This window comes from Phenylobacterium sp. CCH9-H3, assembly GCF_001557235.1.
GTDB lineage: Bacteria > Pseudomonadota > Alphaproteobacteria > Caulobacterales > Caulobacteraceae > Phenylobacterium.
In genome coordinates this window covers 1-55739 of sequence record NZ_LSJI01000099.1, presented here as the reverse complement: position 1 = coordinate 55739, position 55739 = coordinate 1, and the positions used below count along the sequence as shown (strand labels likewise).

Below are 55739 nucleotides of genomic sequence, written 5' to 3'. Positions count from 1 at the left end.
AGGTAGGAGTAGTTGGCCAGGATCTGCAGGTTGTCGATCGGCTGCCAGATCGTCTCGACCTCGAAGCCGAGCACGCGGGCCTTGGGCAGGTTGAAGAACGAGTTGACGTTGGTGCTGGTCACCGGGTTCAGGCCCGAGATCGGCACCTGGATGTCCTGGTAGTCGTACCAGAAGGCCGAGGCGTTGGCCTGGAAGCGGCCGCCGAACGTCTTCTTGGCCCCCACCTCGTAGGCGTCGATGGTCTCCTTGTCGGTGCTGACGTTGGACTGCAGCGTGGTGGTGCCGGAGTTGAAGCCGCCTGCCTTATAGCCGCGGGTGTACTTGGCGTAGACGAGGGTGTCCGCGTCGGGCTTCCAGTCGACGCCGAGGGTGCCGGAGACGGCGCTCCAGCTCTCCCGCAGGCCGCGGTGGCGCAGCCCGGTGGTGGGATCGGTGTAGGCGGGCAGGTACACGGCCGGGTCGGTGCTCGTGCCCGGCGAGGCGACGGCGGTGACGTCGACCGCGCGGCCTGTGATCCGCGAGATCGGGCAGGTGGCGGTGTAGAGGCACAGGAGCCGGGCGCTCTCGAAGGAGCGTTTCTTGTCGTAGGTGTAGCGCAGGCCGGCCGTGACCTTCAGCGTCTCCGTCGCCTGCCAGTCGACCTGGCCGAAGGTGGCGTAGGATTCGCTGACGTTCTCGGACGAGCCGTAGGCGTAGCGGCGCTCGGGGTTCGGCGCCGCAGCGATGAGCTGGGTGGCCGGGTTGGTGGAGAACAGGGTGGGGTTCTCGAAGCCCGCGTTGTCGGCGTAGCGCGCGTCGGAGAGGGTGTAGTTGGAGCCCTCGCGGAACTGGTAGAGACCGATCAGCCACTGCACCGGCCCGTCGTGGGTCGAGGTGAAGTTGAGCTCGTTCGAGAACCACCAGACCTCTTCCTGGTACTGGTTGTTGCGACGCGGGTAGTAGAGCTGGGCCGGAACGCCGGGCAGGAAGAACGGCGTCCGCCGCGACGTGCCGTCCAGGTCGGTCTGGAGCCGGTAGTCGTAGTAGGTCATGCCGCCCACGTACTTCACGTCGATCTTGTCGAGGTGCAGCACGGCCTCGAGCGTATAGGTGTTGCTCTCCAGGTTGATGTAGTTGCCGTCGTCGGTGTCGAAGCAGAACTGGCAGGTGTTGCCGGCGATGGACGGGCTAAGGCCGAAGCCGCCGGCGTTGGGCGTCAGCGCCGCCTGGAACGGCGTGGTCACATCGCGCAGGCCGTAGATCGCGGTGGTGCGGCCACCTGGGCCGCGGCCCAGGGTGTGCCACTCGGTGGTGGAGGCTTTGAACCACCATTCGAGCTTATCGTCGGCCAGACCGCCGTCCAGTTGGCCCTCCACCGTCCAGACGGCGCCGCGGTTGCCCTCGTCCTCGCCGTCGGGATTGAGGTTCTCGAACACGCCCTTGCCGATATGGCCGTAGGAGGCGGCGAGGCGGCCGCGCACGGAGCCGGCGATGGGGCCGGAGACGGCGGCCTCGGCCAGCTTGTTGTCGTAATTGCCGTAGCCGGCGCGGACCTCGCCGTAGAAGTCGTCGGTGGGCCGCTTGGAGACGATGTTCAGCGCCCCGCCGATGGCGTTGCGGCCGTAGAGCGTGCCCTGCGGCCCACGCAGCGCCTCGGTCCGCTCGATGAACAGGGACGACTGCGCGAAGGCCGTCACCGACGAGGTGTAGAAGCCGTCATTGTACATGGCCACGCCGCCCTCGGTGGAGCGGTTGTTCGTGAAGCGGCCGATGCCGCGCATGTTGATGCGGTCGTTGTTGGTGGAATAGGCGAGGCCGGGCGTGAAGTTCGTGAGATCGGCCACCGAGTTGATGCCGACCAGTTCGCGGCGCTCGTCGGTGAAGGCCGACACGGCGACCGGTACGTCCTGCAGCGATTGCTCCCGCTTTTCGGCGGTTACGACAAGTTCCTCGATTTCAGTGGTTTGCGCCGACGCCGCTGTCGCGACGACCGCGCCGGAGATTGCCGTCATCGCGTAGACGCAAGACAGCAGAATGCTCTTTCTGGATGACATCCGACGTTTCCCCCAAGCCCGTTTTGATGGCGCCTTGATGGCGCTTGGATTCGAATGTCCGGCATGGTGCACCCCGCGTCAATGCGCCCGTCGTTCTATATCGGCGGTTTTTGAACATACTGAATGTTTGAAATCGAACGCGTGATCCGAACGGCGGCTGGCCGCAAGGCGTCGAGCGGGGGCTAGGCGCCGACGCCGCGACTGGGCCAGTGTCGCGGCGCGGAGGACCGATGGCGAGCTACCGACAGCGGCTTGAACGGGACCTGGACGACTGGATCGGCCGCGGCCTGGTGCCGGCCGAGAGCCGCGCCGCGATCCTGCAGAGCATCGGCGAGGGCCGCCGCCTGGACGCCGCCACGGCGCTGGCGATCATCGGTGGGCTGCTGGCCGGGGTGGCGGTCATCGCCTTCGTCGCCGCCAACTGGTCCGAGATCCCGCGGATCGCGCGGTTCGTCCTGGTGCTCGCAGCGTTCCTGGGGGCGGCGGGCGGCGCGGCCTGGGCCAGCGCGCGGGGCCGGGCCGTGGCCAGCCAGGTGCTGCTGAGCGTGGCGGCGCTGGTGTTCGCCGCCGCCATCGGGCTGACCGGCCAGATCTTCGACATCGCCGGCGAACCGCAGGCGGCGCTGCGCGCGGCGGGCCTGGCGGCGGCGCTGCTGGCGCTGGCGGGACGCTCGCCCTGGCCGGCTGCGGTGGGCCTGGTGCTGCTGGGGTTCGGCGACGTCGCGGACGGGCCGCGCTCCGGGCCCGGCGAGCCGCAGTGGCCGGGATGGCTCGCTGTGGCGGCGCCGCTGGGCATGGGCCTGGCCCTGGCCTGGCGGTCGCAGGCGCTGGCGCATGTTGCGGGGATTGCGGCGATCCTGGCGGTGCCGACCTTCGGCGAGTTGTTCCGGGACGAGGCCGGCCAGCTGTTCCTGGGCGCGTCGGTGGCGATGGCGGCCGCCGCGGCCGGCGCGCGGTTCCTGCGCGAACGGTTCGAAGGGTCGGCCGGAGTGCTCTACGGCTGGCTCGTCTGGGGTGCGTCGATATGGTTCGGCGCGTCGGGCTTCGATGGCGACTTCAAGGGCGTGGGCCATTCGATCGCCTGGCTGGCGCTGTCGGCCGGCGCGGTGGCGCTGGGCCGCCACGACCGCCACGCGCCGGTCACCGCCGCCGGTGTCGTGGGTCTGCTCGCCGCGGGGGCCAGTCTGCTGTTCAACCTGGGCGTCGGGCTGCTGACCTCGGCGGCGGTGTTCGGCGCCGCGGCGCTGATCGCGCTGGGCGTCGCCTGGGCCATGCGTGGGAGGAGGCCGATATGAGGCTGCCAGGCGTGCCCGTGCGGATCCTGGCCGCCGCCGGCGTGCTGGCGCTCGCCCTCGTCGGCCTGGTGGCGCGCGAAGGTCTGGCGCGGGCCAGCGGACGGGAGGTGGTGCTGGCGATCACCGGCTACGACCCCCGCGAGCTCCTCACTGGACACTACGTCCAGTTTCAGTTCCGCTCGGAGTATCCGGGGGGCACGGCCTGCCCGCCTGGCCACGGCGATTCCGTCCGGCGGCCGGGCGCCTGGGTGGCGCTGTCGCGGCGCGGGGACCATCACGTGGCGACGGGAGCGGCGCTGAGCCGGGCCGGCGCCCTGAAGCTGGGCGAGGTGGCGGTGCAGGGCGACATCGACTGCCTGGCCCGTCCCCCGCCCGAGACAACTTGGGTCGTGCTGGACCTGGGCGTCGACCGGCTGCACGCCGATCAGAAACGGGCCGAAGCAATCCAGGATGTGCTGCGGGCGCCGCCAGGCCAAGAAGCGCGCGGCTATGCGATCGTCTCGGTCGGCGCCGATGGCCGGGCCCGGCTGAAGGGCCTGACCGCCGGCGGCCGACGCGTGGATCTAAGCTGGTTCTGAGCTCGGCCCGATGGCGAGGCGGGGCATGGTCAGGCCTTCCGGTCGGTAAGGGCGGCGTAGACCGCCTTGGGCGAGATCGTGCGGACGTCCGGCGTGCCGGCCCCCGGGATCGAGCCCCGCAGGTTTTGGATCATGCCGACGAAGACGATGTCGTTGGTGGGGTCGATCCAGAACCACGTGCCGAACGCGCCGCCCCACCAGAAGCTGTCCTGGCCGTGCGGCAGCCCGCTCTCGGCCGGCCGCTCGTTGACGGCGAAATCCATGCCGAAGCCCAGGCCTTTCTGCACCGGCCCGTAGAGATCGATGCCGACTCCCGGCTGGAGGACCGATTTGCGCATCAGCTTGACGGTGTCGGGCTTCAGGATGCGGGCGCCGTCCAGTTCCCCGCCCTGCAGCAGCGCCTGGCAGAAGCGGTAATAGTCGGGGGCCGTGGACCACAGGCCGCCGCCGCCGGACAGGAACCGCGGCGGGTTGGTGAGCACGCGGCTTTCCGCCGGCGCGATCTTGCCGGCGGCGTCGTAGGTGTGGATGCGAACCGCGCGGGCGGTCTTGGCCGGGTCCACCCAGAACTGGGTGTCGGGCATCTTCAAGGGCGTGAAGAGGTGATCCTGCAGGTAGCGGTCGAGCGGCTTGCCCGACAGCTTCTGGACCACGTAGCCCTGCAGGTCGACGCAGGGTCCATAGGCCCAGTCCGTGCCCGGCTGGCTTTCGAGCGGCAGGGCGGCGAGCTTGTCCACCATGCCCTGGAGGTCGGTTTCGCGCAGGTTGACCTTGGCCGCTTCGTAGACGCCGCTGGTCCCGAAGCCGGCGGTGTGGCTCATGAGCTGGGCCATGGTCATGGGCCGGGTCTGATCGACCAGGCCGGCGGCGGTCTTCACCTTCAGCCCGGCGAACTCGGGGATGTGCCGGGCCACCGGATCGTCCAGCTTCCACTTGCCCTGTTCCCACAGCTGCATCATGGCGACGCCGACGATGGGCTTGGTCATGGAGGCGATGCGGAAGATCGAGTCCACGGCCATGGGCGCGGGCGACGAAGCGTCCTGTTTGCCGTAGGCGTCGAGGTTCACGACCTTGCCCTTGCGGGCCAGCAGGGTGACGACGCCGGCCAGTTTCTGCTGGTCGACAAGGGCGTGCATCTGGGCGTTCAGCTCGGCCACGCCCGCGGGCGTGAACCCGGCGGAGGCAGGCGGCTGCACGGCGATCTTCGCGAAGGCGGGCAGGGCCGCCAGGCTCATCAGGCCCGCGCCGCCCAGCATCAGGCCGCGCCGATCCAGCGTCGTCATCCTTGTCCTCCCGGTCCCATTGGTCCGTCTGAAGCGGACTCTTCGAGGATCAGCATCCCCTGTTTTCGAAAGATCGGCCATCCGTTTTGCAGGGATGTTTCCGGCCCTGTGGGCGCGGCTCCGGCCATCCGCTAGGTTGCGGCGACGCAGGAGGGGGAGTCGCGTGGCGGGGATCAGGACGGTCGAGGCGCCGGTGAGGCGGCCGCTGTGGACGCAGCTCTACCTGCAGGTCCTCGTGGCCATCGCGTTGGGGGCGGTGATCGGCCACGTCTGGCCAGCCACCGGCGAGGCGCTCAAGCCGCTCGGGGACGCCTTCATCAAGCTGGTGAAGATGATCATCGCCCCGGTGATCTTCTTGACCGTGGTCACCGGGATCGCCGGCATGCGCGACATCGGCAAGGTCGGCGGCGTGGCCGCCAAGGCCTTCGGCTACTTCTTCGCGGTCTCGAGCTTCGCCCTGGTGGTCGGGCTGATCGTGGCGAATGTCGTGCAGCCGGGCGCGGGGATGAACATCGACCCGGCCTCGCTCGACGCCGAGGCGGTGAAGGGCTACGCGGCCAAGTCGCACGACATGACGATCATCGGCTTTTTGATGGACATCATCCCGACCACGGTGGTGACCGCCTTCACCGAGGGCAACATCCTGCAGGTGCTGTTCTTCTCGATCCCGTTCGGCCTGGCGCTGGCGATGATCGGGGATCGCGGCGAGCCGGTGCTGAACGTGCTGAACGCGACCGCCGAGGCGTTCTTCAGGCTGGTGGCGATCTTCATGCGCGCCGCGCCCATCGGGGCGTTCGGCGCCTTCGCCTTCACGGTGGGCAAGTACGGGATCGAGAGCATCGCCAGCCTGGCGGCGCTGGTGGCCACCTTCTACGGGACCTCGATCCTCTTCGTACTGGTGGTGCTGGGGGCCATCGCAGCCCTGAACGGCTTCTCGATCCTGAAGCTCATCCGCTACCTCAAGGAGGAGCTGCTGCTCGTGCTGGGGACCAGTTCCTCGGAGGCGGCGCTGCCGTCGCTGCTGGAGAAGATGGAGCGGGCGGGCGCCGCCAAGAGCATCGTGGGGCTGGTCGTGCCCACCGGCTACAGCTTCAACCTGGACGGCACCAACATCTACATGACGCTGGCGGCGCTGTTCATCGCCCAGGCGGTGGGGATCGATCTGCCCCTCGGCGAACAGCTTTTGCTGCTCGGCGTGGCCATGCTGAGCTCGAAGGGGGCGGCTGGCGTGACGGGGGCGGGCTTCATCACCCTGGCGGCGACGCTGCAGGTCGTCCCCAGCGTACCCGTGGCGGGGATGGCGCTGATCCTCGGCGTCGACCGCTTCATGAGCGAGTGCCGGGCCCTGACCAACTTCGTCGGCAATGCGGTGGCGACCCTGGTCGTCTCGCGTTGGGAAGGCCAGCTCGACCAGGAAAAGCTGGCGGCCGCGTTGAGCGGTCCGCCAGCACCCGTTGCAGCCCAGCCGGTCGAAGCCGACGCGGACTGAACCCGCGCGCTACGAAAGCAAGGTGGTGATCTTTGACCGCCCCTCCTTGATTTTGAGCGCAATCTGATCGCCGAACCGGCTCCACTTCGGCGGAATGCACTCCAAGGCGCAAAGGTCTGCGAGCCGCCCGGACTAGTGGGCGGGACCCTGCAATTCGTCCTTTACCGTCCGGGTTCCGGCTTCAGCGAGGGCAGACGCCTTCTCGCGCAGGGTGGCGCCTTCGCCCTCCGGGCCGGTCTGGCGGTGGAGCTCTTCCTTCACTTGGCCGTAGGCGCGCTGGGCCACGTCCTTGACCTCGCCCAGGGACGCCTTCGCGCGGTCGGCCACCTTGCTGCGGGCAGGGCCGAAGTAGCGCCGCTCGACCGGCGTGGAGGGCAGGGCCGCGCCGATAGCGGCGCCCACGGCCAGGCCGATGGCGCCGATCACGAGGGGCTCGGCGTCCAGCGTGTCGTCGAACCGCTGGCGGGCGGCGCGGCCGTATTCGCCGGCCTTGTCCTGCGCGAGGTGGGCGTACTCGCCGACCTTGCCGCGAACCCCTGACACGCTGTCCGCGGCGTGATGCTGGGCGTCCGCCAGCCTGGACTTGGCCCGCTCGGCGCTGTCGGCCAGCTTCGCCTTGGCGGCGTCGGCCTTGGCCTTGACCTTGGCGCGCAGGCTCTCACCCTCGTCGTAGCCTTCGTAGGTCGGATAGTAGCCCGATCCCTCGTAGCCGATGGCCGAGGGCTGGCGGCGGGTCTGGCTGATCGCCAGCCAGGCCACGCCCAAACCGATCAGGGCGATGGGGATGGGGTTTTCCCGCAGCTGGTCCACCGCCGTCGTCAGCACCTTGTTGCTTGCGCCGCCCATCATCCTCGTCGCCTCGTCGAACAGTTCCCGGGGTTGCATCTTGTCCTTGAGGGCTTCGACCGTCTGGTCGATCCGCCCGCGCGTCTCTTCGACCTCGCGCTCGAGCTCGGCTGCCGTCTTGGTCATCGGGTCGTCCCCTTCATGAGTTGCGCGTCCTTCTTGAGCTGCCGGGTCGTGCGGTCGGGCTTCAGGCTGCTGGGCGAGATGGCCTTCATGCCGGCCCGCACGAGCAGGGCGCCGACCGCGGCCACAGCCAGGCCGACGATCAGGGCCGCCCAGATCGGATCCATGAACTTGGACAGGGCCAGCACCAGGGCCTGGAGCAGGACCAGCAGGGCTGCGATCAGCAGCAGGCCGCCGGCGGCGACGTCGCCCACCGCCCGGCCGGCGCGGTTGAGTTTCTCGGCAAGCTCGGCCCGGACCAGTTCCGATTCTTTCCGTACCAGCGCCGCCAGATCGCCGCCCAGCTGGCCGATCAGATCGGTCAGGCCCCGAGCCTCCCGCGACGGAGAGGTCCCGTCCATGATCTAGCGGCCCCCGGTGTGCGGCGAGGTGATGGCGTCCGGCTCGCCGTCGAGAGTGTCGTCCGCCGCCAGGCCGATCGACGATTCCGTCGTGGGCTCGGTGGCTTCGAGGCTGCCCATGTTCTGGGCGATCGAACTGTCCACGCCGGCGTCCTGCGGCGCCGCCAGCGGTCCGGCGTAGGGATCCGTCTCGGCGAGTTCGAGGGGTTCCGTGTCGAGACCGCTGCTGTGATCGGGCTCGGCGGCGCGGGCGAACCGCCCCACAGCCAGGCCCACCAGCACCGCGCCGCCGATGAAGGCCGCCGGATTCTTGCGGCCGAAGTCGCGGACCGCATTCAGCAGGTCACCCGGTTCCTTGTCGGCGAGGCTGCGCGAGAGGTTTTCCAGTCCGTCGGCGGCCTGCTGGACCAGCCGAGAGGCCGGGCTCTGGTCGGCGCTCGCCAGTTCGTCGCCCGCCCGGCGGACGGCATTGGCGAAGTCGCCGAGTGTCCGGGCGCCGGCCTGGGCGCCCTTCTGGGCCTCGGCCCGCACCCGCTCCTGGGCGGCGCTGGCGAAGGACTGGGCTTCGGCCTTCAGCGCGTGGCCGGCCTGGCCGACGAGTTCCTTGGCCTGGTCCGTGCGGCGCGACGTTCCGGTGGCGGCGGTATCGAGGTCGGTCATCTGTTTCTCCCCATGCAGGCACGGGGCGGCCCGTCGGGACCGCCGCTTCGGGGCCTAAACGCAGGAGATGCCGTTCGGTGGCGTTGCGCCGACGCGAAACTTCAGTTTTTCAAGGGAAAGTGGGAAGGCCGGCTAGCGACGGCCCCGCCGCCACATCACCGCCACGCCAATGGCCACGCCGACCATCAGGCCCGCCGCGCCCATGGCCAGGGCCTCCCGGTCCATGGCGGCCGCCAGACGCAGGCGCGTGCGCCGCGAAAGGCTGCGCAGGCGGCCGAGGCCATCATCGTCGTAGCCTTCGTAGATGTCGTAGTGACCCGCCAGCCGTTCGGGCTTCACGACGTCCGGGGTCGGCGCGTCGCGGCCCGCCATCTTGCGCATGGAATTGTCGAACACACCCATCCGTCGCACCCTAATCTTTCGCCGCGTCTTAGAGCGCCGCGCTTTGTCCTTGTCACCCGCCTATCGTGTCAAACCGAAGGCAAGCGCCGCAATCCACTCTATAGAGGATGTATGACGCGTACCTTTACCGGCCTAGCCCTGGCCGCCTCATTCTTCGCCACGACCGCTGCGGCTCAGGAGATCTCGGCGCAGCGTCTCTCGGACATCACCCGCGAGCTGGCGTCGGAGCCCTACGCTGGCCGCGGTCCAGGCGGGCCCGGCGAGCAGAAGACCGTCGACTTCATCGTGGCTCAGTTCAAGGCGCTGGGCCTGACGCCTGCCGGCGACGATGGCGGGTGGACCCAGGCGGTCCCGCTGTGGCGCTACCAGACCCAGCCGGGCGGGACCTTCACCCTGGCGGCGGCAGGACGCTCCAAGGCGCTGCACGAGCAGACCGACCTGCGGATCGAGACCCAGAGGCCGGTGGAGCGGGTGGTGATCGAGGCCGCCCCGCTGGTGTTCGTAGGCTATGGGGTGACGGCGCCCGAGCGCGGCTGGGACGATTTCAAGGGCGTGGACCTGAAGGGCAAGATCGCCCTGGTCCTGATCAACGATCCGGACTTCGAGGCGACGCCGCAGGATGCGGTGTCCGGCAAGTTCGGCGGCAAGGCGGCGACCTTCTACGCCCGCTGGGTCTACAAGTACGAGGAGGCCGTGCGGCGCGGGGCGTTGGGCGTCCTGATCGTGCATGAGACGGCGGGCGCGGCCTATGGCTGGAACACGGTCGTGGCCTCGAACGGCGAGAGCTTCGATGTGGTCCGCCCCGATCCGGCGCGGGACAAGCTGCTGTTGCAGGGCTGGATCCAGCGCGACCTGACGGTCCAGCTGTTCAAGGACGTGGGACTGGACTTCGAGGCGGAGAAGGCGCGCGCCAAGACCGCGGCGTTCCGGCCGGTGGCGCTGAAGGGCGCAACGTTCTCGGCCGACTACCGCAACAGCTTCACGCCGCTGAAGAGCCAGAACGTCCTCGCCAAGATCCCCGGCGCCAGGCGTCCGGACGAGACGCTGCTGTACGCCGCCCACTGGGACGCCTACGGGATCGACCCCGCGGACCCCACTGGCAAGGTGATCCGTCCGGGCGCGGTGGACGACGCCGTTGGCGTCGCCGGCGTGATCGAGACGGCGCGGGCCTTCAAGGCAGGGCCGCCGCCCGAGCGGACGGTGGTCTTCGCGGCCTGGACGGCCGAGGAGCGCGGTCTTCTGGGCAGCGAATACTATGCCCAACGTCACGAGGGCGATCTGGCGCGGATGGTGGCCAACTACACCTACGATGTGCTGCAGACGGGCGGACCGGCCCGGGACGTAGTGCTTGTGGGCTCGGGACAGAACGAACTGGAGGCGCACCTGGCCAAGGTGGCGGCAAGGCATGGTCGCACGATCACGCCGGACCCGCGGCCGGAGCGAGCCTTGTTCTACCGCGCCGACCACTTCTCGGTCGCCAAGCGGGGCGTGCCGACCGTGCTGTTCATGGGCATGAGCGGCGGCGCCGACCTCGTGAACGGCGGCCGCGCGGCGGGCGACCGGTGGGTCGAAGACTACACCGCCCGCTGCTACCACCAGACCTGCGACGTCTGGGCGCCGGAACAGGACTATCGCGGCGCCGCCCAGGACGTGACGCTGGCCTTCGAGGCCGGCCGCGAACTGGCCAATTCCCGTCTCTGGCCGGATTGGAACGCCACCTCGGAGTTCAAGCCGGTCCGGGCGAAGTCCGCCGCCGCGCGGCGGTAGCTGACCGAGGCGTTCAGGCACGGTTCAGGGTGAACGCGCGTTAATGCCTTCAATTCAGGAGGCATTTCATGCGCAAGGTCCTCACCACCGCCCTGGCCGCCGTGACCGCCGCCGGCGCCGTCCTGGCGACCGCGGCGCCTGCCCAAGCGGACCGCTACCGGCATCACCGCCACAAGGACAACGACGACGCCGTGGCCGCCGCCGTGCTGGGAGGCGTTGCGGGCCTGGCCCTGGGGGCGGCCCTGTCCAGCAAGGGCGACCGGAGCCGCAGCTACTACTACAACGGCTATTCGTACGACCCGCGCTACGAGCGGTATCGCGGCGGCTACTACCGCGACAGCTACTACCGTGGCCGACCCCACGCCTACTACGACCGTCCGTACCGGACCTGCGTCACACGCGACCGCGTCTGGGACCCCTACATCGGCCGCCGGGTAACGATCGAGCGCCGCTACGCCTGCTGAGGCTAGCCGACGACCACCCGTTCCTGCCCCCACCAGAGCGGTGAGCGGGGCAGGTCGATGAACCGCTTCTCGTCCTCGAGCAGCAACGCGGCCGCCGCCTGGGCCTCCGGGCGGCGGCCGTTTTGCGCCATGGCCTCCAGGCTGTCGAACCACAGCTCGGCCACGCCGTCGAAGTCAGGCGGCGCGTCGCGGCTGGCGCGGATGCCGACGCTGACGTCCGCCGGAAGACTGTGGGTCTGGACGTAGCGTCGGATCTGGAGGGCGTCGGCGACGCTGGCCACCAGTGGGCCGTGCGTGTCGTACCAGTACTTCTGAAACTCGGCGCGGCTGAGGGACGCGAGCCGCACCAGGCAGAACGTGAGTTTGATCATGGCGATACGCCTCCCGACTCAACCATAACAGGCGAACGGCGCTCGCCAGAACCCTGGGCTCAGGCTAGGTTCGACGGTGTCGTGACATGGCTGGAGGCTAGGGGCGCGGACAATGTCCGACGAGCTCAGAAGCGAGAATGCGCGCCTGGCGGCCCGGGTGGCCGAGCTGGAGGCGCAGCTTGCCGCCAAGCCGCCGATCGATCGCGCCAGCCTCTATCGCATGACCGACAACGCACCGTGGGGCGTGCTCGCCGTTAACAGCGAAGGCCGCATCGACTACGCCAATCCCGCGTTTCAGCGCTGGATGACACGGCCCGTCCCGGCGACCGGGGAGCGCCTCGCCGACGCGATCTGCGCCCCCTTGCGGGCGCGCCTGGATGCGCCGCTGGCGGCGGCCCTCGGCGGGGAGCCGCACGAGGCCGAACTCTCGGTCCAGGATGCGTCGGGCGAACGACGCGACGCCCGGATCTTCGTCGTGCCCCGGGGCGGCGGACGCAACGCCGTCACGGGCGTGGTGGTCAGCCTCTACGATATCACCGACACCCAGGCGCTGGACCGCACGGTGCGGGAGAACGAGGCGCGGCTCAGCCATATCAACGCGGTCGCCCCGACCGCGAACTACATCTACGACTTCCAGGCGGGCGGACCGGCCTGGGCGGCAGGGCGCGCCGAGGGCGTATACGGATATTCCGCGGTGGAGCTCATGGCCGGCGGCGGCGAACTGATCCGCTCGCTGATCCATCCGGACGACTTCCCGAAGATCGCCGAACGCCTGAAGCGGCTGACGGCGGGGGCCGATGGCGACGTGCAGGAGTTCGAGCTGCGGGTCCGCCGGCGGGACGGGGGCTATCGTTGGGTGCTGGACCGGGCCGTGGCCTTCGAGCGCAACGCAGACGGCCGGGTGATCAAGACGCTGAGCGCGGCGCTCGACATCGACGAGCGCAAGCGCGCCGAGGAGCGCCGCACGCTGCTCATCAACGAGCTGAATCACCGGGTGAAGAACACCCTGGCCTCGGTGCAGTCGATCGCCCGCCAGACCCTGCGCTCGGCGCACACGCCAGAGGAGATGATGGAGATCTTCACCGGCCGCCTGATGGCGCTGGCCTCGGCCCACGACGTGCTGACACGCGAGAACTGGGAAGGCGCGGGCTTGTGGAAGATCGTGGAGGTGGCGCTCGCGCCCTTCGACGTGGCGCGCATCGCGCGCGGAGGGCCCGACGCGCGGCTGGGCGCCCGTGCGGCGCTGGCGCTGGGCATGGCCCTGCACGAACTCGCCACCAACGCCTCGAAGTACGGGGCGCTGTCGAACGAGGTCGGCCAGGTGCGGGTGTCGTGGGAGATCCGGGCGGGCGGTCCGGCTTCGGTGCTGGCGCTGGAGTGGCGCGAGGCGGGCGGGCCGTCGGTGGTTCCGCCCAAGCGTCGCGGGTTCGGCTCGCGCCTGCTCACCCAGGGCGTGCGCAGCGAACTGGGTGGGTCCGCCGACCTGGAGTTCGCGCCGGAGGGCGTCGTGTGCCGGATCACGGCGCCGCTGGAGACCACGCCCATTCTCGCCCTGGCCTGATCGGAAGCCAGGCTCCGCAATATCGCCACAGAGTCCCGCGAAACGTAGTTGACGGCGAAGAGTCCAGTAATTACTAAACATGCAGGAACTGGATTCACGAGACCTCGCCACCCGGAGGGCCCAGCGGCCGCCCCAGCCGCTTTCCGCCTCTTCCGCGACCCAAACCTCCCCCCTGAGTGCGGAGATCCGGGTGGCGAGCCCCCACTGCTTGGAGAAGCCTGATGCGCGTCCGCTATGCCATCCGCTGGTCCCGGCTCACCGAGACGCTGGCCATGGCCGCGTCGGCCGCGGGGCTGATCGCAGTCGTGGCCCGACTGGTGTAGATCGCGCCAAGAAGAGGCGCGCGGTCTCGTCAGGCCTTAACCATCGAAGTCTTGCAACCGTGGCGCGATTGCCGTGACGGAAGCTTGTGGCGCGGGCGTGTGCGACCGTCGTTGATCTCAAGGGGTGCAGAATTCGGCGCGGTTAACGCGGATTCAGTACGTCTGTCAGTCTTACCTTAAATCCCCATCGCCAGATTCGCGGCGTAGTCGGGCGCATTCCCGGCGCCGCTCCGCGGAGCTCCACCGTGCCGGACACCCCGGTCGATTTCGGCAGGCCTCTCAAGGTTCTGCATGTCGACGACGACCCGATGAACCTGCGCGTGGTCCAGGAAATCCTGAGCGCGTTCGGCCATGACGCCGTGATGGCCTGCTCGGGCCAGGAAGCTCTCGAGCGCCTGGCGGTCGAGACCTTCGACATCATGCTGCTCGACATCCACATGCCCGGAATGACGGGCGTGGACGTCATCGAGAGCCTGCGCAGCTCCAGCGGGCCGGAGCGCGACATCCCGGTCATCGCCGTGACCGCCGACGTCTATTCCCGGCGGCCGGCCGAATACGTAGCCTTGGGCTTCAACGATTTCGTGTCGAAGCCGATCCTGGTGTCGGGCCTGATGGCGACCATCAAGCGATGCGTTGCGGCGCCCCGAGCGCCGGCCTTCAGCCGCGCGAGCTAAGTCCGCGCCCCTCGCACTCGCCGTCCCCAAAAGCAAAACGCCCGCCGTGACCCGGCGGGCGTCGTGGTTTCTGGAGGAACCGGCTACTTCTTGGCCGGCGCCGCGGCAGGCTCGGCCTGCAGCGACTTCACCTTGTCCAGATGGGCCTGGATCTTGGGCACGGCCTTGGCGGCCGCGGCCTTCAGGCCCGCATCGTCGCCGTTGTCGGCGTAGCCCTGCATCAGGGTCAGGGCCTCGCTGTGGGCGGCTTCCTGCTGGGCGAGGTAGGTCTTGTCGAAGTCGGCGGCGGACGCCGCGTTCAGATTGTCGATCAGGCCCTTGCGGCGCTCGTCGAGGCCGGTGGGCGCTGTCTTGCCGGCGGCGGTGATCAGCGGCTTCATCTCGTTGGTCATCGCCGTGTGCTCGGTGACCATCATCTTGCCGAAATCCTTCACGCCCTGGGACTGGCCCTTCTTCTGGGCGATCTGGCCGGCCTGGATCTCGTACATGTCGCTGATCGCGGCGTTGGTGACGAAGGCGTCCGTGGACACCTGGCCCACGGTTGCGGCGGCGGTGGCGCCGACCGCAGCCGAGGTCGCGTCCTGGGCGGCGTTGACCGCTTCGTTCGACGTGCCGGGGTCCGTGGCGGTCGCGGTCTCGTCCTTCTGCTGGCAGGCGGCGAGCGACATCGCGGTCACGGCGGCGGCCGCAAACATCATGGCGCGTTTCATGGAGGCTCTCCCTTGAGGCGTGGTGGAGGGCCAAACGGCCGGTCAGCCAAGGGGTTCCGGCATCGGCACAATGATAAGCCCCGACCGAACCAGGAACATCCGCTGCCCGGCGAGGTCGAGGGACAACCGGAACTGTCGAAAGAGGCCCGTGCCAAGGAGGCCCGCCGGCGCCGGCGCGTTGGCTGCGGGCGTATAGACTTGGATTTCCGCGTCCCGCAGCGTCATCCCGGCCAGCCGGACCGTGCGCGCCGTGACCATGCGGTCCAGGCTCAAGCCTCCGAGACTCACCGAATGCGCCGAGGTCACGCGGCGGCCTGGGGCCAGCAGGCCGGCATCCTGCGCCGCCGGGGCGGACAGCGCCAGGACGCCGCTGGCGCCGGTGTCGACCAGAACGTCGAGCGGCGGGGCGTCCTCGATGTGGACGGCGACCATCGGGGCGCCGCCCTTGAGCCGCAACGGAACGTGGAGCGCGTCGCGGGGCGGACGATGGGCGTGCCGCGCCAGGAAGCGGGCCCGAGCGCGCGGGAAATCTGCCTCCACCACCAGGTGGCGCAGCACGTCGCGCCCGATCAGCAGCTGGAAGTCGCGCCCCGTGGCGGCCGAGATCTCCGCGAGGTTCAAGGCCGCCGCCCTGAGCCGGGGGATGTGCAGGCCGGGAAGGGCGAGGTCCAGGCGGACGGTATGGGTCAGGCTAGGCGCGCCGCTGACGCCATAGGCCAGGATCGGGGCGGCCACGGTGCGCGGCAGGTCGAGGCGCTGGGCAAGGGCGCGATCGACGGCCGAGAACTGGGCTCCGGAATCGACCACCGCCCGGATGGGCGCGCCGTTCACCGTCGCGGCGATATCGATCAGGCCGCCCCGTGCGGCGAGCGGCTGCCACGGCGTGTCGCGGCCGTTTGCGAAGCGGGGTTCCAGCGGCGGCCAGGGCAGGCGGTCGCGCACGAGGAACAGCGCCCCGCCCGCGGCGCCCAGCAGGCCGAGGCGCGAAAGGAAGCCGCGCCGGCTGATCACTGTGTCTGCAGCTCCTCGGCGCCGATGGCGAAGGCGCCGTCCAACCAGGCCAGGATCTCGCGGGCGGCCGGATGGTCGAACGCGGCGAACCGGGTCTGCAGGCGGGTCTTCTGCTCCGCGCTGATCCCGTCCAGGCCCGCGTCCTCCAGCAGAAGCAGGGTGCGTTCGACGCCGTCCGCCAGGTCCGGACCCAGGACCGCCACCGCCGCGCGGCGGAAGGCGGCCAGATACTGATAGTCCGCCCCGTCCCGGTAGCTCTCCGCCAGGGTCAGCGCCGGGATCTGCGACAGCACGGCCTGGGAGGCGGTGTTGATCCCATGGGCGGCGACGTGCGGGGCGATGGTCGAGGGGCGGCCGGTGAAGGCCCGCAGGTGCAGGTGGCGGCTCATCCGCGGGCCGTCGTTGACCGGATAGTTGTCCCAAAGGAACGGCTTGCGCCGCATCTGCTCGGTCACGCGGGCCAAGTGGCCGGGGGAGAACTCGCGCGCGCAGACTTCCTCGCCCGTCCACATGATCTGGATGGCGGGATCGAGACCGGCGCCCAGGTCTTCCAGGTAGTTCGCGGGGCGCTGGCCGAAGACCCGGTCCAGCACCGGATCGTCCGTGTAATAGCTGGGGCAGGCGATGACCCGGCCCGCCGTGGTGCGTTCGGCGATCCAGTGGACGATCTCGATCTGCCGCTCGGCGAGGTCCGGCAAGTCCCCCTTCATGTCGTCGAAGAAGACGCCGAGGTCGGCGAGCCCCAGGCCGTCGAGCTGGGCAAGCTTGGCCGCCAGCGCCGCCTTCGCGCCGGCGTCGAAGCCGAGGAAGAGCTCGTAGGGGCTGAGGCCGACGCCGAACCGGACGCCCGCCTCCCGGCAAGCCGCGGCGAAGGCGGCCAGCGCCTGCAATTCCGCATCTGGATAGGGCTCGCGCCAGCGGCGGCGCAGATGGGCGTCGGCCTTGGGCGCATAGAGGTAGAAGCCGTAGCCGGCCGGGGCGAGCGCGCGGACTAGGCCCGCCCGTTCCTCCCACGAATACGGCCGGCCGAAGAAGCCCTCGATGATGCCGAGCTCGGGTGTCATGGTCCCCTGATAACGGACCCGGTTGCGAGAACGATGTAAATTTGTAAGGTCCGCGCCAGCAAAATCGAGGAAGCGCCCATGAACCCCAACGCCGAGTTCGACATCATCGTCTATGGCGCCACCGGCTATACCGGCCGCCTGGTGGCCGAGCACCTGGCGCAGCGCTACGGCGTGGGCGGCGAGGTGAAGTGGGCCATGGCGGGCCGCTCGGCCGACAAGCTGGCGCAGGTCCGCGACGAGATCGGCGCCCCCAAGGACACCCCGCTGGTGGTCGCGGATGCAAGCGATCCGGAACAGCTCAAGGCCATGGTCGGCCGGGCCAAGGCGATCATCACCACGGTCGGCCCGTACCAGCTCTATGGCTCGGACCTGGTGGCGGCCTGCGCGGCGGCCGGGACCGACTACCTCGACCTCTGCGGCGAGCCCAACTGGATGCGCCGGATGATCGACGCGCACGACGCGGCGGCCAAGGCGTCAGGCGCGCGGATCCTGTTCTCCTGCGGCTTCGATTCCATCCCGTTCGAACTGGGCGTCTACTTCACCCAGGAAGCGGCCAGGGCGAAGCTGGGCGGCCCGGCGCCGCGGGTGAAGGGTCGGGTGCGCGGCATGCAAGGGGGCCTGTCGGGCGGCACGGCGGCCAGTGGGGCGGCCACCATGGCCTCGATCCAGAAGGACCCGTCGCAGCTGGCGGTGATGATGAGCCCCTTCGGCCTGACCCCCGGCTTCGAGGGGCCGGCCCAGCCGCCGGGCACGGCCGCCGGCGACGATCCCGACGTGGGCCCGGTGGCGCCGTTCATGATGGCGATCATCAACACCAAGAACGTCCACCGCTCGAACCTCCTGATGGGGCACGCCTACGGCAAGGACTTCGTCTACGACGAGATGGTGATGGGCGCGCCGGGTGCGGGCGGCCCCGGCTTCACCGACCTGGGCAGCCTGCCGGGCGGCGGGCCGAAGCCGGGCGAGGGGCCGACCAAGGCAGAGCGCGAGGCGGGCTTCTACGACGTGCTGTTCGTGGCCACCGGCGCCGATGGGCGGCAGGTGCGCGCTTCGGTGAAGGGCGACAAGGACCCGGGCTACGGCTCCACGTCCAAGATGCTGGCCGAGACCGCTATCGCCCTGGTGAACGCGCCCGACGTGAAAGGCGGGATCTGGACCCCCGGCGCGGCCCTGCAGGGACGGCTGGTCGACCGGCTGCAGCAGCACGCCGGGCTGACGTTTACGGTGGAGTAGGGCCCGCTATTCCGCCGTCCAGCCGCCGTCGATGGAGAGGTTGGCGCCGGTGATCTGGCTGGCGGCGTCCGAGCAGAGGTAGACGGCCAGCGACGCCACCTGGTCCACGGTGACGAATTGCTTGGTGGGCTGGGCCTCCAGAAGGACGTCGCTGATCACCTGTTCCTTGGTCAGGCCGCGGGCCGCCATGGTGTCGGGGATCTGCTTTTCCACCAGCGGCGTCCAGACATAGCCGGGGCTGATGCAGTTCACCGTGATGCCGTGGGTTGCGACCTCGAGGGCGGCGGTCTTGGTCAGGCCGGCGATGCCGTGCTTGGCGGCGACGTAGGCCGACTTGAACGGCGAGGCCACGAGGCTGTGGGCGGAGGCCGTGGAGATGATCCGGCCCCACTTGCGCGCCTTCATCCCCGGGATCGCGGCGCGCATGGCGTGGAAGGCGGACGACAGGTTGATGGCCAGGATCTGGTTCCATTTGTCGACCGGGAACTCGTCGATCGGCGAAACGTGCTGGATGCCGGCGTTGTTCACCAGAATGTCCAGGGAGCCGAAGTCCGCCTCGGCCTTGGCGATCATGGCGGCGATGGCCGCGCCGTCGGTCATGTCGGCGCCGTCATAGGCGGCGCGTACACCGAAGTCCGCCTCGATCTTGGCTCGCTCGGCCTCGATGGCGGCCGGATCGCCGAAGCCGTTGATGACCACGTTGGCGCCCTGTTCGGCGAAGGCGCGGGCGATGGCCAGGCCGATGCCGCTGGTCGAGCCGGTGACGAGGGCGGTCTTGGCTTGCAGGGACATGGCGGACTCCGTCTGGCTATTGTGCAGTGCAGCGAAGCCTCATGGCGGATTTACGTCCGGTCGTCCATCGCCCGTGAGGTCGTAGGTGGCGACGCCAGGCCGTTCGGGCAGGGCCAGCGCCTCGCAGCGGCCGAGGGTGCGGCGCACGTCAGCCAGGCCCGCGCGCCAGTGCTCCTGCATGGTGACGCGCGAGAACTCATAGTCCTTGGAGTTCCCCTCGTAGAGCTTGGCCCGATAGATCAGCTGCACGATGGCGATGCGGTTTTCCTGGGCGAAGGCGTGCAGGAGGGCGACGTCCTCCGGCCCGTCGAAGTCGTGCGGCAGGCGCGCCAGCAGGCGCTGCAGCGCCGCCTTGGCGTTCTGCAGGCGCGCCTGGACGTCGGTGTTCAGCCGGGTGCGGCTGGAGAAGCGGATGTCCTTCTCGCGCTCGGCGGCTTCCAACAGGGTCTTGGGCATGTCGCCGCGGGCGCTGAACAGGTCGACCTGGAAGATCAGCAGGTCGCGGTCGCCGGCCTCGTCCAGCACATGCTGCAGCGGCGTGTTGGAGACGATGCCGCCGTCCCAATAGTGCTCGCCGTCGATCTCCACCGGCGGGAAGCCGGGCGGCAGGGCGCCCGAGGCCATGATGTGCTCCGGCCGGATGCGGCAGTGGGTATTGTCGAAATAGGCGAAGTTGCCGGTGCGGACGTTCACGGCGCCCACGCTGAACCGCATCTCGCCGGAGTTGATGCGGTCGAAGTCGACCATCTCCTCCAGCGTCGCTCTCAGCGGGGCGGTGTCGTAGAGGCTGATCGCCTGCGGCGCGCCGGGCGGGTAGAGGATCGCCGGCGGTACGCGGGGGGTGAAGAAGCCGGGCACTCCGAACGCGGCGATCCAGGTGGCGGCCACCTCATTCCAGTAGGCGCGCAGATGCTCGTTGGACGGGGCATGCGGCGCCGGTGCGGCGGAGGAGACCAGCCGCCAGAAGGCTTCGAGCCGTTCATGCCGCTTCTCGGGCGGGTTGCCGGCGATCAGGGCCGCGTTAATGGCCCCGATCGAGATGCCGGCCACCCAGCCCGGCTGCAGGCCGGCCTCCTCCAAGCCCTGGACAACGCCGGCCTGGTACGAGCCCAGGGCGCCGCCGCCCTGCAGCACCAGCACCCGGTCGCATTCGGCGGCGGTGATCGTCATGGCGCGCTCCGCATCGGGCGCCCATCGCACCCCGCGACGCCGCTCTGCGCAAGCGGCGAGGCGGGACTGTGGCGGTCGAGGCGGGCGCCTGCGCAAAAAACCCGCCGCGCGCCGTCATCAGCTACATCAGGCCGAGGGCCTTGAAGCTGGCCACGCCGTCGCGGCCGACCACCAGATGGTCGTGGATGGCGATGCGCAGGGGGCGGACAGCCTCCACGATCTGGCGAGTCATGTCCACGTCGGCGCTGGAGGGGGTCGGATCGCCGGAGGGGTGGTTGTGCACGAGTATCAGCGCGCTGGCCGACAGCTCCAGCGCCCGGCGGGCCACTTCGCGGGGATAGACCGGCGCGTGGTCCACCGTGCCGCGGTTCATCACTTCGTCGGCGATCAGCTGGTTCTTCTTGTCGAGAAAGAGCACGCGGAACTGCTCGCGCGCTTCGTGCGCCAGGGCCGTCTTCACATAGGCCAGCAGGGCTGTCCACGACGAGATCACCGGCCTGCGGGCCACCTGCTCGCGCGCCGTGCGCAGCGAGATCTCGTGCTGCAGCTTGAGGTCCAGCGCCACCGCCTCGCCGACGCCGGCCACGGTCCGCAGCTCCTCGGCCGTGGCGCCCAGCACGCCGCCCAGCGAGCCGAAGCGGGCCAGAAGCTGCTTGGCCAGTGGCTTGACGTCGCCGCGCGGGATGGTCCGGAACAGCAGCAGCTCCAGCACCTCGTAGTCGGGCAGGGCGGCCAGACCGCCCGCCGCGGCGCGCTCGCGCAGGCGTTCGCGATGTCCGGCGTAGTGCGGCTTCGGCGCCGGCGCGGGGCGCCAGAGCTGGCTTTGGGGCGAGGCGTCCTCGACGGAGAAGGGGCGGGCCATGAGGTTGCAATGTTCCCGAATTGTTCGCAAAATGCAAGGCCAAGCTAGACGCCCCCGATCGGGGGAGGCCCCCGCGGCGCCGGCGTTGCAAGGTTCGTCCCGGGATGGAGGGGACAATGAAAATCGGGACGCTGATCGGCGTGTTGGCCGTGGCCGCGCTGGTGGTCACGCTGGTGCTGGTGGGGCCGGATCGGGCGACGGAGCTGGCCTACCTTGGCTAGTTCTCGACCCGGATGGCGTTGTCGTCCGAATTGCGGTCGATCTGCTTGTTGTAGGGGTCAACGCCGGCGAACCGGGGCGGTTTGGCCACGACGAGGGTGATCGTCTGCGGGCCGGACCTCAGGGGCGTGGTGCGGAAGGCCAGGACGTTCTTCGCGCCGAAGCCGGGCTTGCCGGGCTCGGCGTCGAACACCCCCACGTCGAACACCTCGCCGGCCGGGATCGCCACCGGCGTCTCCTGGCCCCGGCCATCGGCATAGGCCTTCTTGGCCTCGACCGTGAGGGTGACGTCGTAGCGGCCGTCGGCGCGCGTCTTCACGGCCGCGGTCTTGGTCGACAGATCGTAGACCGTGATCCTTTCGAACAGGTCGGTGATCAGCTGCTGGGCCACGGGATCGCGTCCGGCCTCGGCGCGCAGGGCGTCGACCAGATCCTGCGAGCGGGGGTAGGGGGCGCCCTTGAAGGCGTATTGCGCGAGCAGCCGGCGGAGCGCGGCGTTGACCTTGGCCTCGCCGATCCGGTCGCGCAGCAGGTACATGACCAGCGAGCCCTTGCGGTAGTGGATGTAGGGCTGGTTCTCGACCCGGATCAGGGGCAACTCCTCCACCAGCTCGCCGCCGCGGCTGCGGAGATAACGGTCCAGCTCGAACTTCAGGAACTTGCGGATGCCGGCCTGGCCGTAGGTCTTCTCCATGACCAGCAGGGCGGAATACTGCGCCAGGGTTTCGGAGAGGGCGGTCGCCCCCTGCATGTCCGCGCCGATGATCTGGTGGGCCCACCACTGGTGCGCCAGCTCATGCGCCGTGACGTAGGTCACGTAGTCGATCTTCTCCGGATCAGTGTTGTCGGTGACGAAGCCGATGCTCTCGGAGTAGGGCATGGTGTTGGCGAAGGCCTGGGCGAAGGTTTCGTACCCCGGGAACTCGACGATCCGCGCCTGGTGGAACTGGTAAGGGCTGAAATTGGCCTGGAAGTAGTCGAGGCCCGTCTCCAGCGCCTTGATCATCCGCTCGACGTTCCAGGGGTGCTGGCGGTCGTAGTAGATGGCCAGTTCGACGCCCTTGTAGACCTCGCGCCGGATGGCGTAGCGGGCGGACTGCACCGAGAAGAAGTTCAGCACGGGGGCGTCCGTGCGGAAACGGATGGTCCGCCGGCCGCCCTTGATCGTGTCCGAAATCCTGTAGCCGGGCGCCACGGGCGTCTGGTCCGCGTCGGTAGTGACGCGGATGTCGGCGTTCACCCAGTCGGCGTTGGCCAGGTAGTTGCGGGCCTGGGCGGCGCGATCTTCCAGCTTGGGCGGCCGGAGCTGCGGTGGCAGGCCGTACTTGCGGCGCTTGGCGCGGTCCTGCAGCAGCTGCGCGCGGTCCATGCCGACGACGGGGGCGAACTCGAAATTGTTCACGAAGGTCCCGTTGTCGACGATGCGGGTGGTGTTGCCCGAGTTCTTGAAGCCGCGCTGCTGCATCACCGTCTGGAACGAGAGCGCCGTGCGCTGGCCGGGCTGGAGCGGCGCATCGAAGGTGAAGATGCGATAGTTGAAGCGGTCGAAGGTGCGGACGCGCCCGGCGCCGTTCACCGACATCTGCAGGGCCTTGGTGTCGCGGGCCAGGCGCACGTGCAGCTCGCGGATCGGCGCCCCGGTGTCGTTGACCAGCTGGTAGACGCCCTCGGTGACCAGTTTCGGCAGGGTGGGGTGAAGGTCCAGGTCCAGCGCCACGTCGGTGACAGAGGGCTGGGCGACCTTCTCGTAGCGGAGGAACCCCTTCTCGAATTCGGCCAGCCACCGCTCCTCCTCGACCGAGGTCCGGTAGGTGTTGATGACGTTGGTGTTGTCGTAGATGAACGCGCCCAGGCCGATCCACGCGGCGACGGCGGCGGCCCCGATGGCCCCGGCGGGACTCAGCAGGCGGCGGGGCAGGCGTTTCAGCCGCGGCAGCATCCGGGTCTCGGTCCCGCGCCGCCACAGGCCATAGGCCAACACCAGCAGGATGAGGGCGAAGGCGCTCCAATAGGCGCGGAACCAGGCCGCAAAGCCGGCGTAGTCGCCCTGGCCGTTCATGTCCGAGAGCGGCGTCGCGACGCGGCCGCCGTAGAGGTAGAGGTTGTGCTCGAACCCCAGGGTCGGGAAGGCGAGGACGGCGATCAGATAGAGCACCATCAGGCCCCAGCCGACGAACTTGTGGGGCGAGACCGCCTGGAAGAACACGGCCAGGACCGCGATCAGCGTCCAGTCCACGGCGCTGGGCAGCACGTACCAGTAGAGGTACTTCGCCAGCTGCAGATCGTAGAAGCCCTTCGACAGCTGAACGAGCACGCCCGCCGCGGCGCTGACCAGCAGCATGGCGATCAGGACCAGGGCGATGGCCAGGGTCTTGGGGACCACGAAGGCCCAGTCGGGAACGGCGGTGGCGTCGACGATCTCGTGCGTCTTGCGTTCGCGCTCGCGCCAGACCAGCTCGCCCGCGTAGAACACCGCGACGATCACGACCAGGAAGCTGAAGCTGCCCTGCAGCGTGCCGATCACCCAGCGGGTGACGGGGTAGAGCTTCGCGCCGCTGAGCTCGTCGCCGAGGATCAGGCTGCCCAGGCTGTTGAACAGGCCGAGGAGAAGCAGCACCGCGAAGGCGGGGCTCTTGAACACCTGGCCCATCTCGAAGCGCGTGCGCTTGAGCAACTGCGCCCAGGCGACCTCGAGGCCACGCCCGGGGGCGGGCAGGCGGCGCGAGGGCGGCGCAGCCGGCGGCGCCTCGGCGGCAGCGGCCGGCTTGCGCGCCCGGCCCGCCTTGGCCTCGAAGCGGAAGGTGAACCACGCGCTGCCAAGGCAGGCGAGGGCGATCGGCAGCCAGATCAGACGGTTCCAGAGCAGCGGCCCGACCAGATCCGGCATTCGGCCGTTGGAGTCGGCGGCGGTGAAGTAACGGGTGGCCAGCTCCCAGGCGGCGAGCCCGAACGGCTCGACGAGGGCGGCGAGCTGCAGCTTCTCCGGGTCCTGCAGCGCGACGTTCATGGCCAGGTAGGCCACCATGAACCCGGCCACGCCCAGATAGGTGCCCATCATCGAGCGGGTGACCGTGGCCAGGGTGAAGAAGATGGCTGAGGTCAGGAACAGGCCGGGCAGGGCCAGCCACACATAGGCGAAGGCGTAGTCGGCCAGCCGGTTCGGACCCATGGTCTCGGGATCCACCCAGGGCATCAGCGAGCCGACCACGATCGCGGCGGGGACGAAGAGGAAGGCCAGGGCCACGGCGGCGAAGGCGCCCGCGAAGCGGCCGAACAGGTAGTCGAACTTGCCGATCCTCGTGGACCGCACGATCGGGCCGAAGCCCGTCTCCTCGTCGCGCACGATGACGTTGGCGACGAAGGCGGTCGAGACGAACATGAAGAAGACCGTCATCACCATGACGATCTGGCCGATGGCCTGGGGCGAGTTCTTGTGGACGTTGCCGCCGGCCCCGATCTGCACCCGGTCGATGCCGACCGCGCCGAACACCAGCAGGAAGAAGATCAGCCCCGCGATCCAGAAGATCGGCTGGCGGAGCTGGTAGCGCAGCTCGAAGGCCGCGATCTTGCCGAACATGCCCTTACGACCTCTCGCCTAGGCCGCGCGGCGCGAGGCGGCGAGGGTCGAGAAGTAGACGTCCTCCAGGCCGCCCGGCACGGGCTCGAACCCGGCGCCGGGGGCGCTGTCGGAGAGGACGTGGATCACGGTGCGGCCGCCCGCCAGCCGGGTGGAGATCACCTGGCTGCGCGCACGCTCCGCCTCGAGCTCGTGCCGGTCGATGACCTTGCGCCAGACGCGGCCCGAAAGACCCTGGACCAGATCGGCCGGCGCGCCCTCCTGCAGAATCCGGCCGCCGGCCAGCACGGCCATGCGGGGGCAGAGGTCGGCCACGTCGTCGACGATGTGGGTGGACAGGATCACCACCACGTTCTCGCCGATCTCGGCCAGCAGGTTGAGGAAGCGGTTGCGTTCCTCCGGGTCGAGGCCCGCGGTGGGTTCGTCCACGATGATCAAGGTGGGGCGGCCGATCAGCGCCTGGGCGATGCCGAACCGCTGGCGCATGCCGCCGGAGTAGCCGGCGACCGCCTTCTTGCGCACGTCCCAGAGGTTCACCTGCTGCAGAAGGCTCTCGACCGTCTCCTTGCGCTCGGCCTTCCCGGCGATACCCTTCAGCACGGCCATGTGGTCCAGGAGATCGAGGGCGGAGACCCGCGGATAGACGCCGAAGTCCTGGGGCAGGTAGCCCAGCGTGCGGCGCAGCGCCTCCGGCTGGGCGATCACGTCGATGTCGCCGAACCGGATCGAGCCCGAGGTCGGCGTCTGCAGCGTGGCGATGGCCCGCATCAGCGTGGACTTGCCGGCGCCGTTGGGGCCCAGCAGTCCGAACATGCCCTTGCCGATCTCCAGATCGACACCGTCCAGCGCGCGCGTCCCGTTTGGATAGACGTGCGTCAAACCCTTGATGGAAAGCATGACCCTCTGACTTCCACCCCACCCGGCCCCGAAGCTGCCCCGGGGCGCGGCCGCGGGCAAGTGAGGGATATGTAACCCCTGATGCGCCTGTAACGGCCTGCCCAGGGCGTTACGCCTTCCGGCCGCGCTCGCCTTACAGGCGAGTGCAGTTCGCCCACGTTCGTCGCGGCCGCACCGCGCATTCGTCGCGTTGCGATGGAGGCCGCAGCCGTCCGCACCGATGTCCGCCGAAGCAAGCCAAGCATCGGAGATGGGTATGAAAAGCATTTTCCTGGTCGGGGCCGCCCTTGTCCTCGGCGCGACGAGCGCGGCCCAGGCGGCGGTCATCGTGGCCCCCGTGACCGTCAGCGTCACCAGCGGGGGAACCGTGGGCTCCTTCTGGACCGTCGACAACGTGATCGATCAGTCGGGTCTCACGAGGACCTACATCCCAGGCGTCACGGACTTCGACGCCTTCGTGGCCGAGCCGAACCGGCATTCGGGCGCGCTGAACACCGAATGGTTCAGCGGTCGGGATTCCCGTTCCGCGCAGTTGACCTTCGACTTCGGACAGGAGGTCACGCTCTACAAGCTGGCGATCTGGGACGAGAACAATTCCTCGCAGCAGTCGATGTCGATCTCGACGCCTGCTCTGGGGCTTATCCGATCGTTTGCTCCCCGGGAGAATTCCGGCTCGCCCTATCCGGGCGGCGAGGTCTTCGAGTTTCGACCGATCACCACGCGCTACCTGACCCTGGATATCACCGGCTGCGGGACAAAGCCCCAGTTCAACTCGGTCGACTACTGCGGCTTGGGCGAGATCATCTTCGCGGACGGCAGCGGGGTCGGCCCCGTGCCGGAGCCCGCGACATGGGCGCTGATGATCGGCGGGTTCGGGATGGCCGGCGCCATGCTGCGCCGTCGCCAGCGGCTGGCGCTGGCCTAGGCCTTCAGAGGACCGGAGCCGTCGGCCACGCGGAAGTGGTCGACGCCCGGCGGCCGATCCAGCAGGAAGCGGTCGTCCTCGGGGTAGTAGCGGGCGCGTTCGAAGTCCTCGCCCGCGAAGGCTTTGATGACCTCCAGATCGGTCCACCAGCTCAGGGTGGTGACCTCGCTCGTCCCGTCGCCCAGATCGCGGAACAGCATCTGCCAGCCCAGATTGCCCGGGGTGGAGAGGTAGTCGTCGCCGCCGGTCGCGGCGATGTATGCGCGGTACTCAGCCTCGTCGGCGGTGCGGATCCGGCCCACCCAGCGGCGAAGAATCATCGGGCCTAGGCGCTGAGGATCGGCGGCTTGAACTGGCCAGTCGGCGAGCCGGTGAAGATCTCGACGCCGTCCTCGGTGACGCCGACCGAATGCTCGCACTGGGCCGACAGCGACTTGTCGCGGGTGACCGCCGTCCAGCCGTCGGAGAGCAGCTTCACCGGGTGCTTGCCCAGGTTCACCATCGGCTCGATCGTGAAGAACATGCCAGGCTGCAGCAGCTCGCCCGTGCCCCGCTGGCCGAAGTGTAGGATGTTGGGCGCGTCGTGGAAGACCTTGCCCAGGCCGTGGCCGCAGAAGTCGCGGACCACCGAGCAGCGCATGCTCTCGACATACTGCTGGATGGCCGCGCCGATGTCGCCGGTGCGGGCGCCGGGCTTCACCGCGGCCAGGCCGCGCTCAAGCGCCTCGTAGGTCACGTCCACCAGCCGCTTGGCGCGCGGGGCCACCGGGCCGACGCCGTACATCCGCGACGTGTCGCCGTGCCAGCCGTCGACGATGACCGTGACGTCGATATTGACGATGTCGCCTTCGCGCAGCACCCGCTCGCCCGGAATGCCGTGGCACACGATGTGGTTGGGGCTGATGCAGACGGTCTTGGTGTAGCCGCGATAACCCAGGCAGGCCGGCAGGGCGCCGTTGTCCAGCACGAACTCCCGCGCCAGGTCGTCCAGGTGGCCGGTCACGACGCCGGGGACCACGTGCGGGGCCAGCATGTCGAGGCACTCGGCGGCCAGGCGGCCGGCCTTGCGCATGCCTTCGAAGGCCGCAGCGTCATGCAGCTTGATCTGGCCGGTGCGGTATTCGCCGTCGAGGGTGTCTGTCATCGCGATGCTCCGGCGACCTATGTCGCGATCCTATCACCGAAGGTCAACCGCGGCGCGACATCCTAGTTCGGCAGGGGGAACAGCGCCTCGGGGTCGTCGACAGGCGACGGCGCGTCGATGGCGCATACGAGCCCTTCCGGTGGGAAGCTCAGCCGCACCTCACCCTTGAGCTCGGCCGAGAGGCCGCGTTCCAGAAGGCGTGAGCCGAATCCACGGACGGCCGGGGGCGTGACAGGCGGGCCGCCGCCCTCGCGCCAGGTCAGGCGCAGGCGCGGTCCCGCAAGTCCTTCCGCGAGCGTCCAGTCGATGGCGATGCGTCCTGCCGGCACGCTGAGCGCGCCGTACTTGGCCGCATTCGTGCTGAGTTCGTGGATCGCCAGGGCGAACGCCACCGCGGTCTTTGACGGCAGGGTCAGCTCGGGTCCGGCCAGGTCGAACCGGGCGGCGCCGGAACCCTGGGCGAAGGGCTGGATCGTGCGGACGACCAACTCGCGCAGCGGCACCGAGCGCCACTCGGCCTCGGTCATCAGGACGTGGGCGCCGGCCAGGGCCATCAGGCGGCTGTCGAAGTCGGCCCGCGCCGCCACCGTGGGGCGATCCGCGCGCAGCGTCTGGGCCGACAGGCTCTGGACGATGGCCATGGTGTTCTTCACGCGGTGGTTCAGCTCGTGGACCAGCAGCCGCTTGTGGTCGAGCTCGGCCTGAAGCGAACCCATCAGGTCGATGTTCTGCAGCGAGGTGGCCATGCAGCTCGCGAGCGCGGCCATGGCCGAGACCTCGTCCTCGCTAGCGTCGCGGACATCGCGCCAGTAGGCGCCCAATGCGCCGAACGGCGTAGGCTCGCCGACCGGCGTCATGATCAGGCTGTGGATGCCGGTGGGGCGGTAGGCGTCGTGGGGAATGCGGTCGTCCGAGTAGATGTCGCGGATCACCACCTGCTGGCGGTTGAGCATCGCCCAGCCCGAGATGCAGGCCGTGAGCGGGAATTTCTGGCCGGTCCAGAGCGGCGCCTCGCTGTCCTCGGCGATGTAGTGACAGCACTCGCCGTCCCGCAGCACGATCGCCACGCCCATCGATCCGGCGATGTCGCGGGCGGCTCGGCGAGTGATGTCGATGATCGCCTCGTGCGATCGGGCGGCGCTGAGGTCCTTCACCGCCCGCGAAAGGCGTGCGAACCGCGCCCGAGGCAGCCAGGCCACGGAAGCCCCATCGTCCGTCTGTCGTACGCGCGTCGGCATGAACTCTCCACGGCCCGGACACTATCCAGGGAGGTGTTGAGAGCTCATTGCAGCCAAGGTTGCGTATCTTGCCAAGGCACCTTGTGCGCGAGGGTGACCCCCTGCGGCGTGATGGCGCAGGCATGGGCCAGCACCTCGACCCCCGCCGCCGCGGCCGCGGTGAGGCCCTTCGCATAGGCCGGGTCCAGGTCGTGGCAGGCTTCAAAGGCGTCGCAGTCGGTGCGCTGGATCACGAACAGCATCACCGCCCGTTGGCCCGCCTCGACCATGGCGGTGAGTTCGCGCAGGTGCTTGAGCGACCGGGCGGCCACGCAGTCGGGAAACTCGGCCAGGGTCCCGGTCCGGCGCAGGTGGCAGTTCTTCACCTCCAGCCAGCACCGCGCCCTGTCGGGGTGTTCCAGCAGGAAGTCCACGCGGCTGTTCTCGCCGTAGCGGACCTCACGACGGTGGGTGGCGTAGCCGGTGAGCTCGGGGATGGCGTCGGCGGCCAGGGCCTCGGCGACGATGCGGTTGGGGTGCAGGGTGTTGATCCCGACCAGGCCGCCGTCGGCCTCCACCAGCTCCAGGGTGTGCGCAAGCTTGCGCTTGGGATCGTCCGACTTCGACAGCCAGGCGGACAGGCCGGGGGTGTTCAGGCCCAGCATGGCGCCGGGGTTCGGGCAGTGCGCCGTGATCTCTGTCCCGTCGTCCAGGACCACGTCGGCGAAGAAGCGCTTGTAGCGGCGGACGAGGGTTCCGCGGACGAGCGGTTGCGAGAAGTCCATGTAAGGCTTTAGTCCGGTGGGGAAGCAGGCTGATGTAGGCGAGGGGCGGGCGGATGGCGAGCGGCGAGGACGAGCGGGTCACCTGCGCGGTGCTGATCATCGGGGATGAGATCCTCTCGGGGCGAACCCAGGACACGAACCTGCGCGACATCGCCCGCTACCTGGGCGTCATCGGGGTGGACCTGGCCGAGGCGCGGACGGTGCCGGATGTGCTGGGCGAGATCGTCGACGCGTTGAACGCCCTGCGGTCCCGCTACGACTATGTGATCACCACCGGCGGCATCGGCCCGACGCACGACGACATCACCGCCGACGCTGTGGCGGCGGCGTTCGGGGTCGAGCTGGAAGAGCATCCCGAGATCATGGCCATGATGACCGCGCGCTGGGGCGACCAGTTGAACGCGGCGCGGCGGCGGATGGCGCGGGTGCCGGTGGGCGGGGCGCTGGTGAAGAACCCGGTGCAGGGGCCGCCCGGCTTCACCATCGGCAACGTCTTCACCCTGGCCGGCGTGCCGCAGATCATGCGGGGCATGCTCGAAGACGTCGGCCCCAGGATGCGCGGAGGACGGCCGACCGTGTCCCGCACCGTGCGCGTCGAGGGCTCCGGGGAGGGGCAGATCGCCGAGCCCCTGGAGGCGGTGGCCAAGGCCCATCCCGACATGTCGCTGGGCAGCTATCCGTTCTTCAGCGCCGAGGGTTACGGCTCGAACCTGGTGATCCGCAGCCGCGACCCCGAGCAGCTCTCCGCCGTGGTGGCCGAGTTGATCGAGGCCTTGCGACGAGCGGGCATCGACAACGTGAAGGAGATGGCGCTAGCGTAACAACTAGACGTCACTCGGTTTCCGCCCCCGGCAAAGGAGCGCCCTCATGATTTCCGCCCTGTTCGCCGTCGCCCTGCTGGCCGCGGCCGCCGAACCCGCCGCCCCGACCGGCGGCGCCGCGCCCGCCGCATCCACGCCGGCCAAGTCCGCGACGCCTGCGAAGGCCGAAAAGAACGAGCTGGTCTGCAAGCGGGAGGCGGTGCTGGGCAGCCGCATGAAGCAGCGCACCTGCCGAACCCAAGCCGACTGGGACCTGATGAAGCAAGAGGCGCGCGACGAGGTCGAGAAGAACCAGAGCGTCAAGCCGCTCAGCTTCTAGGGCTTCTCGCCACGCCCCAGGTCCTCCGCCGCGAATCGGCGCCGCGGCCCTAGCCGCCTTCCAAGCTTCCGCCTGTGGATAACTTGTGCATTAGATGGCGGCCGAGAAGGTCGGCGCGCCGTGCCGACCGTCGTTGGGCTCGAGGGCGCCTCGTGAAAACGCTCGCCGTGATGTCCCGCAAGGGCGGGGCCGGGAAGACGACCGTGGCGGTCAACCTGACCCTCGCGGCGCGCGCCATGGGCGTCCGGGCCGTGCTGGCCGACGCGGACCCGATGCGGAGCGCCTGCGAGGTGCTCAAGGGCCGCGACGAGGCCTCCGGCCTGCTGTTCGAGACCAGCGCGGCGAAGCTGTTCGCCCTGACCGAAGCCTGCCGCCGCTCCGGGGTGGAACTGCTGGTCATCGACACGCCCGCCGCGCCCGAGGCCGACGTGGGCGAGGCGGTGAAGGTGGCCGACCTGTGCCTGGCGGTGGCGCGGCCGACCTACCTGGATCTGGCCGCCGCGGTGCTGTCGGTGGCCGTGATCCAGCGGCTGGGCCGCGAGGGGCTGATCGTGCTGAACCAGTGCGCGCCGGCGCGCGCGGGGGTCGAGCCGCCGTCGGTGGTGAAGGCGTTCGACGCCCTGCGGTTCGCCAACCTGCCGGTCGCGCCCACCGCGGTCCGATCGCGGATGATCTACCAGACCGCCTTCGCCCAGGCGCGCTCCGTACTCGAGATCGACGACGGCGGGGCGGCGGCGCAGGAGGTGCGTGCGCTGTTCGGCCACGTCTGGCGCCGGATCCGGGGCGAGCGTCCCGCGGCCATGGCCAGCGCCAACGACGACCTGCGCCGGGGGCTGCGCCTCGGCCTAGCGCCGGGCGCCTGACGCGCAAACAAAGGTGTGGACAAGGCGCAGCAACCTCGGGTCAGGCTATACGAAGGTCTGGACAGATTGACGCAGCGTTACCAGCTAACCTTTCAAGGCCGCTGATGGGGCGGCTCGGCGCAGGCGTGTGCGCCGGGGTCTGCGACAAGGAGTTGGGCATGTCGGGAGCGGTCCGCTGGGCCGTGGGGGCCCTCGTTTTCCCCCTCCTGGTTTCCTGCGGGGCGAAGAAGGCCGATGGCCCGCCGCCGCCCGCGCCGGTGACGGTCTCGGCGCCGCTCGCGCGCCAGATCATCGACTGGGACGAGTTCGTCGGGCGGTTCGAGGCGATCCAGCAGGTCGAGGTGCGTCCGCGCGTCTCGGGCTATGTGCAGTCGATCGGCTTCCGCGACGGCGACATCGTCGGGAAGGGCCAGCTGCTCTTCGTCATCGACCCGCGCCCCTATCAGGCGGCGCTGGCCCAGGCCCGCGCCGACCAGGCCAGCGCCGAGGCCCAGGCGGCCAACGCCCGGGTGGAGCTGGAGCGGGCCAAGACGCTGCTCGACAAGGGCTTCGTCTCGAAATCGACCTACGACTCGCGCCTGGCGCAGCAGCGCTCGGCCGACGCCGCGGTGGCGGCAGCCAGGGCCCAGGTGCAGGCGCGCGAGCTGGACGTCTCGTTCACCCGTATCACCTCGCCCATCGCCGGCCGCGTCTCGGACCATCGGGTCGACGTGGGGAACCTGGTGGCCGCCAGCGGGTCCGAGGCGACCCTACTGACGACGGTGGTCTCGCTGGATCCGATCCACTTCGCCTTCACGGGCTCAGAGGCGGTCTATCTCAAGTATCAGCGGGCCAACGAGGCCGGGACGCGGACCAGTTCGCGCTATGCCTCCAACCCCGTGGACATCCAGCTGCAGGACGAGACGGCCTACAACTGGCGCGGCCGGATGGATTTCGTGGACAACGCCCTGGACATCGGCTCGGGTACGATCCGCGGCCGGGCGGTGGTGCGCAATCCGAACAACCTGCTGACGCCGGGCATGTACGGCCGCATGCGCCTGCTGGGATCGGGCGCCTACACCGCGCTGCTGGTGCCGGACTCCGCCGTCCTGGCCGACCAGTCGGACAAGGTGGTGCTGGTCGCCGCCCGCGACGACACGGTGCAGCCCCGCAAGGTGGTGCTGGGGCCCATCGTCGACGGCCTGCGCGTGGTGCGCAGCGGGCTCTCCGGCGCCGACCGGGTGATCATCGACGGCCAGGCGCGCGTGCGCCCAGGCATGAAGGTCGCGCCCAAGCCCGGGCGGATCGTCAGCGCCGCCCCCACCGCCCCGCAGCCCAGCGTGCTGCAGCAGCCGGCGGCCCAGGCGACGAGCGCCGGCGGGGCCCAGTAGGGCCATGCGGTTCTCGCGCTTCTTCATCGACCGCCCCGTCTTCGCGGCGGTCATCTCGGTGATCATCATCCTGGTGGGCGCCTTCGCCTACCCGTCGCTGCCGATCGCCCAGTATCCCGAGATCGCGCCGCCGACGATCACGGTGACCGCGAGCTATCCCGGCGCCTCGGCCGAGGTGATCGCCGACACGGTGGCCACGCCACTGGAGCAGGAGATCAACGGCGTCGAGGACATGCTCTACATGTCCTCGTCCTCCACCTCGGACGGGCTGCTGACCATCACCCTGACGTTCAAACTGGGGACGGACCTGGATAACGCGCAGGTGCTGGTGCAGAACCGAGTGGCCTCCGCCGAGCCCCGTCTGCCGGAAGACGTGCGGCGGCTGGGGGTGGTGACGCGCAAGGCCTCGCCCGACCTGCTGATGGTCATCCACCTCTACTCGCCCGACGGCACGCGCAGTCCGGACTACATCTCCAACTACGCCCTGCTGCAGGTGCGCGACCGGCTGGCGAGGCTGGACGGCGTCGGGGACGCGCGGATCTTCGGCGCTCGCGACTACGCCATGCGGGTTTGGATCGATCCGGACAAGGCGGCGGCCCACAACCTCACTGCAGGCGAGATCGTCGGCGTTCTGCGCGCGCAGAACGTCCAGGTGGCTGCCGGCGCCGTGGGCCAGGCGCCGTTCAGCGCTGCCGGCTCGGCCTTCGAGCTCAACGTCAACACCCAGGGGCGTCTGACCGACCCCGCCCAGTTCGCCAACATCATCGTCAAGAACGACGCCGGCGGCCATGTCGTGCGGATCAGCGACGTGGCGCGGGTCGAGCTGGGGGCGCAGGACTACCGCGTCAACGCCTACCTCGACCGCGGCCAGAAGGCGGTGGCCATCGGCATCAGCCAGCGGCCGGGCTCCAACGCCCTCGCCACCGCCGACACCGTGCTGAGGACCATGGAGGAACTGGGCCCGAACTTCCCGCCCGGCCTCAAGTACACGGTGATCTACAACCCCACGGAATATGTCGCCGAGTCGATCAACGAGGTCCGCAAGACTCTGTTCGAGGCGGTGATCCTGGTCGTGCTGGTGGTCATCGTCTTCCTGCAGACCTGGCGGGCGGCGATCATTCCGGTGGTGGCGATCCCGGTCTCGCTGGTGGGGGCGTTCGCGGTGATGGCCGGGTTCGGCGCCTCGCTGAACAACCTGTCGCTGTTCGGCCTCGTTTTGGCCATCGGCATCGTGGTCGACGACGCCATCGTGGTGGTCGAGAACGTGGAGCGGAACCTGGCGGCGGGCATGACCCCGCGGGAGGCCGCCTATCGCACCATGGACGAGGTGGGCGGCGCCCTGATCGCCATCGCCCTCGTGCTGGTGGCGGTTTTCGTGCCGACGGCCTTCATCACCGGCATCTCGGGCCAGTTCTACAAGCAGTTCGCGATCACCATCGCCAGCGCCACGATGATCTCGTGCCTGGTGTCGCTGACCCTCTCGCCGGCAATGGCGGCCCTCGTGCTGCGCCGCCACCCGGAGCACCCGGTTCCAGCCAAGGGGTGGCGGCGGCCGTTCCAGCTGTTCGGCTGGAAATTCAACGAGGTGTTCGCCAGACTTAGCGAGCGCTATGGCAAGCTCACGGCCCTGACCGTGCGGCGCGGCGTGATCATGCTGGCCGTCTATGCGGTGCTGCTGCTGTTCACGGTCTGGCGCTTCTCGGCCACGCCGACGGGCTTCATCCCGGCGCAGGACCAGGGCTATTTCATCGCCGTCGTCCAACTGCCGCCGGGCTCGTCGCTGGCGCGCACGGACGCGGTGGTGAAGCAGGTGGTCAACGCCGCCATGGACACCAAGGGTGTCGAGCATGCCGCGGCCTTCGTCGGCCTGGACGGCACCACCTTCACCAACGCCCCCAACGCCGGGACGATTTTCCTGCCCCTGACCCCGTTCCACGAGAGGGGCGCCGAGGGGATCAAGGCCCAGGCGGTGCTGGACGACCTGCGCCAGAAGCTGGGTCAGATCGCCGGCGCCAACGTGCTGGTGATCCAGCCGCCGCCCGTCAGCGGCATCGGCACCGGCGGCGGCTGGAAGCTGATGATCGAGGACCGGCAGGGCAAGGGTTACCGCGCCCTGGAACAGGCCACGGTCGACCTGATGATGCAGGGCAACCAGCAGGACGAACTGACCAGCGTCTTCACGCTCTTCAACACTTCCACGCCCCGGCTGTGGGCCGAGATCGACCGAGACAAGGCGCAGATGGCCGGCGTGCCGCCGGAGCAGGTGTTCGAAACGCTGTCCGTCTACCTCGGATCGGCTTTCGTGAACGACTTCAACTATCTGGGGCGGACTTATCGCGTGACGGCGCAGGCCGACGCGCCGTATCGCGACGAAGCCTCGGACATCGCGCGGCTGCAGACCCGGTCGTTGTCCGGCGCCATGGTGCCGCTGGGTTCGGTGGCGACCGTGCGCGACGACAGCGGCCCCTACCGGGTGGTGCGTTACAACCTCTATCCGGCGGCGGAACTGCAGGGCGACACCAAGCCGGCCTATTCCTCCGGCCAGGCGCTGGATCGCGTGGAGGCGCTCGCCAAGGCGCGGCTGCCGGAAGGCTTCGGCTACGAGTGGACCGAACTGGCCTATCAGCAGAAGACCGCCGGCAACACCGGGGCGATCGCCTTCGGCCTCGCGGTGGTGTTCGTCTTCCTGCTGCTGGCGGCGCAGTACGAGAGCGTGACTCTGCCGCTGGCGATCATTCTGATCGTGCCCATGTGCCTGCTGGCGGCGATCCTGGGCGTGAACCTGCGCGGGTTCGACAACAACATACTGACCCAGATCGGGCTGGTGGTGCTGATCGGCCTGGCGGCGAAGAACGCCATCCTGATCGTGGAGTTCGCCAAACAGGCCGAGGAGCGGGGGCTCAGCCGCTGGGATGCCGCGGTCGAGGCCGCGCACACCCGCCTGCGGCCGATCCTGATGACCTCCTTCGCCTTCATCCTGGGCGTGCTGCCTTTGGTGATCGCTAGCGGGCCCGGGGCGGAGATGCGCCAGGCGCTGGGGACGGCGGTGTTCTTCGGGATGATCGGGGTGACCGCCTTCGGCCTGCTCTTCACCCCGGCCTTCTACGTCATGTGCCGCTTCATCTCGGACCGGCTGTGGAAGCCGCAGGAGTGCGACGCCCTGAAGGAGCATCCGGCCGAGTAGTCTTGACCTCCCTAGGGGCGCCTTCCACAAGTCGGCGCAAACGGGAGGACTTGTGAGATGGCGTTCAGACCCTTCGACCTGACGGGCAAGGTGGGCCTGGTGACCGGCGGCAACGGCGGCATCGGCCTGGGCATGGCCGAGGGCCTCGCCGCCGCCGGGGCGAAGGTGGCGATCTGGGGCCAGAACCCCGAGAAGAACGCCAAGGCGGAAGCTGCGCTGAAGGCCCACGGCGGCGAGGTGCTGGTCCAGGCGGTCGACGTCGCCGACGAGGCTGCTGTGGTCGCTGCGGTGGCCGAGGTGGTGAAGACCTTCGGCCGGCTCGATTTCGTGGCCGCCAACGCCGGCATCGGCGGCGGCGCGCCGTTCGATCAGATGACCACCGAGAAGTGGCGGCGCGTCACCACGGTGAACCTGGACGCGGTGTTCTGGACCTTCCGCGAGGCCGCCAAGCACATGCTGGAGCGGGCGAATGCGGGCGATCCGGGCGGCTCGTTGGTGGTGACGTCCTCGACCTCGGCCATCCATGGCGCGCCGCGCAACCAGGCCTACGCCTCCACCAAGGGCGCGGTGCTGTCGATGGTGCGCGGCCTGGCCGTGGAATATGCGCGCTACGGGATCCGCGCCAACTCGATCCTGCCGGGCTGGATCGCCACCGACATGACCTCGGGCCTGCAGTCCAACGACAAGTTCAACGAGAAGGCCATCGGCCGGGTGCCCATGCGGCGCTGGGGCGAGGGCGAGGACTTCTCGGGCATCGCGGTCTACCTGGCCTCGGACGCCTCGCGGTTCCACACCGGCGACAGCTTCGTCATCGACGGCGGCTACACCATCTTCTGAGGACCTGAGCCCATGGCCGACCGCTACGCCGCCTACCAGCGCCTGAAGTTCGAGCGGCCGGCCGATGGCGTTCTCCGGATCGTGATGAGCAATCCGGGCAAGCTCAACGCCACCGACCAGCAGATGCACTGGGAGCTGGCCGAGATCTGGCGGACCATCGACGACGATCCGGACGTCCGATGCGCCATCCTGACGGGGGAGGGGAACGCCTTCTCCGCCGGGGGCGACTTCGAGATGATCCAGCAGATCGTCGACGACTTTCAGATGCGGGTGCAGATCCTCAAGGAGGCGCGCGACATCGTCTACAACGTGATCAACTGCTCAAAGCCCGTGGTCAGCGCGATGCGCGGGCCGGCGGTGGGGGCGGGGCTGGTCTGCGGCCTGCTGGCGGACGTCTCGATCGTGACCTCGGAGGCGAAGATCATCGACGGCCACACCCGCCTCGGCGTGGCGGCGGGCGACCATGCGGCCATCGTCTGGCCGCTGCTGTGCGGCATGGCCAAGGCCAAATACTACCTGCTGACCTGCGATCCGCTGAACGGAGCCGAGGCCGAACGGATCGGCCTTGTTTCGCTGTGCGTCCCGGACGAGGAGCTGGACGCCCGGGCCCTGGCCGTGGCGACCAAGCTGGCGAATGGGGCGCAGCAGGCGATCCGCTGGACCAAGCTGTCGCTGAACAACTGGCTGCGCAGCGCCGGCCCGACCTTCGACGCCTCCGCGGCGCTGGAGATGCTGGGCTTCACCGGGCCGGAGGCGGCGGAAGGCCTCGCCTCGCACCGCGAGAAGCGGAAACCGAAGTTCGTCTGAGGCCGCTCCGGCGACGGCAGCCTTAAATATTTAACATCGTCGTCAGAAACGCGTCGCGAGACTCCGCCACAGGCACCCCTCAAATCGAAGAGGGGTTGTCCATGCACATGGGTCTGAAGGCGCAGCTTTGCGTCACGGCGGCGCTTTGCCTGATGGTCGGAAGCACGGCGCGCGCCGCCGAAGCCGACACGGTCGACGAGGTCGTCGTCACCGGCACCCGCGACGCCGGCCGTACCGCCTTCACGACCCTGGTCCCGGTCGACGTGCTGACCGCGGAATCGATCCAGGCTTCGGCCACCAGCCAACTGGGCGAGAACCTGGCCCAGCAGATCCCGTCGTTCATCGTCCAGAAGCTGCCGACCTCCGATGGGCTGCAGTTCGTCCGGCCAGCCACGCTGCGTAACCTCTCACCCGACCAGACCCTGGTGCTTGTGAACGGAAAGCGCTTCCACCGTTCGGCCTTCCTGGGCTCGCGCGGGGCGCAGGGGCCGGACCTGGCCCAGATCCCGAGCTTTGCGGTGGGCCGGATGGAGGTGCTGCGCGACGGCGCCTCGGCGCAGTACGGCTCGGACGCCATCGCCGGGGTGATCAACATCCTGCTCGACGACAAGCCTGGCTTCGCGGGCTTCGGCCAGGCGGGACAGTTCTACGAGGGCGACGGCACGACGTTCCGCCTGGGCGCCAAGGCCGGCGCGGCCATCGGCGACGGCGGCCACGTCAACGCCACCTTCGAATGGGCCGACGCCGAGCTGACCTCGCGCAGCCGGCAGCGGCCCGACGCCATCGCCTTCCAGCAGGCCAATCCGGGCGTCGTCCTGGACAACCCCGTGCAGCGCTGGGGCAACCCCGATCTGGAAACCTTCCAGGGCGCCGTGAACGCCGCCCTCCCGCTCGGGACCGTGGCCGAGGCCTACGCCTTCGGGACCTATACGAAGTCGGACGGGATCAACGACATCAACTGGCGCAACCCGTCCGCCAACCCGGCGATCTTCAACGTCACCGCCGCCTTCCCAGGCTTCAACCTGCGCTCGATCTATCCGGGCGGCTTCACCCCGCGCGAAGGCATCCACGCGCGCGACGTCCAGGCGGTGGCGGGCGTGCGCCATACCGACGACGAGCGGTTCACCTGGGACCTCAGCGCCTCGTACGGCCGCAACGCCAGCCGGTTCTTCCTGAAGAACTCGATCAACGCCTCGCTGGGCCCGCAGAGCCCGTTCGACTTCGACCTGGGCCGGCTGGTGCAGACGGAAGTGAACCTCAACGCGGACGGGGTCTATCGCCTGCCGATCCAGGGCCTGGCCGAGCCGCTCAACATCGCGTTCGGCGCCGAGCACCGCACCGAAACCTATGAGATCGAAACCGGCGATCCCGCGTCCTACGCCGTCGGTCCGGGCGCCAACTTCGGCCTGGCCCCCAATTCGAACGGCTTCCCGGGCTTCAGCCCGCAGCAGGCGGGCGAGTGGGATCAGAAGAGCTATGCCGGCTACATCGACCTGGAGGCCCAGGTGACCGATCGCTGGAGCCTCGGCGGCGCCCTGCGCTACGAGGACTTCTCGGAGTTCGGCGACACGCTCAACTTCAAGGCCGCCAGCCGGTTTGAGATCACGACGGGCCTGGCCGTACGCGCCTCCTATTCCACGGGGTTCCGCGCCCCGACGCCCGGCCAGCTCAACTCCACCAGCACGTCGCAGGGCCTGGACACCGTCACCCTGCAGCTCTTCCAGTCCGGCCGCCTGTCGCCGACCAACCCGGTGGCGGTGTTCCTGGGGGCCAAACCGCTGGAGCCCGAAGAGTCCAAGACGATCACCGCGGGCCTGATCTGGCGGACGGACGTGGGCCTGGCCGGCTCGATCGACGCCTACCAGATCGATGTGGACGATCGCTTCAGCACTTCCGCCACGGTCACGGTGACGCCGGCGATCCGGGCGCAGCTGGTGGCCCTGGGCGTGCCCGGCGCCTCGGCCTTCACCTCGATCAACTGGTTCACCAACGACTTCGACACCCGCACCCGCGGGGTGGACGTGGTGGTCACCTACGCGCGCGACCTGGGCCCGGGCCGGCTGAACCTCATGGGGGCCTACAACTACAACAAGACCGAGGTGCGATCGGGCGCGCTCAGCCGCAGCGCCACCCAGCAGCTGCTGTTCGAACAGTCGCGGCCGAAGAACAACCTCACGGGCTCGGCCACTTACAAATGGGGCCCGGTCGAGCTGCTGGGGCGGGTCCGCTACTACGGCAAGTGGACGGACAGCACCGGCAACGCCACCGGCGAAATCTTCCAGGATTTCGGCGCGGTGACCTTCTTCGATGTGTCGGCGACCTATCGGGTGAACGACAACGTCTCGCTGCGGCTGGGCGCCGAGAACGTCTTCGACAAGTACCCGGACGAGGCCGTCTTCCAGGCCAGCCGCGGCCTCGTCTATTCGCGGAACGCCCCTTACGACACCAACGGGGGCCAGTACTACGCCCGGGTGGACGTGCGGTTCTGACGCGTCAGGCTCCCCGGCCCCGGGTCGGGGAGCCGTCCGTTAACGGCCCTCTAGCGTTCCTGCGCGATCCTTGCTGCGGGAGGGTCGGATCTTGGGCAGATCGTACTCGCTCCTGGCCGCCGTCCGGCGCAAGGAGCTGCCGACACGGATCGTGATGGCCGCGGTGCTGACGGGCGCCGCCTATACGCTCGCGCCGTCCGCCTGGCCGCTGGTCTGGCTTGCGGCGGTGATCGTCTCGCAGATTGTCGACTGGCGGGTCTATCGCGGTATCGCCCCGGAGCCGCGCCCTGGGCCGGTGGCGGCCTGGGCCGCGAGCACCTGCCTCACCTCCGCCGTCTATTCGGGCCTTGCTGTCTACCTGTGGGTGGCCGGCGGCGAGGCCGGCCGGCTCATGGGGTTGCTGATCGTCTCGGGCAGCCTGCTCCATGTCACCATCCATATGCACCACGTCCGGGTGCTGCTGGCCGCCGCCGCCGCCCCGCATGCGGTCGTGTTCTTCGCCCTCCCGCTGATCGCGGCCATGCAGGGCAGCCTCCATATGTGGACGATCCTGCTGGGCGCGGCGCTGTACATCGCCCATCTGGTCGTGGCCTTCCGCCAGGCGGACTCGACGACCCGGCAGATCGAGGACGAACGCAACCGCGCCGAGCGCGCCAATGCGGCCAAGTCGGACTTCCTGGCCACGATCAGCCACGAGATTCGTACGCCGATGAACGCCATCGTCTCGGCCGCGAACCTGCTCAGCGGCTCGCGGCTGAACAGGACCCAACGCGAGCAGGTGGAAATCCTGACCGACGCCAACGACGTCCTGCTCAGCCTGCTCAACGACGTCCTGGACCTGTCCAAGATCGAGGCCGGCAAGATGACCATCGAGCCCGCCGACACCGACCTGCCGCGCCTGCTCGAGGGGCTGCGGCGCCTGTGGCTGCCGAGGGCCGCGGACAAGGGCCTGGACCTGCGGCTGGACGTCGCCGCCGACGTTCCGCAGACGGTCTCGGTCGATCCCCTGCGGCTCAAACAGATCCTGTTCAACCTGATCTCGAACGCCGTGAAGTTCACGGCGGAGGGATCGGTCTCGATCCGCCTGTCCGCCGACGCCTCGCCTGGCGGCGAGGCGCTGGTGTTCGAGGTGACCGACACCGGTTCCGGCATTTCCCCCGAGATGATCCAACGGCTTTTCGGCGCCTTCGAGCAGGGTGACGCGGCGACGACCCGCAAACACGGCGGCACCGGCCTGGGCCTCGCCATCAGTCGCCGCCTGGCCGCCATGATGGACGGGTCGCTCGAGGTGCAGAGCGAGGAGGGCCACGGCTCGACGTTCCGCCTCAAGCTGCCCCTGATCCCAGGCCAGGGCCGGGATGCGGAGGCCGATGACACGCTTTCCGAGGCTGGCGGCGGGCTTTCCGGTCTGCGCGTGCTCGTGGCCGAAGACCATCCGGTGAACCAGCGGGTGCTCGAATTGTTGCTGGCGCCCACGGGTTGTCGCCTGACGTTCTGCGACGACGGCGCCCAGGCGGTGGAGCTGGCGGGCGTGCAGGACTTCGACGCCATCCTCATGGATATGCAGATGCCGGTGCTCGACGGGCTGGAGGCGACCCGGCGCATCAAGGCGGGTTCGGGGCCCAACGCCGCGACGCCGGTGATCGCCCTGACCGCCAACGCCCTGGACCACCACCGCGAGGCCTGGGCGGCTGTCGATGTCCGGGGCTTCGTAAGCAAGCCCATCGACCCCCGTGAGCTCTTCGCCGCCCTGGCTCAGGCGAGGCGCACCGCCGAGGCGAAACACGCCGCCTGAGGGGCCGCAAGCGCGGCGTTAGCGCGCAGCGACGGTCAGTGGTTTGGAATCTCAGCGTTATCGCGGCAGACTGGACGCCTGAACAGGGGCGGAGGGTGGGTGACCAACCACCGGCATCTCGACCGGCTGACCGCCGATGCAGGGGAGAGCTTGCTCGGCCCCCTGCTCGAGGCGACGGGGATCATGGCCGGCGTGCTCGAGCTGCGAGAGAACGACTTCGCCTATGTCCTGGCCAACCGCAATCTCGCCGCCCTGTTCGGTCTCACGCCGGATGAAATCGTCGGGAAGACGGGGCGCGACCTGGGGTTCGCCGCCAAGGAGCTGCGGGCCGGCCTGCGGACCCTGCGCGAGACCCTGAGAACCGACCGGATCACGCACTTCGAGCATCCCCGCATGATCGCCGGCCAGAAGGCCTGGTTCTATGTGACGATCGCGCCGATGACCGCGGAACGGCGGGTCTCCTTCGTCTCGGTGGACATCACCGCCCGGAAGACGGCCGAGCTCGAAGCGGAACGCGAGCGGGCGCGCCTCGCCATGGCGTTGGAGGCGACGGCGCTGGGCTTGTGGGAATACAATCTCCAGACTCTGGAGGCGTCCTGGGACGACCGCACGCTCGCCTTCTACGGCCTGGCTCCGGGAGAAAAGCCCAGCTTCAAGCTCTATCGAAAGCGCCTGCATCCCGAGGATCGGGACCGCACGATCGCCGCCTACGACGCCGCCGTCGCCGGGGCGAATGGCGGAAAGTTCCTGATCGAACACCGCATCGTCGCGCCGGATGGTTCGGTCCGCTGGCTCCGCAACATGGGACAGGTGGTGTTCCGCAAAGATGGGGCGGCGACGCGCATGCTGGGCACGGCGCTCGAGATCACCGCCGAGGTCGAGGCGCAGGAGCGCCAGAAGCTCCTGATGGCCGAGTTGAATCACCGGGTGAAGAACAACCTGGCCACCGTGCAGTCGATCGCCGTCCAGACCGCGCGCCGGTCCGGCGATATGACGCAGTTCCTCGATAAGTTCGAAGGACGCCTGGGCGCGTTGGCGAGGACCCACGACGTGCTTACCCAGAACGCCTGGACGCAGGCCGGGCTCGCCGCCCTGCTTCAGCGCGAACTGGCCAGCTTCGGCGAGCGGGTCAGGGTCGCCGGGCCGCCCGTGGAACTGCCAGCGCCCCAGGCGCTCGCGCTGGGGCTTATCACCCACGAACTGGCGACCAACGCCGCGAAGTATGGCGCCTTCCGCGGCGAGGGCACGGTCTCGGTGACGTGGACCGAGCCGGAAACGGGCGTCGTTCGCCTCATCTGGGAGGAGCACGGGGCAGGGCCGACCGAGCCCGGCAAGACCGAAGGGTTCGGCATGCAGCTCATCCGGCGCCTGACGGCCGGGGACCTGAGAGGTTCGCACCGGATGGAGCACCTGCCCGACGGCCTGCGGATGGAGATCGTCTTCCCGATCGGGCGCACGACGGGGCCGCTCAGCCCGTAGCAGCGGCGAGGGTCAGTCGGTGAAGACCACCGTCTTGCGCCCGTTGAGCAGCACGCGATCCTCGATGTGCCAGCGGACGGCCCGCGCCAGCACCCGGCGCTCGATGTCGCGACCCTTGCGGACGAGGTTGGCGGGCGTGTCGCGATGGCTGATGCGCTCGACGTCCTGCTCGATGATCGGGCCCTCGTCCAGGTCGGCGGTCACGTAGTGGGCGGTGGCGCCGATCACCTTCACGCCGCGGGCATGGGCCTGATGGTAGGGCCGCGCGCCCTTGAAGCCCGGCAGGAACGAGTGGTGGATGTTGATGCAGCGGCCGGCCAGCTTGGCGGACAGGTCGTCGGACAGCACCTGCATGTAGCGGGCGAGGACCACGAGCTCGGTATTGGTCTCCTGGATCAGGCGCCAGAGGTCGGCTTCCTGCCGGGCCTTGGTCTCGGCGGTCACCGGCAGGTGGCGAAAGGCGATGCCCTGCAGGTCGGTGTGGGGGAAGGTGGACGCCGGGTGGTTCGAGACCACGGCGGTGATGTCCATGGGAAGCTCGCCTTGGCGCCAGCGCCAGATCAGGTCGGCCAGGCAGTGGTCGGTCTGGGAGGCCAGGATCATCACCCGGCGGCGTTCCTTACGGCCCCGCAGCGCCCAGGTCATGGCGTACTCCGCCGCAAGCGGTTCGAACGCGGCGCGCCAGGCGTCGGCGGCGCTGTCGCCCGGATCGAAGACCACGCGCATGAAGAACCGGCCGGTTTCCTGGTCGTCGTACTGCTGGGCGTCCAGGATGTTGGCGCCGCGCTCGAACAGCAGGGCCGACACGCGGGCCACGATGCCGGGGCGGTCGTCGCAGGAGAGGGTAAGGATCATCGCGGCGCAGGGCTTGCCGCCCGCGCGCTGCAAGGTCAAGGCTGTGCTGTCGGGGACGAACAGGAGTTCAGGTCATGCGGTCGGTCACCTACCTGGCCATCGGCGCCATTCTCGCCCCCGCGCCGGTGCTCGCCCCCTCCGTGGCGAAGGCGCAGGGCGGCGGACCGGCGCAGGCCTGCAACCGCGAGATCAGCTATGAGGTGCAGGATCGCTACCCGCAGGCCCGCGGCGTGCGCATCACGTCCTCCAACGTCAGCGAGGGATCCCGCAACCGGGCCCGCGTGACGGGAAAGGGCGAGTTCGACGACCGGAACGGCGGCGAAGCCCGCTTCAGCTACGGTTGCACCTACGACTATCGAACGGGCCGGACGTCCGAGCTCGAGGTGAGCGACCTGTCGCACAAGAACAAGGACAACACCGCCGCCATCGCGGGCCTGGTCCTGGGCGCCATCGTCGTCGGCGCTCTGGTCGCCAACTCCAAGGACAAGGACCGCGACGAGGACTGGAACCGCCATGAGGTGTGGAGTCCCGCCGACGGCGTCCGCTGCGTCGCCCGAGAGCGGGCCTGTTACAAGAAGGGCCGTTACTCCGAGAAGTGGACCTCGCGGATCTTCTACCGGTGAGAGGTCAGGCGATGGGGCGAGGCGTCTCGGCCTCGCCGCCCGGCGCGCCACGTTCGGGCGCTGGGTAGCGGAAGCCCTCGCCGGCGCCGTCGGCCGCCTCGAGCTGGGCTGCGGCGAAGTCCCAGTTGGCCACGTTGTCGAACCACCGCTCCAGGAAGGCCTTCCGGTCGTTCTTGTAGTCCAGGTAGTAGGCGTGCTCCCACAGGTCGCACACCAGGAGCGGGAAGACCCCGTCGCGCACCAGGGTGTCGTCGGCGTCGTGGGTGGACATCACCTTCAGACCCTCGGCGCCCGTGACGATCCACACCCAGCCCGAGGCGAAATGGTTCACGCCCTCGTCGACGAACGCCGCCTTCAGGGCGTCGAGATCCTCGAACGCCGCGTCGATGGCGCGCAGCAGGTCGCCTGACGGGGACGCGCCGCCCGGCGGGCGCATGCATTCCCAGAAAAAGGCGTGGTTCCAGGCCTGGGCGGCGTTGTTGAACAGCTTCTTGTCGCCGCGGCGGCTGGCCTCGCGCACGACCTCTTCCAGGGGGCGGCCGGCCAGGCCGGCCTTGGCGGCCAGGTCGTTGGTCTTCTCGACGTAAGCCTTGTGATGCTTGCCGTGATGCGTCCGCAGCGTGTCGGCGGACACGAAGGGGCTCAGCGCGTCGTGGTCGTACGGAAGCTCTGGCAGGACGTACATGGGCGGCCTCGCGGGTTGCGGGATGATGGGGTCGATGGGTCAACCCCTGGCGCGGCAAGGCGTTCCAGCGCCGCTGCTCCCACGCGCCCGCAAGGCCGGTGCGCGTCAGGCGGCGGTCAGGCGCCACTCGCCGGAGCTGTCGCGGCAGGCGTTGAACCGTTCGCGATAGGCGGGCTGCCCCCGCTCGTTGACGGTCTGCTCGACCAAGCGGCACCCGCCGTCGGCGCCGCCGCCGACCGGCTGGACGACCGAGCGGGCGACGTAGCCCTGGATGAAGCCGTCCTCGACGACCGCCAGCCAGCCACCCGCGACGGCGCCCGCCACCTCGAAGGTCTCGTTCGGCTGCAGGCGATCCACCACCGGCGCCGAGGTGTTCGGTGCGGCGCGCACATTGACGCGGCCGGCCCCCGCATACTCGCCCCCCGCCGTGCTCACGCGGCTGACCACCGTCACGCCCTGGGCGTAGCGCCAGCGGCCGGCATAGCCGGAGCCGCTGGTCGAGCTCCCCGAAACGGGACCGAGCACCGAGATGCGGCCGCTGGCGCCCGTCTGCGGGTCGGACCAGCTCTGGGTCTTGCCGGTCTCCAGGGCGCGCTGGAAGGCGACGCGCGCGTCCTGCTGGGCCTTGCGGTCCATCCGGCAACCGATGTTGTTGCCGATCGCTGCGCCCAGGCCAGCGCCGATCACCGCGCCCAGGGTCCGCTCGTTCTTGCTGACCTGGCTGCCCGCCAGGGCGCCGACCAGCCCGCCCACCACCGCGCCGGTGGTGTTGGACGACCCCTGGGCGTCGCAGGAGAACAGCGAGCCAAGTCCCTGGGCGCTCGCGGCGCTGGGCGCCACGGCAACGGCGGCCAGCGCCATGATGGCGGCGAAAGCAAATCTCGTCATAAGCGTCCTCCTGGGAGTCGGCCGCATCATGCCCCGCGCCGAAGCTCAAGGCCACGGTTGCTTCGGGCTCACGGGGTGGACGGGAGCGCCGCAAACGTCGTACGCGTCAGCCGCAGCGGGCGTGGCGGAACTGGTAGACGCAGCGGACTTAAAATCCGCATCCGGTCACGGAGTGTCGGTTCGAGTCCGACCGCCCGCACCATACTCGTCGAGGATCGCCAGATCGGCTTCGTGGACCGCGTTGCCGTGCTCGGACGGATAGCGCGAAGGCTCGCGCGGCTCGTCGTGCCAGCGGGCAGGCTGGATCTCGGGCGGCGCTTCGTAGGCCATGACGTCTCCGGTCTCGCCGGTGTCCGCGAGCTCGGGTTCCGCGCGGTCCTCATAGGCGAGGACCTGATGTTGCGGCGGCTTCAGCGCGTCGGTGCCGATGACGTAGTCGGGAACTCGGCCGGCGTAGACGCCGATGCCGGCGTCGCTCACGGGCGCCTCGCCGCGGGGGCCGCCGCCGCTCAGAAGGATCTGAGGGCCGCGGATCTCGTCCTCGTCCAGGTCGGGGTAGAGCGCCGCGCCCATGACCAGGCCGGCGGCCGCCGCGATCGACACGCCGCTGAGGAGGGTCTTGAGGTCCCGGTTCCGGATCAGGTTCCGCATGGGCGGAGATACGTGCCAGAACCGGAAAGGTTGCTGGTCGAGCAGCCGGCTCAGGCTTTCTCGACGAAACTGTCGATGACCTTCTTCTCTCCGGCCTTGTCGAAGTTCACGGTGAGCTTGTTGCCCTCGACGCCGCGCACCGCGCCGTAGCCGAACTTGAGATGGAAGACCCGATCGCCGCGCTTGTAGTCGCTGGCGGCGGAGCTTTCCGACACCGCGACCAGGCGCCCGTCGCCTTCGATCACCGCCTGCCGGCCCAGGTGGCTGCCGCGGTACTGGTTGGCCTGGGCCCTGCGCCAGCCGGGCGAGGCGTAGCCGCCGCCGAAGTCCGGGTCGGCGTCCCAGCGCGAACCGTGCTGCTGCATGCCCGGGCCGCCGCCATAGTAACCGGTCTCGGAGCTGGCCTCGACGTTGGCGGGCGGCAGTTCGTCGACGAACCGACTGGGGAGCTGGCTGGTCCAGCGGCCATAGACCTGGCGGTTGGCGGCGAAGGAGATCCGCGCCTCCTCGCGGGCGCGGGTGATGCCCACGTAGGCCAGCCGCCGCTCCTCCTCCAGGCCCTTCTCGCCCTTCTCGTCCATGCTGCGCTGGGACGGGAAGACGCCTTCCTCCCAGCCCGGCAGGAAGACGAGCGGGAACTCCAGGCCCTTGGCCTGGTGCAGGGTCATGATCTGGACGCTATCGGCCTGGGGCCCGCGCTCGAGGTCCATCACCAGGGAGACGTGCTCCAGGTAGGCCTGGAGGGTCTCGTAGTTCCCCATGGACTGGACCAGTTCCTTGAGGTTCTCCAGCCGGCCCTGGGCCTGGGGCGAGCGGTCCAGCTTCAGCATGTCGGTATAGCCGCTCTCCTCCAACACCGCCTCCATGAGGCGCGCATGATGGATGTGCTCGGCCTGGCCGCGCCATCGGTCGAGGTCGCGCAGGAAGTTCGCGAGGGACGTGCGGGTCTTGGCCGCCAGTTCGTCGGTCAGCACCAGCTGGCGGGCCGCCGTGCTGGCCGGGACGCCGTTCAGACGGGCGATCTGCAACAGCTTCTGGACGGTGGTGTCGCCGATGCCGCGCTTGGGCGTGTTGACGATCCGCTCGAAGGCCAGGTCGTCGTCCTCGGACTGGATCAGCCGCAGATAGGCGATGGCGTCGCGGATCTCGGCCCGTTCGAAGAACCGCGGGCCGCCGATCACCACATAGGGAATCTGCAGCATCACGAATCGTTCTTCGAATGACCGCATCTGGAACGAGGCGCGGACCAGGATGGCGATGTCGCGGTACTGGCGGCCGGCCCGCCGGGCCTTCTCCACCTCGTCGGCGATCAGGCGGCTCTCGGCGTCGCCATCCCAGATGCCGCGGACCACGACCTTCTGGCCTTCCTGGCTGTCGGTCCAGAGGGTCTTGCCGAGGCGCCCCTTGTTGGCGGCGATCAGGCCGGAGGCGGCGGCCAGGATGTGGCTGGTGGAGCGGTAGTTGCGCTCCAGCCGCACGACCTTCGCGCCTGGGAAGTCCCGCTCGAAGCGCAGGATGTTGTCCACCTCGGCGCCACGCCAGCCGTAGATGGACTGGTCGTCGTCGCCGACACAGCAGAGGTTCTGGCTCTTCTGCGCCAGCAGCCGCAGCCACAGGTACTGGGCGACGTTGGTGTCCTGGTACTCGTCCACCAGGAGGTACTTGAAGCGGTTGTGGTACTCGGCCAGCACGTCCGGCTGGCTGACGAAGATGGTCAGGTTGTGCAGCAAGAGGTCGCCGAAGTCGCAGGCGTTCAGGATGCGCATCCGCTCCTGGTAGAGGCGGTACAGCGCTTGGCCCTTGCCGTTGGCGAAGGCCTGGGCCTCGGCGGACGGCAGTTGGTCGGGACGCCAGCCGCGGTTCTTCCAGTGGTCGATCAGGCCGGCCAGCGCCTTGGGCGTCCAGCGCTTGGTGTCGATGTTCTCGGCCTCCAGCACCTGCTTGATCAGACGCTCCTGATCGTCGGTGTCGAGGATGGTGTAGTTGGACTTCAGCCCCACGAGCTCGGCGTGCCGGCGCAGGATCTGGGCCGCCACCGAGTGGAAGGTCCCCAGCCAGCGCAGCCCCTCGGCCGACGGGCCGATGATGTGGGCGATCCGCTCGCGCATCTCGCGCGCGGCCTTGTTTGTGAAGGTGACGGCCAGCAGCTCCCACGGCTTGGCCCGTCCGCTGGCCAGTATGTGCGCCAGGCGGGTGGTCAGCACCTTGGTCTTGCCCGTGCCCGCGCCGGCCAGCACCAGCACCGGGCCGTCCACCGCCTCCACCGCCTCGCGCTGTTCGGGGTTCAGACCCGCCAGATAGTCGGCCGGCCGGGCGTCGACGCGCGCGAGGTCGCTGATGCGAGGCGAGGGGAGGTCGGAGGATTCGAACGAGGACATCGGAACATATGTAGCACAAAGGCTTGCGGGCTTAAGGGGCGGAACGGCGAGGTCGCGAGATCCGTTTCGAAACCGTCATGGCCGCGCGCCACACCAGCCCCTGGATCGCCTTCGCCGCCGGCGTAGTGGCCATGCTGGCGATTGGGCTGCTCTGGTATGCCTGGCAGGGGCGGATCGGCGCCGGCAAGGTGGCCGAGGCTGCCCTCAGGGCCGCGGACGGCCTCCCCGCGATCGCGCCGCCCCGGCTGCCGGACGCGCCGCGCATCCCCGACGCGCCGGTCCCGGTTCCGAAGTAGCCGGCGACGTGCGAAGGGAAGGGGATGACGCCGCAAGCTCTCCGCGTTTCGGGCTCGCTTCGCCTCGCCGGCTTGATGATGCTCGTCTGGTCGGCCGTGGCGATCCTGCTCGCGACGCAGGGCTATCTGACCAGTGGGGGGCGCCAGGCGTGGTGGCCGTCCCTGGGCTACGCCTTCGCCATCTTCTCGATCTGGGCGCTGCTGACCGCGCCCATTCTGGCGGCCGTGCGGCGCATCGAGGAGTCGCGCTGGAGCTTGGCGCAACGGTGGGCCGCCTACGCCGCGGGTCTCCTGCTCGTGTCGGCCCTGCACGTGGGCCTCTTCGCCCTCCTCTGGTGGCCGGTCTACAACGATGGCGGGCGAATTCCCGACCGGTGGGCGATGGGCGAGCGGATGTTCGTCCGCAACCTGGGGACCAACGCCATCCTCTACGCGAGCGTCGTCACGGTGGGGCTGCTGGCGCCCCGGCGCGAGCGGCGGGCCGTCCCGAAGGCGACCGAGGTCCTGCGCGCCCGCAGCCGGGGCGCGGTGCGGATCGTGCCGCTGGACGCGGTCGAATGGATCGAGGCGGCGGGCAACTATGCCGAGGCCCACACGGCGGACGGGGCGGTGCTGCTGGACGAGTCGCTGGCCTCGCTGGCGGTGCGGCTGCCGCGGGACCGTTTCGTGCGCATCCATCGGCGGGCCATTGTCCGGCTGGATCGGATCGTCGGCGTGCGCAGCCTGGGGCGGGGCGACGCCGAGGTGCGGCTGAGCTCGGGGCAGGGCCTGCGGCTCAGCCGGCGCTATCGCGACGGCCTGTCGGCCCTGTTGAACGGGCGCTGACCCGCTCGTCACTCGGGCGGTCCCGCTCGCGGATCGGCGGCTTCCAGCGCGCCGCCAGGCCGGCGAACGGGAGGCATGAAACAGCTTCGCCTCGCATGCCTCGCCCTGGCCTTCGCCGCCGGTCTCTCCAGTCAGCTCCACGCCGCCGCGCCGCCGCCCGACGGCGTCTATGTGGTGGGCGCGATCCAGCGCCTGCATACCACCGAACCGTCGTTCACGTTCGACCACCTGCGCCGGATCATCGAAACCGTCCGGCCCGAGGTGATGGTCCTAGAGGTGCGCCCGGACGAACTGGAAGCGCGCAAGGAGACGCAGGGGCGGCCCGAGTATCCGGCGGTGGTCTGGCCCTATCTCGCTGCACGCCCGGCGACGGCGCTGCCCATGGAGCCGGGCGGCGAGGCCTTCGCCGCGATGACTGGGGAGGCGGGCCGGCTGTTCGGGGACTTCGCGAAACGGAAGCCCGAGGCCGACGCCTACATGACCCGCCTCGGCCGGGCGCTGTCTACGGTGCTGCAGGACCACTGGCGCCATCCCGCAGACGCCCATGACGCCGTCACCATCGATCTCGTCCGAGCGCAGGGCCTGGCCCAGGCGCAGCTGGGCGGCCCGGCCTTCGAAAGGAGCCAGGACGCATGGGACGGCTACATGGTCGATCGGACCCGGGAGGCGATCGCGGCTCATCCCGGCAAGCGGATCCTGGTGCTGGCCAGCTACCGGAACCTGGGCGCCTTCCGAGAAGGGCTGAAGGACGAGCCGCGGCTGGTGGACATGGAGACCTGGCTGCGGACCGCGCTGCCGGCGCCCTAGCCGCCCCGGGCGTAGGTCAGGGCCGCGACGCGGCAGGCGGAGGCGAGGGGGCGCTCGCCGCGGCCGCGATCGACGCTGACGATCAGGGCGGCCAGGCTGGAGCCGCGGACTTCGGCCATCTCGTCGAGGACCGCCCAGAACTCGGGCTCCAGGGCGATGGAGGTCGCGTGGCCGGAGAGGAGGACGGAGCGCTTTTTCAAACTGGCCATGGGGCCTGTTTACCAACACGAGTTCACATGTTCATCCAGCCTCTTGCAAAAAGATGACGGGGGCGTCATTTTTAGGCCGACGACGCTGACCCAAGGGCTTCCCACCTATGGCCATGACCGCCGACACCGCCGACTTCCGCCCCGAACCTCGTCCCATGTCGACGAAGCTCGACTGGGGGCATGCCTGGCGCTCGCTGCAGCGCCTGCTGGCCGACAAGGAAGACACCCGCCAGGTGTTTGAAATCATGCGCGCCCTGAACGGCTCGTCGACGGCCAAGGGCTACCAGCGCCTGCTGGCCACGCCGGAGGGCGGGCGGATCGCCTTCGAGCGCGAGGAATTCGCCGAGAAGCTGATGGACGACGCCTGGCTCGACAGCCTGCCCGAGGGCAGCGTCGGCGCCGCCTATCGCACCTTCATCCGCACCGAGCAGCTCTCGGCCGACGGCCTGGCCGACATCAGCCGCGAGGGGCGAGGAGCGGAGATCGACGAGCCGCACCCCTATGCCTGGTTCGGCCGCCGCACCCGCGACGTGCACGACATCTGGCACATCCTGTCGGGCTATCACCGCGACGCCCTGGGCGAGGCCTGCCTGGTGGCGTTCTCCTACGCCCAGACCAAGGGCCTGGGCTGGGCGCTGATCGCCTTCGGCGCCGCCTCGCGGGCCGGCAAGGACCGGAGCCATCCGTATGTGAAGGCGATCTGGCAGGGCTATCAGCGCGGCAAGGCCGCCAAGTGGCTGCTGGGCGAGGACTACGAGCGGCTGATGCGTGAGCCGCTGGAGGCCGCCCGCGCGCGCCTGGGCATCACGCCGGCGACGATCTACGATTCCATCCCCGCCGAGGCGCGCGACCGCGCGGTGCCGAAGGCGGCCTAATCCTCGCGCTTCTTGCCATCGAGCTCGCGCCGGGCCCGCTCGGCGTCGAGCCGGGCCACGTCCTTCTGACCCTTGGTCTGGCCGAACCTGACGCGGTTCTCGGCGGCCTGCGCCTTGTGCGCCGCCCGCGCCTTGGCCTTGCGCGCCTTGTTGAGGTTGATCAGCTCGGCCATGAACCCTCGCGCCTGACGCCCGTTACCCCGTCCCCCGAGATCGAAGACGAGGAGACGAGTATGATTGAGGCCTCTCAAATCCGCGAGCACATGGAAGTCGTCGGGTCCGACGGCGGCCACGTGGGCAAGGTGGACCACGTCATGGGCGCCGAGATCGAGCTGGCCAAGCTGGATTTCGGCTCCGGCTTCAAGCACCACCTGATCCCGCTGACCTGGGTCGAGACCATCCAGGACGACAAGGTCTGCCTGAACATCACCAAGGACGCCGCCAAGGCGGCGTGGCGCGAGAAGCACTGAGCGCCCCCAGCAGGTGAGCGCCGGCGCCCGGCCGCGGAGGCTGTCGGGCTGTCGGTTCGCGGTCGGGCTCCGACGCTCCCGCGGGATATGGTGCGCCAGGGCCCGGCCTGACAGCTCGCGCCGGGGCAACGCCCGTCGCCGGCTGTCCTACTTCACGTTGGCGCAGAAGCGCTGGATGCGCTGGCAGGCGTCCTCCAGCACGCTGTTGGCCGTGGCGTAGCTGATGCGGAAGAAGGGCGAGAGGCCGAACGCCGCGCCGAACACCACCGCCACGCCCTCGGTCTCCAAGAGCTCGACCGCGAAATCCGCATCCGAGGTGATGACCTTGCCCGAGGGGGCGGTCTTGCCGATCAGGTCGGCGCACGACGGATAGACGTAGAAGGCGCCTTCGGGCGTCGGGCAGTGGATGCCCTTGGCCTGGTTCAGCATCGAGACCACCAGGTCGCGGCGCTGCTCGAACAGCTTGGCGTTGGGCTTGATGAAGGCCTGCGTGCCGTTCAGCGCTTCGACCGCCGCCCATTGCGAGATCGAGGAGGGGTTCGAGGTGGTCTGGCTCATGACCTTGGCCATGGCCTTGATCAGCGGCTGGGGCCCGGCGGCGTAGCCGATGCGCCAGCCGGTCATGGCGTAGGCCTTGCTGACCCCGTTCATGGTCAGGGTGCGGTCGTAGAGGCCGGGCTCCACCTGGGCGATGGTCGAGAACTCGAAGTCCCCGAACACCAGGTGCTCGTACATGTCGTCGGTCAGGATCCAGACGTGCGGATGGCGCAGCAACACGTCGGCCAGGGCCTTGAGCTCGGCGCGGGTGTAGGCGGCGCCCGATGGGTTGGACGGCGAGTTCAGCAGAATCCACTTGGTCTTGGGCGTGATCTTCGCCTCGAGGTCGGCCGGCTGCAGCTTGAAGCCGGTCTCGGCGCTGGTGGGCGCCGCCACGGGCGTGCCCCCGGCCAGGAGGACGATGTCCCAATAGCTGACCCAGTAGGGGGTCGGCACGATCACCTCGTCGCCGGGGTTCAGCGTGGCGATCATGGCGTTCCAGATCACCGGCTTGCCGCCGGGCGAGACGTTCACCTGCTCGGGCTTGTAGCGCAGGCCGTTCTCGCGCTCGAACTTGGCGCAGATGGCCTCCTTCAGCTCGGGGATGCCGTCGACGTTGGTGTACTTGGTCTTGCCGTCCCGGATGGCCCGGATGGCCGCTTCCTTGATGTTGTCCGGCGTGTCGAAGTCGGGCTCGCCGGCGGCCAGGCCGATCACGTCCTTGCCCTGGGCCTTGAGCTCGCGGGCTTTGGCGTCCGCCGCCAGGGTGGCGGAGGGCTTCACGCGGGCCAGTGCGGCGGATTCCAGGGACATGATGGAGCAGACTCCCGGCTTAAGGTTCGGACGGGCGCGGGTGTAACCCATGCTGCGCCGCATTCAAACCCGCCGGGAGCCCCTCTCTCCAGAGCCAGTTGGCCGAGGGCGGCGCCTCAGGCGAAATTGGTGAGGGCGATGTCGGCCAGGGTGCGGCCGACGAGCAGGATGGAGACGTCGGCGCCGTCCGCCGGATCGCCATTGTCGGCGAAGACGTAGACGTCGCTTCCGACCTGGGCGGCCACATAGACCGCGCCCGAGGCCGAGATGTGTTCGTTGGCGATCGACAGCGCCGTCGCATAGTCGGCCGCCGCGAACTCGGAGTAGCTGAGCGGCAGGATCGAGCTGGCGCCAAGGATGCTGACCTGCGGGAAGTGCAGGGTGTCGCCGGCTTCCCAATCGCGGATCTCGGCCTCGACGCCGGCCGAGGGCGCGGTCTTGGCCACGATCTCGAAACGGTCGCGGCCGTCGCCGCCCAGGATCACGTCGCGGCCCGCGCCGCCGGAGACGATGGTGTCGGCGCCCGCGCCGCCGCTGAGGGTGGAGGCTTCGGGCCCCTGGCTGACGAGCTGGTCGCTCCCGTCGCCGCCGCTCAGCGAATCCGCGCCGAAGCCGCCGCTGAGGATATCGTTCCCGTCGCCGCCGTTCAGGGTGTCGTTCCCCATGCCGCCCATGAGGTCGTCGTCGCCGCGGTCGCCGGACAGGAAGTCCGCCCCGTCGCCGCCGCCGATGACGTCGTTGCCTTGCCCGCCCAGCAGGGTGTCGGCGCCCTGGCCGCCCACGATCTCGTCGTCGCCCAGGTTGCCGTTGGCCCAGTCCCCGGCCTCGCCCGCCACGCCGCCGACGTCGCGGCTGGCGTAGATGACATCGTTGCCCTGGCCGCCATAGAGGCTGTCGGCGCCTTCGCCGCCGCTCAGCAGGTCGTCGCCGCCATTGCCCTGCAAGAGGTCGCGGCCGGCCTCGCCGGAGAGGGTGTCGGCGCCCGGC

At 69.4% G+C, this 55739-nt stretch carries 53 protein-coding genes and 1 tRNA gene (1 of these 54 running past the window's edge); 26 read left to right on the top strand and 28 right to left on the bottom strand.

Annotated elements, in window-relative coordinates:
• Positions 1-2033, bottom strand: the 5' portion of a protein-coding gene (locus AX721_RS09470) for a TonB-dependent receptor (protein WP_082765794.1). It extends 505 nt beyond the left edge of the window; only the first 2033 of its 2538 coding nucleotides appear in the window; its start codon is at positions 2031-2033; its stop codon lies off the left edge, out of view.
• A 230-nt stretch (positions 2034-2263) separates the two neighbouring features.
• Here AX721_RS09470 and AX721_RS09465 point away from each other — a divergent pair, with 230 nt between their 5' ends.
• The gene (locus AX721_RS09465; RefSeq protein ID WP_068875768.1) at positions 2264-3328 is read left to right on the top strand and encodes a DUF2157 domain-containing protein; all 1065 of its coding nucleotides are present in this window, start codon (positions 2264-2266) and stop codon (positions 3326-3328) included.
• Complete coding sequence (locus AX721_RS27885) at positions 3325-3906, top strand: GDYXXLXY domain-containing protein (protein ID WP_068875767.1); 582 nt, start codon at positions 3325-3327, stop codon at positions 3904-3906. Before AX721_RS09465 ends, AX721_RS27885 begins: the two co-directional genes overlap by 4 nt.
• A gap of 29 nt (positions 3907-3935) precedes the next feature.
• Here the strand turns inward: AX721_RS27885 and AX721_RS09455 are convergent, their stop codons facing one another.
• Positions 3936-5189: a serine hydrolase gene (locus AX721_RS09455; protein ID WP_068875766.1), complete on the bottom strand. Its 1254-nt coding sequence runs from the start codon at positions 5187-5189 to the stop codon at positions 3936-3938.
• A gap of 163 nt (positions 5190-5352) precedes the next feature.
• Here AX721_RS09455 and AX721_RS09450 point away from each other — a divergent pair, with 163 nt between their 5' ends.
• On the top strand, positions 5353-6678 hold the full coding sequence (locus AX721_RS09450) for a dicarboxylate/amino acid:cation symporter (RefSeq protein ID WP_068875765.1): 1326 nt from the start codon (positions 5353-5355) through the stop codon (positions 6676-6678).
• A gap of 132 nt (positions 6679-6810) precedes the next feature.
• Here AX721_RS09450 and AX721_RS09445 read toward each other — a convergent pair whose 3' ends face one another.
• The 4 genes from AX721_RS09445 to AX721_RS09430 all read right to left on the bottom strand — a co-directional run bounded on the left by AX721_RS09445 (position 6811) and on the right by AX721_RS09430 (position 9110).
• A complete protein-coding gene (locus tag AX721_RS09445) occupies positions 6811-7650 on the bottom strand; it encodes a DUF3618 domain-containing protein (protein ID WP_068875764.1) in 840 nt (279 codons plus the stop codon).
• On the bottom strand, positions 7647-8048 hold the full coding sequence (locus tag AX721_RS09440; protein WP_068875763.1) for a phage holin family protein: 402 nt from the start codon (positions 8046-8048) through the stop codon (positions 7647-7649). Before AX721_RS09440 ends, AX721_RS09445 begins: the two co-directional genes overlap by 4 nt.
• 3 nt (positions 8049-8051) lie before the next feature.
• Positions 8052-8708: a hypothetical protein gene (locus tag AX721_RS09435; protein ID WP_068875762.1), complete on the bottom strand. Its 657-nt coding sequence runs from the start codon at positions 8706-8708 to the stop codon at positions 8052-8054.
• A gap of 132 nt (positions 8709-8840) precedes the next feature.
• Positions 8841-9110: a hypothetical protein gene (locus tag AX721_RS09430; RefSeq protein ID WP_068875761.1), complete on the bottom strand. Its 270-nt coding sequence runs from the start codon at positions 9108-9110 to the stop codon at positions 8841-8843.
• Between the two features lie 111 nt (positions 9111-9221).
• Between AX721_RS09430 and AX721_RS09425 the strand changes: the two genes are divergently transcribed.
• Together AX721_RS09425 and AX721_RS09420 are read left to right on the top strand one after the other, a co-directional pair.
• Positions 9222-10877, top strand: a complete 1656-nt coding sequence (locus AX721_RS09425; protein ID WP_068875760.1) for a M20/M25/M40 family metallo-hydrolase — start codon at positions 9222-9224, stop codon at positions 10875-10877.
• Positions 10878-10945: 68 nt separating this feature from the next.
• The gene (locus AX721_RS09420; RefSeq protein ID WP_068875759.1) at positions 10946-11341 is read left to right on the top strand and encodes a hypothetical protein; all 396 of its coding nucleotides are present in this window, start codon (positions 10946-10948) and stop codon (positions 11339-11341) included.
• A gap of 2 nt (positions 11342-11343) precedes the next feature.
• On the opposite strand, the gene AX721_RS09415 is transcribed toward AX721_RS09420, so the two are convergent.
• On the bottom strand, positions 11344-11712 hold the full coding sequence (locus AX721_RS09415; RefSeq protein ID WP_068875758.1) for an EthD domain-containing protein: 369 nt from the start codon (positions 11710-11712) through the stop codon (positions 11344-11346).
• A 112-nt stretch (positions 11713-11824) separates the two neighbouring features.
• Here AX721_RS09415 and AX721_RS09410 point away from each other — a divergent pair, with 112 nt between their 5' ends.
• Positions 11825-13273, top strand: a complete 1449-nt coding sequence (locus tag AX721_RS09410) for a sensor histidine kinase (protein WP_068875757.1) — start codon at positions 11825-11827, stop codon at positions 13271-13273.
• A 568-nt stretch (positions 13274-13841) separates the two neighbouring features.
• Entirely contained in the window at positions 13842-14270 is a 429-nt protein-coding gene (locus AX721_RS09405) for a response regulator (RefSeq protein WP_068875756.1), read from the top strand.
• A gap of 83 nt (positions 14271-14353) precedes the next feature.
• Here AX721_RS09405 and AX721_RS09400 read toward each other — a convergent pair whose 3' ends face one another.
• Genes AX721_RS09400 through AX721_RS09390 form a run of 3 tightly spaced genes read right to left on the bottom strand, consistent with a single transcriptional unit; the run spans position 14354 to position 17055 of the window.
• Complete coding sequence (locus AX721_RS09400; protein ID WP_068875755.1) at positions 14354-14980, bottom strand: DUF4142 domain-containing protein; 627 nt, start codon at positions 14978-14980, stop codon at positions 14354-14356.
• A 42-nt stretch (positions 14981-15022) separates the two neighbouring features.
• Complete coding sequence (locus tag AX721_RS27330) at positions 15023-15991, bottom strand: pepsin/retropepsin-like aspartic protease family protein (RefSeq protein ID WP_068875754.1); 969 nt, start codon at positions 15989-15991, stop codon at positions 15023-15025.
• Positions 15988-17055: a beta-N-acetylglucosaminidase domain-containing protein gene (locus AX721_RS09390; RefSeq protein WP_068875753.1), complete on the bottom strand. Its 1068-nt coding sequence runs from the start codon at positions 17053-17055 to the stop codon at positions 15988-15990. The genes AX721_RS27330 and AX721_RS09390 overlap by 4 nt, the downstream gene beginning before the upstream one ends.
• A 78-nt stretch (positions 17056-17133) precedes the next feature.
• Between AX721_RS09390 and AX721_RS09385 the strand changes: the two genes are divergently transcribed.
• Positions 17134-18288 (top strand): trans-acting enoyl reductase family protein, encoded by a 1155-nt coding sequence (locus AX721_RS09385; protein WP_068875752.1) that lies wholly within the window; start codon positions 17134-17136, stop codon positions 18286-18288.
• Positions 18289-18294: 6 nt separating this feature from the next.
• Here the strand turns inward: AX721_RS09385 and AX721_RS09380 are convergent, their stop codons facing one another.
• The 5 genes from AX721_RS09380 to AX721_RS09360 form a co-directional block, all read right to left on the bottom strand.
• Positions 18295-19080 (bottom strand): 3-hydroxybutyrate dehydrogenase, encoded by a 786-nt coding sequence (locus tag AX721_RS09380; protein ID WP_068875751.1) that lies wholly within the window; start codon positions 19078-19080, stop codon positions 18295-18297.
• 39 nt (positions 19081-19119) lie between these two features.
• On the bottom strand, positions 19120-20250 hold the full coding sequence (locus tag AX721_RS09375; RefSeq protein WP_068875750.1) for a patatin-like phospholipase family protein: 1131 nt from the start codon (positions 20248-20250) through the stop codon (positions 19120-19122).
• Positions 20251-20371: 121 nt separating this feature from the next.
• Positions 20372-21112, bottom strand: coding sequence for a DNA repair protein RadC (radC, locus tag AX721_RS09370; protein WP_068875749.1), 741 nt, complete (start codon positions 21110-21112; stop codon positions 20372-20374).
• 217 nt (positions 21113-21329) lie between these two features.
• A complete protein-coding gene (locus AX721_RS09365) occupies positions 21330-24908 on the bottom strand; it encodes a M1 family aminopeptidase (RefSeq protein ID WP_068875748.1) in 3579 nt (1192 codons plus the stop codon).
• Between the two features lie 18 nt (positions 24909-24926).
• Complete coding sequence (locus tag AX721_RS09360) at positions 24927-25805, bottom strand: ABC transporter ATP-binding protein (RefSeq protein WP_068875747.1); 879 nt, start codon at positions 25803-25805, stop codon at positions 24927-24929.
• A gap of 256 nt (positions 25806-26061) precedes the next feature.
• Here AX721_RS09360 and AX721_RS27880 point away from each other — a divergent pair, with 256 nt between their 5' ends.
• Positions 26062-26730, top strand: a complete 669-nt coding sequence (locus AX721_RS27880; protein WP_068875746.1) for a PEPxxWA-CTERM sorting domain-containing protein — start codon at positions 26062-26064, stop codon at positions 26728-26730.
• On the opposite strand, the gene AX721_RS09350 is transcribed toward AX721_RS27880, so the two are convergent.
• From AX721_RS09350 to sfsA, 4 genes are all read right to left on the bottom strand, one after another.
• A complete protein-coding gene (locus AX721_RS09350) occupies positions 26727-27050 on the bottom strand; it encodes a hypothetical protein (protein WP_068875745.1) in 324 nt (107 codons plus the stop codon). The two genes, AX721_RS27880 and AX721_RS09350, sit on opposite strands and share 4 nt — an antisense overlap.
• A 5-nt stretch (positions 27051-27055) precedes the next feature.
• Positions 27056-27874, bottom strand: coding sequence for a type I methionyl aminopeptidase (gene map / locus AX721_RS09345; RefSeq protein WP_068875744.1), 819 nt, complete (start codon positions 27872-27874; stop codon positions 27056-27058).
• Positions 27875-27936: 62 nt separating this feature from the next.
• A complete protein-coding gene (locus AX721_RS09340) occupies positions 27937-29073 on the bottom strand; it encodes a sensor histidine kinase (RefSeq protein WP_197422515.1) in 1137 nt (378 codons plus the stop codon).
• A gap of 83 nt (positions 29074-29156) precedes the next feature.
• The gene (gene sfsA, locus AX721_RS09335) at positions 29157-29876 is read right to left on the bottom strand and encodes a DNA/RNA nuclease SfsA (RefSeq protein ID WP_068875742.1); all 720 of its coding nucleotides are present in this window, start codon (positions 29874-29876) and stop codon (positions 29157-29159) included.
• 53 nt (positions 29877-29929) lie between these two features.
• Here sfsA and AX721_RS09330 point away from each other — a divergent pair, with 53 nt between their 5' ends.
• From AX721_RS09330 to AX721_RS09285, 10 genes are all read left to right on the top strand, one after another.
• Positions 29930-30697 (top strand): competence/damage-inducible protein A, encoded by a 768-nt coding sequence (locus AX721_RS09330; protein ID WP_068875741.1) that lies wholly within the window; start codon positions 29930-29932, stop codon positions 30695-30697.
• A 46-nt stretch (positions 30698-30743) separates the two neighbouring features.
• Positions 30744-31016, top strand: coding sequence for a hypothetical protein (locus AX721_RS09325; protein WP_068875740.1), 273 nt, complete (start codon positions 30744-30746; stop codon positions 31014-31016).
• Positions 31017-31168: 152 nt separating this feature from the next.
• The gene (locus AX721_RS09320) at positions 31169-31879 is read left to right on the top strand and encodes a ParA family protein (protein ID WP_068875739.1); all 711 of its coding nucleotides are present in this window, start codon (positions 31169-31171) and stop codon (positions 31877-31879) included.
• 158 nt (positions 31880-32037) lie between these two features.
• Positions 32038-33249, top strand: a complete 1212-nt coding sequence (locus AX721_RS09315) for an efflux RND transporter periplasmic adaptor subunit (RefSeq protein WP_068875738.1) — start codon at positions 32038-32040, stop codon at positions 33247-33249.
• A gap of 4 nt (positions 33250-33253) precedes the next feature.
• Positions 33254-36433, top strand: a complete 3180-nt coding sequence (locus AX721_RS09310) for an efflux RND transporter permease subunit (RefSeq protein WP_068875737.1) — start codon at positions 33254-33256, stop codon at positions 36431-36433.
• A gap of 57 nt (positions 36434-36490) precedes the next feature.
• Entirely contained in the window at positions 36491-37270 is a 780-nt protein-coding gene (locus AX721_RS09305; RefSeq protein WP_068875736.1) for an SDR family NAD(P)-dependent oxidoreductase, read from the top strand.
• A gap of 12 nt (positions 37271-37282) precedes the next feature.
• A complete protein-coding gene (locus AX721_RS09300; RefSeq protein ID WP_068875735.1) occupies positions 37283-38077 on the top strand; it encodes an enoyl-CoA hydratase/isomerase family protein in 795 nt (264 codons plus the stop codon).
• Between the two features lie 101 nt (positions 38078-38178).
• The gene (locus AX721_RS09295; RefSeq protein ID WP_068875734.1) at positions 38179-40566 is read left to right on the top strand and encodes a TonB-dependent siderophore receptor; all 2388 of its coding nucleotides are present in this window, start codon (positions 38179-38181) and stop codon (positions 40564-40566) included.
• A gap of 91 nt (positions 40567-40657) precedes the next feature.
• Complete coding sequence (locus AX721_RS09290) at positions 40658-42361, top strand: ATP-binding protein (RefSeq protein ID WP_068875733.1); 1704 nt, start codon at positions 40658-40660, stop codon at positions 42359-42361.
• A 99-nt stretch (positions 42362-42460) separates the two neighbouring features.
• Positions 42461-43840, top strand: a complete 1380-nt coding sequence (locus tag AX721_RS09285; protein ID WP_068875732.1) for a sensor histidine kinase — start codon at positions 42461-42463, stop codon at positions 43838-43840.
• A 12-nt stretch (positions 43841-43852) separates the two neighbouring features.
• On the opposite strand, the gene purU is transcribed toward AX721_RS09285, so the two are convergent.
• On the bottom strand, positions 43853-44695 hold the full coding sequence (purU, locus tag AX721_RS09280; protein ID WP_068875772.1) for a formyltetrahydrofolate deformylase: 843 nt from the start codon (positions 44693-44695) through the stop codon (positions 43853-43855).
• 74 nt (positions 44696-44769) lie between these two features.
• Here purU and AX721_RS09275 point away from each other — a divergent pair, with 74 nt between their 5' ends.
• Complete coding sequence (locus tag AX721_RS09275; RefSeq protein WP_068875731.1) at positions 44770-45318, top strand: hypothetical protein; 549 nt, start codon at positions 44770-44772, stop codon at positions 45316-45318.
• Between the two features lie 4 nt (positions 45319-45322).
• On the opposite strand, the gene AX721_RS09270 is transcribed toward AX721_RS09275, so the two are convergent.
• Both AX721_RS09270 and AX721_RS09265 read right to left on the bottom strand, forming a co-directional pair.
• Positions 45323-46003: a superoxide dismutase gene (locus AX721_RS09270; protein WP_068875730.1), complete on the bottom strand. Its 681-nt coding sequence runs from the start codon at positions 46001-46003 to the stop codon at positions 45323-45325.
• Between the two features lie 105 nt (positions 46004-46108).
• The gene (locus AX721_RS09265; protein ID WP_068875729.1) at positions 46109-46891 is read right to left on the bottom strand and encodes a glycine zipper 2TM domain-containing protein; all 783 of its coding nucleotides are present in this window, start codon (positions 46889-46891) and stop codon (positions 46109-46111) included.
• Positions 46892-47006: 115 nt separating this feature from the next.
• On the opposite strand from AX721_RS09265, the gene AX721_RS09260 reads away from it, so the two are divergent.
• Positions 47007-47093, top strand: a tRNA-Leu gene (locus AX721_RS09260).
• On the opposite strand, the gene AX721_RS26760 is transcribed toward AX721_RS09260, so the two are convergent.
• Both AX721_RS26760 and AX721_RS09255 read right to left on the bottom strand, forming a co-directional pair.
• Complete coding sequence (locus tag AX721_RS26760; RefSeq protein WP_082765798.1) at positions 47057-47542, bottom strand: hypothetical protein; 486 nt, start codon at positions 47540-47542, stop codon at positions 47057-47059. The two genes, AX721_RS09260 and AX721_RS26760, sit on opposite strands and share 37 nt — an antisense overlap.
• 50 nt (positions 47543-47592) lie before the next feature.
• Entirely contained in the window at positions 47593-49920 is a 2328-nt protein-coding gene (locus AX721_RS09255) for a UvrD-helicase domain-containing protein (RefSeq protein ID WP_068875728.1), read from the bottom strand.
• A gap of 77 nt (positions 49921-49997) precedes the next feature.
• Here AX721_RS09255 and AX721_RS09250 point away from each other — a divergent pair, with 77 nt between their 5' ends.
• The 3 genes from AX721_RS09250 to AX721_RS09240 all read left to right on the top strand — a co-directional run bounded on the left by AX721_RS09250 (position 49998) and on the right by AX721_RS09240 (position 51848).
• Positions 49998-50216 (top strand): hypothetical protein, encoded by a 219-nt coding sequence (locus AX721_RS09250; RefSeq protein ID WP_068875727.1) that lies wholly within the window; start codon positions 49998-50000, stop codon positions 50214-50216.
• A 24-nt stretch (positions 50217-50240) separates the two neighbouring features.
• Positions 50241-51041, top strand: a complete 801-nt coding sequence (locus AX721_RS28275; RefSeq protein WP_068875726.1) for a LytTR family DNA-binding domain-containing protein — start codon at positions 50241-50243, stop codon at positions 51039-51041.
• 75 nt (positions 51042-51116) lie between these two features.
• Complete coding sequence (locus AX721_RS09240) at positions 51117-51848, top strand: hypothetical protein (RefSeq protein ID WP_068875725.1); 732 nt, start codon at positions 51117-51119, stop codon at positions 51846-51848.
• On the opposite strand, the gene AX721_RS09235 is transcribed toward AX721_RS09240, so the two are convergent.
• The gene (locus AX721_RS09235) at positions 51845-52057 is read right to left on the bottom strand and encodes a ribbon-helix-helix domain-containing protein (RefSeq protein WP_068875724.1); all 213 of its coding nucleotides are present in this window, start codon (positions 52055-52057) and stop codon (positions 51845-51847) included. The two genes, AX721_RS09240 and AX721_RS09235, sit on opposite strands and share 4 nt — an antisense overlap.
• A gap of 107 nt (positions 52058-52164) precedes the next feature.
• On the opposite strand from AX721_RS09235, the gene AX721_RS09230 reads away from it, so the two are divergent.
• The gene (locus AX721_RS09230) at positions 52165-52932 is read left to right on the top strand and encodes a Coq4 family protein (RefSeq protein ID WP_082765799.1); all 768 of its coding nucleotides are present in this window, start codon (positions 52165-52167) and stop codon (positions 52930-52932) included.
• Here AX721_RS09230 and AX721_RS26755 read toward each other — a convergent pair.
• Complete coding sequence (locus AX721_RS26755; RefSeq protein WP_082765800.1) at positions 52929-53105, bottom strand: DUF4169 family protein; 177 nt, start codon at positions 53103-53105, stop codon at positions 52929-52931. The genes AX721_RS09230 and AX721_RS26755 overlap by 4 nt on opposite strands.
• A gap of 60 nt (positions 53106-53165) precedes the next feature.
• Between AX721_RS26755 and AX721_RS09225 the strand changes: the two genes are divergently transcribed.
• The gene (locus tag AX721_RS09225) at positions 53166-53402 is read left to right on the top strand and encodes a DUF2171 domain-containing protein (RefSeq protein WP_068875723.1); all 237 of its coding nucleotides are present in this window, start codon (positions 53166-53168) and stop codon (positions 53400-53402) included.
• Positions 53403-53549: 147 nt separating this feature from the next.
• Here the strand turns inward: AX721_RS09225 and AX721_RS09220 are convergent, their stop codons facing one another.
• Together AX721_RS09220 and AX721_RS09215 are read right to left on the bottom strand one after the other, a co-directional pair.
• Positions 53550-54752 (bottom strand): pyridoxal phosphate-dependent aminotransferase, encoded by a 1203-nt coding sequence (locus tag AX721_RS09220; RefSeq protein WP_068875722.1) that lies wholly within the window; start codon positions 54750-54752, stop codon positions 53550-53552.
• Between the two features lie 116 nt (positions 54753-54868).
• Positions 54869-55739 (bottom strand): calcium-binding protein (locus tag AX721_RS09215; protein ID WP_304440888.1); only part of this gene is annotated, 871 nt, incomplete at its 5' end.

Coding starts and splice junctions, on each gene's coding strand:
- AX721_RS09375 (WP_068875750.1), bottom strand. CDS start 20,250: ATGACGATCACCGCCGCCGAATGCGACCGGGTGCTGGTGCTGCAGGGC.
- AX721_RS09270 (WP_068875730.1), bottom strand. CDS start 46,003: ATGTACGTCCTGCCAGAGCTTCCGTACGACCACGACGCGCTGAGCCCC.
- AX721_RS09420 (WP_068875759.1), top strand. CDS start 10,946: ATGCGCAAGGTCCTCACCACCGCCCTGGCCGCCGTGACCGCCGCCGGC.
- AX721_RS09240 (WP_068875725.1), top strand. CDS start 51,117: ATGAAACAGCTTCGCCTCGCATGCCTCGCCCTGGCCTTCGCCGCCGGT.
- AX721_RS28275 (WP_068875726.1), top strand. CDS start 50,241: ATGACGCCGCAAGCTCTCCGCGTTTCGGGCTCGCTTCGCCTCGCCGGC.
- AX721_RS09230 (WP_082765799.1), top strand. CDS start 52,165: ATGGCCATGACCGCCGACACCGCCGACTTCCGCCCCGAACCTCGTCCC.
- AX721_RS09465 (WP_068875768.1), top strand. CDS start 2,264: ATGGCGAGCTACCGACAGCGGCTTGAACGGGACCTGGACGACTGGATC.
- AX721_RS09390 (WP_068875753.1), bottom strand. CDS start 17,055: ATGACACCCGAGCTCGGCATCATCGAGGGCTTCTTCGGCCGGCCGTAT.
- AX721_RS09305 (WP_068875736.1), top strand. CDS start 36,491: ATGGCGTTCAGACCCTTCGACCTGACGGGCAAGGTGGGCCTGGTGACC.
- purU (WP_068875772.1), bottom strand. CDS start 44,695: ATGATCCTTACCCTCTCCTGCGACGACCGCCCCGGCATCGTGGCCCGC.
- AX721_RS09365 (WP_068875748.1), bottom strand. CDS start 24,908: ATGTTCGGCAAGATCGCGGCCTTCGAGCTGCGCTACCAGCTCCGCCAG.
- AX721_RS27880 (WP_068875746.1), top strand. CDS start 26,062: ATGAAAAGCATTTTCCTGGTCGGGGCCGCCCTTGTCCTCGGCGCGACG.
- AX721_RS09310 (WP_068875737.1), top strand. CDS start 33,254: ATGCGGTTCTCGCGCTTCTTCATCGACCGCCCCGTCTTCGCGGCGGTC.
- AX721_RS09225 (WP_068875723.1), top strand. CDS start 53,166: ATGATTGAGGCCTCTCAAATCCGCGAGCACATGGAAGTCGTCGGGTCC.
- AX721_RS09275 (WP_068875731.1), top strand. CDS start 44,770: ATGCGGTCGGTCACCTACCTGGCCATCGGCGCCATTCTCGCCCCCGCG.
- AX721_RS09325 (WP_068875740.1), top strand. CDS start 30,744: ATGATTTCCGCCCTGTTCGCCGTCGCCCTGCTGGCCGCGGCCGCCGAA.
- AX721_RS09435 (WP_068875762.1), bottom strand. CDS start 8,708: ATGACCGACCTCGATACCGCCGCCACCGGAACGTCGCGCCGCACGGAC.
- AX721_RS26760 (WP_082765798.1), bottom strand. CDS start 47,542: ATGCGGAACCTGATCCGGAACCGGGACCTCAAGACCCTCCTCAGCGGC.
- AX721_RS09410 (WP_068875757.1), top strand. CDS start 11,825: ATGTCCGACGAGCTCAGAAGCGAGAATGCGCGCCTGGCGGCCCGGGTG.
- AX721_RS27885 (WP_068875767.1), top strand. CDS start 3,325: ATGAGGCTGCCAGGCGTGCCCGTGCGGATCCTGGCCGCCGCCGGCGTG.
- radC (WP_068875749.1), bottom strand. CDS start 21,112: ATGGCCCGCCCCTTCTCCGTCGAGGACGCCTCGCCCCAAAGCCAGCTC.
- AX721_RS09415 (WP_068875758.1), bottom strand. CDS start 11,712: ATGATCAAACTCACGTTCTGCCTGGTGCGGCTCGCGTCCCTCAGCCGC.
- AX721_RS09265 (WP_068875729.1), bottom strand. CDS start 46,891: ATGACGAGATTTGCTTTCGCCGCCATCATGGCGCTGGCCGCCGTTGCC.
- AX721_RS09445 (WP_068875764.1), bottom strand. CDS start 7,650: ATGACCAAGACGGCAGCCGAGCTCGAGCGCGAGGTCGAAGAGACGCGC.
- AX721_RS09315 (WP_068875738.1), top strand. CDS start 32,038: ATGTCGGGAGCGGTCCGCTGGGCCGTGGGGGCCCTCGTTTTCCCCCTC.
- AX721_RS09380 (WP_068875751.1), bottom strand. CDS start 19,080: ATGTCCCTGCAAGCCAAGACCGCCCTCGTCACCGGCTCGACCAGCGGC.
- AX721_RS09400 (WP_068875755.1), bottom strand. CDS start 14,980: ATGAAACGCGCCATGATGTTTGCGGCCGCCGCCGTGACCGCGATGTCG.
- AX721_RS09250 (WP_068875727.1), top strand. CDS start 49,998: ATGGCCGCGCGCCACACCAGCCCCTGGATCGCCTTCGCCGCCGGCGTA.
- AX721_RS09235 (WP_068875724.1), bottom strand. CDS start 52,057: ATGGCCAGTTTGAAAAAGCGCTCCGTCCTCCTCTCCGGCCACGCGACC.
- AX721_RS09425 (WP_068875760.1), top strand. CDS start 9,222: ATGACGCGTACCTTTACCGGCCTAGCCCTGGCCGCCTCATTCTTCGCC.
- AX721_RS09330 (WP_068875741.1), top strand. CDS start 29,930: ATGGCGAGCGGCGAGGACGAGCGGGTCACCTGCGCGGTGCTGATCATC.
- AX721_RS09255 (WP_068875728.1), bottom strand. CDS start 49,920: ATGTCCTCGTTCGAATCCTCCGACCTCCCCTCGCCTCGCATCAGCGAC.
- AX721_RS09300 (WP_068875735.1), top strand. CDS start 37,283: ATGGCCGACCGCTACGCCGCCTACCAGCGCCTGAAGTTCGAGCGGCCG.
- AX721_RS09295 (WP_068875734.1), top strand. CDS start 38,179: ATGCACATGGGTCTGAAGGCGCAGCTTTGCGTCACGGCGGCGCTTTGC.
- AX721_RS09350 (WP_068875745.1), bottom strand. CDS start 27,050: ATGATTCTTCGCCGCTGGGTGGGCCGGATCCGCACCGCCGACGAGGCT.
- AX721_RS09385 (WP_068875752.1), top strand. CDS start 17,134: ATGAACCCCAACGCCGAGTTCGACATCATCGTCTATGGCGCCACCGGC.
- AX721_RS09440 (WP_068875763.1), bottom strand. CDS start 8,048: ATGGACGGGACCTCTCCGTCGCGGGAGGCTCGGGGCCTGACCGATCTG.
- AX721_RS09220 (WP_068875722.1), bottom strand. CDS start 54,752: ATGTCCCTGGAATCCGCCGCACTGGCCCGCGTGAAGCCCTCCGCCACC.
- map (WP_068875744.1), bottom strand. CDS start 27,874: ATGACAGACACCCTCGACGGCGAATACCGCACCGGCCAGATCAAGCTG.
- sfsA (WP_068875742.1), bottom strand. CDS start 29,876: ATGGACTTCTCGCAACCGCTCGTCCGCGGAACCCTCGTCCGCCGCTAC.
- AX721_RS09455 (WP_068875766.1), bottom strand. CDS start 5,189: ATGACGACGCTGGATCGGCGCGGCCTGATGCTGGGCGGCGCGGGCCTG.
- AX721_RS09360 (WP_068875747.1), bottom strand. CDS start 25,805: ATGCTTTCCATCAAGGGTTTGACGCACGTCTATCCAAACGGGACGCGC.
- AX721_RS26755 (WP_082765800.1), bottom strand. CDS start 53,105: ATGGCCGAGCTGATCAACCTCAACAAGGCGCGCAAGGCCAAGGCGCGG.
- AX721_RS09430 (WP_068875761.1), bottom strand. CDS start 9,110: ATGGGTGTGTTCGACAATTCCATGCGCAAGATGGCGGGCCGCGACGCG.